Source organism: Candidatus Clostridium eludens (assembly GCF_045310515.1).
Taxonomy (GTDB): domain Bacteria; phylum Bacillota; class Clostridia; order Clostridiales; family Clostridiaceae; genus Clostridium_B; species Clostridium_B eludens.
In genome coordinates this window covers 1-57,497 of sequence record NZ_JBJHZX010000030.1, presented here as the reverse complement: position 1 = coordinate 57,497, position 57,497 = coordinate 1, and the positions used below count along the sequence as shown (strand labels likewise).

Annotated in this window: 49 protein-coding genes, 2 riboswitches and 1 other annotated feature; of the genes, 11 read left to right on the top strand and 38 right to left on the bottom strand. The window is 30.8% G+C overall.

What is annotated here, in order from left to right:
• Positions 1-131: 131 nt before the first annotated feature.
• The 9 genes from infC to gltB all read right to left on the bottom strand — a co-directional run bounded on the left by infC (position 132) and on the right by gltB (position 13,782).
• On the bottom strand, positions 132-644 hold the full coding sequence (infC, locus tag ACJDU8_RS18075) for a translation initiation factor IF-3 (RefSeq protein ID WP_406793564.1): 513 nt from the start codon (positions 642-644) through the stop codon (positions 132-134).
• Between the two features lie 154 nt (positions 645-798).
• Positions 799-1,416 (bottom strand): Na+/H+ antiporter NhaC family protein, encoded by a 618-nt coding sequence (locus tag ACJDU8_RS18070; protein WP_406793559.1) that lies wholly within the window; start codon positions 1,414-1,416, stop codon positions 799-801.
• A gap of 335 nt (positions 1,417-1,751) precedes the next feature.
• Complete coding sequence (locus tag ACJDU8_RS18065) at positions 1,752-2,570, bottom strand: purine-nucleoside phosphorylase (RefSeq protein WP_406793558.1); 819 nt, start codon at positions 2,568-2,570, stop codon at positions 1,752-1,754.
• A 466-nt stretch (positions 2,571-3,036) separates the two neighbouring features.
• Positions 3,037-3,963 carry a homoserine O-acetyltransferase MetA gene (gene metA, locus ACJDU8_RS18060; protein ID WP_406793557.1) on the bottom strand — a complete coding sequence of 309 codons (927 nt, stop codon included), beginning with the start codon at positions 3,961-3,963 and terminating at the stop codon, positions 3,037-3,039.
• A gap of 743 nt (positions 3,964-4,706) precedes the next feature.
• Positions 4,707-5,195, bottom strand: coding sequence for an acetolactate synthase small subunit (ilvN, locus tag ACJDU8_RS18055; protein WP_406793563.1), 489 nt, complete (start codon positions 5,193-5,195; stop codon positions 4,707-4,709).
• Between the two features lie 15 nt (positions 5,196-5,210).
• A complete protein-coding gene (gene ilvB, locus ACJDU8_RS18050; RefSeq protein WP_406793556.1) occupies positions 5,211-6,821 on the bottom strand; it encodes a biosynthetic-type acetolactate synthase large subunit in 1,611 nt (536 codons plus the stop codon).
• Between the two features lie 225 nt (positions 6,822-7,046).
• Complete coding sequence (locus tag ACJDU8_RS18045) at positions 7,047-7,178, bottom strand: hypothetical protein (protein WP_406793555.1); 132 nt, start codon at positions 7,176-7,178, stop codon at positions 7,047-7,049.
• Positions 7,179-7,396: 218 nt separating this feature from the next.
• Positions 7,397-7,595, bottom strand: a binding site (T-box leader).
• A gap of 213 nt (positions 7,596-7,808) precedes the next feature.
• Positions 7,809-9,242: a glutamate synthase subunit beta gene (locus ACJDU8_RS18040; RefSeq protein WP_406793554.1), complete on the bottom strand. Its 1,434-nt coding sequence runs from the start codon at positions 9,240-9,242 to the stop codon at positions 7,809-7,811.
• A 10-nt stretch (positions 9,243-9,252) separates the two neighbouring features.
• The gene (gene gltB, locus ACJDU8_RS18035) at positions 9,253-13,782 is read right to left on the bottom strand and encodes a glutamate synthase large subunit (protein WP_406793553.1); all 4,530 of its coding nucleotides are present in this window, start codon (positions 13,780-13,782) and stop codon (positions 9,253-9,255) included.
• 535 nt (positions 13,783-14,317) lie between these two features.
• Between gltB and ACJDU8_RS18030 the strand changes: the two genes are divergently transcribed.
• Together ACJDU8_RS18030 and ACJDU8_RS18025 are read left to right on the top strand one after the other, a co-directional pair.
• The gene (locus tag ACJDU8_RS18030) at positions 14,318-14,551 is read left to right on the top strand and encodes a hypothetical protein (RefSeq protein WP_406793552.1); all 234 of its coding nucleotides are present in this window, start codon (positions 14,318-14,320) and stop codon (positions 14,549-14,551) included.
• A 157-nt stretch (positions 14,552-14,708) separates the two neighbouring features.
• Entirely contained in the window at positions 14,709-15,293 is a 585-nt protein-coding gene (locus tag ACJDU8_RS18025; RefSeq protein WP_406793551.1) for an LOG family protein, read from the top strand.
• 90 nt (positions 15,294-15,383) lie between these two features.
• Here ACJDU8_RS18025 and panD read toward each other — a convergent pair whose 3' ends face one another.
• The 7 genes from panD to ACJDU8_RS17990 all read right to left on the bottom strand — a co-directional run bounded on the left by panD (position 15,384) and on the right by ACJDU8_RS17990 (position 20,095).
• Positions 15,384-15,767 (bottom strand): aspartate 1-decarboxylase, encoded by a 384-nt coding sequence (gene panD, locus ACJDU8_RS18020; protein ID WP_406793550.1) that lies wholly within the window; start codon positions 15,765-15,767, stop codon positions 15,384-15,386.
• Positions 15,768-15,877: 110 nt separating this feature from the next.
• Entirely contained in the window at positions 15,878-16,852 is a 975-nt protein-coding gene (locus ACJDU8_RS18015) for an electron transfer flavoprotein subunit alpha/FixB family protein (protein ID WP_406793549.1), read from the bottom strand.
• Between the two features lies 1 nt (position 16,853).
• Positions 16,854-17,657: an electron transfer flavoprotein subunit beta/FixA family protein gene (locus ACJDU8_RS18010; protein WP_406793548.1), complete on the bottom strand. Its 804-nt coding sequence runs from the start codon at positions 17,655-17,657 to the stop codon at positions 16,854-16,856.
• A gap of 199 nt (positions 17,658-17,856) precedes the next feature.
• A complete protein-coding gene (ndk, locus tag ACJDU8_RS18005; protein ID WP_406793547.1) occupies positions 17,857-18,258 on the bottom strand; it encodes a nucleoside-diphosphate kinase in 402 nt (133 codons plus the stop codon).
• A 346-nt stretch (positions 18,259-18,604) separates the two neighbouring features.
• On the bottom strand, positions 18,605-18,850 hold the full coding sequence (locus ACJDU8_RS18000; RefSeq protein ID WP_406793546.1) for a hypothetical protein: 246 nt from the start codon (positions 18,848-18,850) through the stop codon (positions 18,605-18,607).
• 204 nt (positions 18,851-19,054) lie between these two features.
• Positions 19,055-19,438 carry a hypothetical protein gene (locus tag ACJDU8_RS17995; RefSeq protein WP_406793545.1) on the bottom strand — a complete coding sequence of 128 codons (384 nt, stop codon included), beginning with the start codon at positions 19,436-19,438 and terminating at the stop codon, positions 19,055-19,057.
• 165 nt (positions 19,439-19,603) lie between these two features.
• Positions 19,604-20,095, bottom strand: a complete 492-nt coding sequence (locus tag ACJDU8_RS17990; protein WP_406793544.1) for a hypothetical protein — start codon at positions 20,093-20,095, stop codon at positions 19,604-19,606.
• A gap of 338 nt (positions 20,096-20,433) precedes the next feature.
• Between ACJDU8_RS17990 and ACJDU8_RS17985 the strand changes: the two genes are divergently transcribed.
• The 3 genes from ACJDU8_RS17985 (at position 20,434) to metA (ACJDU8_RS17975) (ending at position 26,028) form a co-directional block, all read left to right on the top strand.
• A complete protein-coding gene (locus tag ACJDU8_RS17985) occupies positions 20,434-22,602 on the top strand; it encodes a YhgE/Pip family protein (RefSeq protein WP_406793543.1) in 2,169 nt (722 codons plus the stop codon).
• A 17-nt stretch (positions 22,603-22,619) separates the two neighbouring features.
• The gene (locus tag ACJDU8_RS17980; RefSeq protein WP_406793542.1) at positions 22,620-24,776 is read left to right on the top strand and encodes a YhgE/Pip family protein; all 2,157 of its coding nucleotides are present in this window, start codon (positions 22,620-22,622) and stop codon (positions 24,774-24,776) included.
• 84 nt (positions 24,777-24,860) lie between these two features.
• Positions 24,861-24,966, top strand: a riboswitch (SAM riboswitch).
• A 147-nt stretch (positions 24,967-25,113) separates the two neighbouring features.
• Positions 25,114-26,028, top strand: coding sequence for a homoserine O-acetyltransferase MetA (metA, locus tag ACJDU8_RS17975; RefSeq protein WP_406793541.1), 915 nt, complete (start codon positions 25,114-25,116; stop codon positions 26,026-26,028).
• Between the two features lie 71 nt (positions 26,029-26,099).
• On the opposite strand, the gene ACJDU8_RS17970 is transcribed toward metA (ACJDU8_RS17975), so the two are convergent.
• The 7 genes from ACJDU8_RS17970 to ACJDU8_RS17940 form a co-directional block, all read right to left on the bottom strand.
• Positions 26,100-27,278: a trans-sulfuration enzyme family protein gene (locus ACJDU8_RS17970; RefSeq protein WP_406793540.1), complete on the bottom strand. Its 1,179-nt coding sequence runs from the start codon at positions 27,276-27,278 to the stop codon at positions 26,100-26,102.
• A 100-nt stretch (positions 27,279-27,378) separates the two neighbouring features.
• A complete protein-coding gene (metK, locus tag ACJDU8_RS17965) occupies positions 27,379-28,587 on the bottom strand; it encodes a methionine adenosyltransferase (protein ID WP_406793539.1) in 1,209 nt (402 codons plus the stop codon).
• Positions 28,588-28,772: 185 nt separating this feature from the next.
• Positions 28,773-28,886: riboswitch (SAM riboswitch) on the bottom strand.
• Positions 28,887-29,013: 127 nt separating this feature from the next.
• Positions 29,014-30,312, bottom strand: a complete 1,299-nt coding sequence (locus ACJDU8_RS17960; protein WP_406793538.1) for a glutamine synthetase family protein — start codon at positions 30,310-30,312, stop codon at positions 29,014-29,016.
• A 109-nt stretch (positions 30,313-30,421) separates the two neighbouring features.
• Positions 30,422-31,561, bottom strand: coding sequence for an APC family permease (locus tag ACJDU8_RS17955; protein WP_406793537.1), 1,140 nt, complete (start codon positions 31,559-31,561; stop codon positions 30,422-30,424).
• A complete protein-coding gene (locus ACJDU8_RS17950) occupies positions 31,474-31,869 on the bottom strand; it encodes an APC family permease (protein WP_406793536.1) in 396 nt (131 codons plus the stop codon). Before ACJDU8_RS17950 ends, ACJDU8_RS17955 begins: the two co-directional genes overlap by 88 nt.
• A gap of 70 nt (positions 31,870-31,939) precedes the next feature.
• Positions 31,940-32,551: a TetR/AcrR family transcriptional regulator gene (locus ACJDU8_RS17945; RefSeq protein WP_406793535.1), complete on the bottom strand. Its 612-nt coding sequence runs from the start codon at positions 32,549-32,551 to the stop codon at positions 31,940-31,942.
• Between the two features lie 66 nt (positions 32,552-32,617).
• Positions 32,618-33,334, bottom strand: a complete 717-nt coding sequence (locus ACJDU8_RS17940) for a type 1 glutamine amidotransferase (RefSeq protein WP_406793534.1) — start codon at positions 33,332-33,334, stop codon at positions 32,618-32,620.
• 1,224 nt (positions 33,335-34,558) lie between these two features.
• On the opposite strand from ACJDU8_RS17940, the gene ACJDU8_RS17935 reads away from it, so the two are divergent.
• Positions 34,559-35,320 carry a CAP domain-containing protein gene (locus tag ACJDU8_RS17935; RefSeq protein ID WP_406793533.1) on the top strand — a complete coding sequence of 254 codons (762 nt, stop codon included), beginning with the start codon at positions 34,559-34,561 and terminating at the stop codon, positions 35,318-35,320.
• Between the two features lie 108 nt (positions 35,321-35,428).
• On the opposite strand, the gene ACJDU8_RS17930 is transcribed toward ACJDU8_RS17935, so the two are convergent.
• Together ACJDU8_RS17930 and ACJDU8_RS17925 are read right to left on the bottom strand one after the other, a co-directional pair.
• On the bottom strand, positions 35,429-36,598 hold the full coding sequence (locus ACJDU8_RS17930; RefSeq protein ID WP_406793532.1) for an ABC transporter permease subunit: 1,170 nt from the start codon (positions 36,596-36,598) through the stop codon (positions 35,429-35,431).
• Positions 36,591-37,322 (bottom strand): ABC transporter ATP-binding protein, encoded by a 732-nt coding sequence (locus tag ACJDU8_RS17925; RefSeq protein ID WP_406793531.1) that lies wholly within the window; start codon positions 37,320-37,322, stop codon positions 36,591-36,593. The genes ACJDU8_RS17930 and ACJDU8_RS17925 overlap by 8 nt, the downstream gene beginning before the upstream one ends.
• Before the next feature lie 306 nt (positions 37,323-37,628).
• On the opposite strand from ACJDU8_RS17925, the gene ACJDU8_RS17920 reads away from it, so the two are divergent.
• Together ACJDU8_RS17920 and ACJDU8_RS17915 are read left to right on the top strand one after the other, a co-directional pair.
• On the top strand, positions 37,629-37,760 hold the full coding sequence (locus ACJDU8_RS17920) for a hypothetical protein (RefSeq protein WP_406793530.1): 132 nt from the start codon (positions 37,629-37,631) through the stop codon (positions 37,758-37,760).
• Positions 37,761-37,775: 15 nt separating this feature from the next.
• Positions 37,776-39,899: a YcdB/YcdC domain-containing protein gene (locus ACJDU8_RS17915; protein WP_406793562.1), complete on the top strand. Its 2,124-nt coding sequence runs from the start codon at positions 37,776-37,778 to the stop codon at positions 39,897-39,899.
• Positions 39,900-40,019: 120 nt separating this feature from the next.
• Here ACJDU8_RS17915 and ACJDU8_RS17910 read toward each other — a convergent pair whose 3' ends face one another.
• On the bottom strand, positions 40,020-42,476 hold the full coding sequence (locus ACJDU8_RS17910; protein ID WP_479723074.1) for a heavy metal translocating P-type ATPase: 2,457 nt from the start codon (positions 42,474-42,476) through the stop codon (positions 40,020-40,022).
• 486 nt (positions 42,477-42,962) lie between these two features.
• On the opposite strand from ACJDU8_RS17910, the gene ACJDU8_RS17905 reads away from it, so the two are divergent.
• Positions 42,963-43,586, top strand: a complete 624-nt coding sequence (locus ACJDU8_RS17905) for a helix-turn-helix domain-containing protein (protein ID WP_406793529.1) — start codon at positions 42,963-42,965, stop codon at positions 43,584-43,586.
• A 32-nt stretch (positions 43,587-43,618) separates the two neighbouring features.
• On the opposite strand, the gene ACJDU8_RS17900 is transcribed toward ACJDU8_RS17905, so the two are convergent.
• The 4 genes from ACJDU8_RS17900 to ACJDU8_RS17885 form a co-directional block, all read right to left on the bottom strand.
• A complete protein-coding gene (locus ACJDU8_RS17900) occupies positions 43,619-44,002 on the bottom strand; it encodes a hypothetical protein (protein WP_406793528.1) in 384 nt (127 codons plus the stop codon).
• A 2-nt stretch (positions 44,003-44,004) separates the two neighbouring features.
• On the bottom strand, positions 44,005-45,078 hold the full coding sequence (locus ACJDU8_RS17895; RefSeq protein ID WP_406793527.1) for a radical SAM protein: 1,074 nt from the start codon (positions 45,076-45,078) through the stop codon (positions 44,005-44,007).
• Positions 45,079-45,356: 278 nt separating this feature from the next.
• Complete coding sequence (locus ACJDU8_RS17890) at positions 45,357-46,568, bottom strand: EAL and HDOD domain-containing protein (protein ID WP_406793526.1); 1,212 nt, start codon at positions 46,566-46,568, stop codon at positions 45,357-45,359.
• A gap of 923 nt (positions 46,569-47,491) precedes the next feature.
• Positions 47,492-48,916, bottom strand: a complete 1,425-nt coding sequence (locus ACJDU8_RS17885; protein ID WP_406793525.1) for an RNA-guided endonuclease TnpB family protein — start codon at positions 48,914-48,916, stop codon at positions 47,492-47,494.
• 323 nt (positions 48,917-49,239) lie between these two features.
• Here ACJDU8_RS17885 and ACJDU8_RS17880 point away from each other — a divergent pair, with 323 nt between their 5' ends.
• Both ACJDU8_RS17880 and ACJDU8_RS17875 read left to right on the top strand, forming a co-directional pair.
• Positions 49,240-50,004, top strand: coding sequence for a hypothetical protein (locus ACJDU8_RS17880; RefSeq protein WP_406793524.1), 765 nt, complete (start codon positions 49,240-49,242; stop codon positions 50,002-50,004).
• A gap of 35 nt (positions 50,005-50,039) precedes the next feature.
• Complete coding sequence (locus tag ACJDU8_RS17875) at positions 50,040-50,777, top strand: cell wall-binding repeat-containing protein (RefSeq protein WP_406793560.1); 738 nt, start codon at positions 50,040-50,042, stop codon at positions 50,775-50,777.
• A gap of 119 nt (positions 50,778-50,896) precedes the next feature.
• Here ACJDU8_RS17875 and ACJDU8_RS17870 read toward each other — a convergent pair whose 3' ends face one another.
• The 8 genes from ACJDU8_RS17870 to ACJDU8_RS17835 form a co-directional block, all read right to left on the bottom strand.
• Positions 50,897-51,265 (bottom strand): sunset domain-containing protein, encoded by a 369-nt coding sequence (locus tag ACJDU8_RS17870; protein WP_406793523.1) that lies wholly within the window; start codon positions 51,263-51,265, stop codon positions 50,897-50,899.
• Positions 51,207-51,590, bottom strand: a complete 384-nt coding sequence (locus tag ACJDU8_RS17865; protein WP_406793522.1) for a ComEC/Rec2 family competence protein — start codon at positions 51,588-51,590, stop codon at positions 51,207-51,209. Before ACJDU8_RS17865 ends, ACJDU8_RS17870 begins: the two co-directional genes overlap by 59 nt.
• Before the next feature lie 126 nt (positions 51,591-51,716).
• A complete protein-coding gene (locus tag ACJDU8_RS17860; protein ID WP_406793521.1) occupies positions 51,717-52,322 on the bottom strand; it encodes a thermonuclease family protein in 606 nt (201 codons plus the stop codon).
• A 562-nt stretch (positions 52,323-52,884) separates the two neighbouring features.
• Positions 52,885-53,436: a DUF4367 domain-containing protein gene (locus ACJDU8_RS17855; protein ID WP_406793520.1), complete on the bottom strand. Its 552-nt coding sequence runs from the start codon at positions 53,434-53,436 to the stop codon at positions 52,885-52,887.
• 199 nt (positions 53,437-53,635) lie between these two features.
• On the bottom strand, positions 53,636-54,106 hold the full coding sequence (locus ACJDU8_RS17850; protein ID WP_406793519.1) for a peptidoglycan-binding domain-containing protein: 471 nt from the start codon (positions 54,104-54,106) through the stop codon (positions 53,636-53,638).
• Between the two features lie 844 nt (positions 54,107-54,950).
• On the bottom strand, positions 54,951-56,039 hold the full coding sequence (locus ACJDU8_RS17845) for a M56 family metallopeptidase (protein WP_406793518.1): 1,089 nt from the start codon (positions 56,037-56,039) through the stop codon (positions 54,951-54,953).
• Positions 56,040-56,048: 9 nt separating this feature from the next.
• Positions 56,049-56,408: a BlaI/MecI/CopY family transcriptional regulator gene (locus ACJDU8_RS17840; RefSeq protein WP_406793517.1), complete on the bottom strand. Its 360-nt coding sequence runs from the start codon at positions 56,406-56,408 to the stop codon at positions 56,049-56,051.
• A gap of 111 nt (positions 56,409-56,519) precedes the next feature.
• Positions 56,520-57,383, bottom strand: coding sequence for a sensor histidine kinase (locus tag ACJDU8_RS17835; RefSeq protein ID WP_406793516.1), 864 nt, complete (start codon positions 57,381-57,383; stop codon positions 56,520-56,522).
• Positions 57,384-57,497 lie beyond the last annotated feature (114 nt).

Below are 57,497 nucleotides of genomic sequence, written 5' to 3'. Positions count from 1 at the left end.
TTTTCTTTTTCCTACTCATAGCTATAAGCTTTCCGGAACCACAGGTAAAACCTGTGGTATTCTAAAATAAAATAAAATCAGGACTTAATCATCAAGTCCTGATACCACTTCTTCTATTTTTATTAGATCTGCTACTTTTTAGGAGCCAAAATCATAAACATATTATTACCTTCTAATTTAGGTTGCCTTTCCACGGACGCCTCCTCTTCAACCTTAGTTAAAAAAGCCTTCAAAACATTTCTACCCAAATTTGTATAATTGTTTTGTCTTCCTCTAAACCTTATAGATACTTTAACTTTATTGCCCTTAGTTAAAAACTTTTTTGCATTATTAGCTTTAATTTCTATATCATTTTCCTCAATAGTAGCACTTAATCTAATTTCTTTCAACTCTACAATTTTTTGATTCTTTTTAGCTAGTTTCGCCTTTTTAGATTGCTCATAAACAAACTTACTATAATTCATTATTTTACATACAGGGGGTTTAGCCTGAGGCGAAACCATCACTAAATCCATACCCTTTTCTCTTGCTGTATTTAAAGCCTCTTTAGTATTTATAATAACACTGTCATTTTCTCCCACCAATCTAACTTTCTCTACTTTAATTTCTTCATTTAAGTTACTAAGTTTATTAATAATATACACCTCCACAATTTTAAATTTACCTATTTATTATTATATATAAGGATTTATCCTTCTGCAACTATAAAATATACTTATTTAGTGCATTATTCTAATACTTACTCATATTAGGCAAAAAAATTAAATTTTTCATTTACTACAATTTATTAGCTCTTTTTCAGGAGTATTTTTTTGTAAAAAATTCCAAGTATAATGTAACTATCGGTAACACATAACATAACAATGCATAGGGACCATATTTAATTGATGATATTCCCGTAAGCGCCAAAATGAACAATGAATTTCCATTCCAAGGTATTAGAGGGGCTACTACAATTCCCGTATCGGATATGGTTCTTGCTAAAACGTAACTTTCAATTTTAAATTTTTTATATTTATCTCTCAACAGTCCCCCTGGTATTATAAGTCCCATGCTCTGATCGCAAATTATAGTCAATATAGCACTTATAATGCCGGTTTTCACAATAATTTCCCCTTTATATTTTACTTTAGAAATTATCTTATTTATCATAGGGTTTATAAGATCGGTACCTTTAAATATACTGCTTAAAGCAACAGCCATCATTATTATAAGAAATATACTAACTATTGATTGAATACCTCCTCCTACTAATATCTTATTTAACTGTGAAGAAGTAGTGCCTCCTTTATATCCAAATAATATATAACTGAAAATTTTTAACACAGGTACTTTTTGAAGAAAAATACTTATTATTATTCCTGCAGTTAACCCTATTAATAAAGACTTAAATATTTTTATTCCTAAAAAACACAATAGAAATATAACAGTATTCTTAGTGTCTTTAGCACTTAGACTACGTTATCCTTTAAGGGAAGAACTCATCCAGGGGCATAGCAATGCTTATCTTCTCACTTTGATAGAAAAGCAGAGAACCAAAATTTTTAATTTTGTGTGAATCGCTTTCACAGAGTGCGATGGGGGTGTCAGCATTGTCAGCCTTTGGACAAATTAACTTTCACTGTACTATGGTATCACGAAAAAACAGGAGGTACAAGCATTTATTGCTATAATTGAAAATAAAATTATTTTAACGGCCTGGTTTAATTTAGAGATGCCTAAGGCACCAAATCTTTAGATTTAGTGCCTTTTTATAGTTCTCCTAATATCTTTCTCAAAAGTATTTTAAAGCTGTTAGCCACAATAGCAGAAGTTTTTATAACTTCCTCATGATTTAAAGGTTGTTTTAATATACCTGCTGCCATATTAGTTATACAGGATATTCCCATAACTTTCATTCCACTGTGATTTGCCACAATTACTTCAGGAACTGTAGACATGCCTACTGCATCCCCTCCTAATATACTTAACATATTTATTTCAGCCGGAGTTTCATAGCTTGGTCCACTCATATAGGCATATACTCCCTCCTGAAGTTGTATTCCTAATTGTAACGCTGAATGCCTCGCTATCTCTCTAAGTTTTTTATTATACGCCTCTGACATGTCTGGAAATCTGGTTCCGAAGTCTTCTAAATTTTTTCCTATAAGTGGATTTTGACCTGATAAATTTATATGATCTTCTATAAGCATAAGCTCTCCGCTTCTATAGTTTCTATTTAATCCACCGGCTGCATTGGTAACTATAAGTATTTCTACTCCTAATTTCTTCATGACTCTAATGGGAAAAGTTATCTCTTCCATTGAGTATCCTTCGTAATAATGGAATCTCCCCTGCATAGCAACTATAGATTTACCTTCAAGTTCTCCTATAATAAACCTGTTTTTGTGTCCTTCTACTGTAGAAACTGGGAAATGTGGTATTTCATTGTAGTTATAAATTTGAGGTTCTTCAATCTCATCTGCCATATTCCCTAGTCCTGAACCTAGTATAATACCTACTTTAGGTGTAGATTTCATATTTCTATTTATATAGTCCACTGTCTCTTTTATTTTTAAACTTAAATCCATATTAATCTGCTACTTAAAATATGGACAAATATATCCATACTAAGACTTTTCCTTCTTCAACGTGTCCGATTTTGTAGTCCCAAGAAACATACTACTCTCGTTTGATGTGACACTCCCAAGGCGTAAATTCCCGACTTAGCCATCGGTACATACCTATAAAATCTTTTAAATGATTATTTATAGGTTGTAGCATTTCTCCTTTCTTCTTTTATTTATCAAATTCTATATTTGTTTTTTATTCCATTCACCAATAAGCACCATCAGGATACTACTCCATAGTTATAACAGTCCTTTCGCCCTGTTAATGGTTATTTTCCGCCTATTCCGTGACCTTTTCCGGTGAAAAGGTAAAAGTAGTTTATAGTCACGCCGGACTTTGAATACATTTAATTACGTTTGGCTATATCTGTATATGTTTTTAATAACTAAAGCATTTCTCCTTTCTCATATTATAAGTTTTAATAAGTTATAAAAAAGGCGGCATTTCACTTAAATCATATGGTGTTTCCTGATAAACATAATAATTTAGCCAGTTTGAAAACAACAAACCCGCATGGCTTCTCCACTTCACTATTGGATTTTTATCTGGATCATCACCCGGAAAATAGTTTTTAGGTAATTTTATATTCTGTCCCTTTGAAATATCTCTTAAATATTCAGATTTTAAGGTAAGCGGATCGTATTCTGAATGTCCTGTTACAAAAATTCTTCTTCCATTTTTATCCAAAACCAAATATATTCCTGCCTCCTCCGATTGTGCTAGTATAGTAAGTTCCTTAACTTTTTCAATATCCTCTCTCTTAACTTCCGTATACCTAGAATGAGGTACATAAAATTCGTCATCAAATCCCCTTACTATCTTTATCTTGTCTTCAATAACTTTGTGTTTAAATACTCCAAATAACTTTTCCTTTAACATATACTTTGGTATACCATAATGATAGTATAATCCAGCCTGTGCACCCCAACATATATGTAAAGTAGAATATACGTTATATCTACTCCATTCCATTATATCTTTAAGCTCTTCCCAATAATTTACCTGTTCAAATTCCAGATGTTCTATGGGAGCTCCTGTAATAATCAATCCGTCAAATTTTTCATGTTTTATTTCATCAAAAGTTTTATAAAAATTGGTTAAATACTCTTCTGGGGTGTTCTTGCATACATGAGTTTTTAAATGGAGCAATTCTATCTCAATTTGTAGTGCAGTATTGCCTATAAGTCTCATTAATTGAACTTCCGTAGTGGTTTTAGCAGGCATAAGATTTAAAATAGCAATTTTAAGGGGTCTTATATCTTGATGGAATGCTACATTTTCAGGCATAATAAATATATTCTCACTATTTAAAATTTCAGCAGCAGGTAAGTCATCTTTTATTTTTATTGGCATAGTATCACCTCTGATGTTAAATTTCATTAAATTTTATTATAACATAGGTACTCATATTTGGAAATTAAAATTTTACAAAAAATCACACTATAAGTATGTACCTATAGTGTGATTTCAACTTAATATTTAACATGTTGTTTATTTTCAAATACCTATATTCATGTAATTAGCATATTATTTTAAACTAATATGCTAATTACATGGCCTGAATTAAAGGATAAAAAACATAAAAATTTACCTGACACCAATACAGATAACTTAATATCTAATCATAATCCTTTAAACTATAATTAAACAGTTCACCACCCATATTGATGATTCGTTCAACCATACGACATACCTACACAGCCATATACAACTCTTTAGCTGCATACAACCATCTCAGCACCTGGGATGATCTTCGCTGGACCCTATACAATAATTTGGGATCCCATTATAATCAACATAATTAACCACAATGAAACCTTTCATCAACATATAAGATCTACCTTAAATTGTACATACCATAATCTTTAACTTTTAGTGTGACTATTAAAAAAACTTGTAAACAAACATTTTTTCATTATCTACTAAATTCTAAAAAACTATATACAATTTAAGGCTAACCTATATATACTTACACTTAAGAATATATAGGTCATGGCTCAATCCTCATGCTCTTTACACTATTTAATATGCCCTGATACAAAAAAATAATTCCACAATTTTTATGTAAATTGTGGAATTTATATTAATGAATATTTTTAACCTTGTTTACATCCTCTTTGAAGTGCTGTAAGTCCTGTACGCACAATTTCTTTAATTCCGTAAGGTTTCATAATTTCAATAAATGCAGATATCTTATCCTCATCTCCAGTTATCTCGATCATCATACTCTTTTCATCCATATCAACTATATTTCCTCTAAAAGTATTTACAGTTTCCATGATTAATAGCTTATTACTAGGCTCTGCAGATACCTTTACCAGAGAAAGTTCTCTATATACTGAAGGATTATCAGTCAAATCTGTTATTTTTATAACTTCAATTAACTTGTTCAACTGCTTATTAATCTGTTCAATCACATAGTCATCCCCAATAGATACAATAGTTATTCTCGATATTTCTGGATCTTCTGTAATTCCTACTGTAAGACTGTGAATGTTATATCCCCTTCTACTAAACAAGCCAGTTACTTTACTTAAAACACCTGAATGATTTTCTACTAATACCGATAATACATACTTCTTTATGGTACTCACCTCTTCCTAAAAAGTTCTTTCGTGTGGATCAACAATACATTCTATTAAAAATGCTTTATCTGAATTTAAAGCTTCTTGAAAAACTTCCTTGAATTCATCATCATGTTCCACTCTTCTTGCCAATAACCCATAAGCTTCTGACAGCTTAATAAAATCCGGATTAGTTCTAAAATTAACGCCAAATTCCTCAAGGGATTTATTGTTTTGAATTTCTCTAACCATACCCAAGCCTGAATTATTGAAAAGCACTATAATTAAATTTACATTTTCCTCAGTAACAGTACCCAGTTCAAACACGCTCATTTGAAATCCACCGTCACCTGCAAAAGCTATAACTCTCTTATCAGGACACGCAAGTTTAGCTCCAATAGCTGCCGGAAGAGAATATCCCATGGTGCCAAGTCCTCCAGAGCTTAAAAATTTTCTGTTACCTGTTATTTTAAAATTACGTGCACACCAAAGTTGATTTTGACCTACATCTGCAGTTAAAATAGCATCCTCCTCTACCATATCAGACACAATTTTTAAAACATACTTAGGATTCACCTTATCTGTAGGCTTTCTGTTTACCTTTAAATTTTCTTTCCACTCTTTAATCTCATTTAACCAGTTTTCAGTTTCTATAGGTACTATTTCTTTTGTCAATTCTGCTAAGACATTTGCAGAATCCCCAACTACCGGAATATAGGTGTCTAAATTTTTACCTATTTCTGCAGGATCAATATCTATATGAATTATATCTGCCTTTTTGGCAAATGTTTTTACTCCAAAAGTAGTTCTATCTGAGGCCCTAGCTCCAATAAGTATTAAAACATCTGCATTTTCTGCAGCCTTATTTGCATAGGCAAATCCATGGGTTCCTATTAATCCTACATAATAATCACTGTTTTCATCCATACTTCCCTTTCCCATAAGAGTATGGATAACAGGTATATGGGATTTCTCCACAAATTCTTTTAGCTCTTTTTCAGCTTTTCCAAGTATTATTCCTCCACCTACACAGACAATTGGCCTTTCACTGATTTTAAGCCTGTCAACTACTTTCTTTATTTGTTTAAAGTGTCCTTTAGTAGTAGGTTTATATCCCCTTATATTAACACTTTCAGGATATTCAAAATCGATATCTTCTTCCATTATATCTATAGGTATATCTATAAGTACTGGTCCTTTTCTACCGGTATTTGCTATATAAAAAGCTTCTTTTATGGTTTTAGGTATAGATTCTGCGTCTTTTATAAGAAAATTATACTTTGTAAAAGACTCCGTAGCACCTGTAATATCTACCTCCTGAAAAACATCCTTTCCAATTAATACAGACTTAACCTGACCTGTAATAATAACAAGAGGAATAGAATCCATATACGCAGCAGCAATAGCTGTAATAACATTAGTTGCACCAGGACCCGATGTAACAATACACACTCCAACTTCTCCTGTAGCTCTAGCATATCCACTAGCACAATGTCCCGCACCTTGTTCCTGTCTTACCAGTACATGTTCAATATCCGATTTTCTAAAAGCTTCATATATAGGAACCACTGTAGCACCCGGATACCCAAATACCATTTTTACATTTTCTTTTTTTAAACATTGGATAACTGCTTCAGCAACTTTCATGGTCATCTCTCCTTGTAAATTTAATTTAATGTTACTAATTATTCTTATGTAGTTAAAAACCACACTCAATAAGTTTTTAAGGTACAAAAAAACAGACCTCCTTATGGGGCGAGAAGTCTGTTCCGCGGTACCACCCAATTTTTACTCAACTAAATAACGACATACGCCGGCACAGCTTACTAAATTTCAGCCTACAGCTTAAGGGTGAGTTTCAGTATAAAATATTTATGGATTTCCAGCAATCTCCACTCTCTTTAAAATATTTATCAAGTGATTCTTAGGTTCAGGTGGAGTTTGCTTATGAGAACTACTCTTCTCCAGCTGAACCTTAGAATCACTTATCCAGGCGCGTAGCACCTCTTATCCCCCCACTTTGATAGAAGATGGGGTATTAGCAGTGGTAGCGATCGGATAAATACTTACTTGTCCCTATCATAGCTTTTTACATTAACAATTATTAAAATATAACGTTACATTTCTAAAATTTTACTCATTTAAAATATTAATAATTTAAAATATTGCACAATAGTAAATATTATTTATTATTAAAATAAACATAAAAAAACAGGCTTCCTTAATGAGGCGAGAAGTCTGTTCGCGGTACCACCCAAATTTATTACTTAATTTAATAACGATTTACATCGGCACAGCTTACTATCACTTCAGCCTGCAACTCAAGGGCGAGTTCAACACAATCATATCTATGGGCTTTCACCAAATCCCACTCTCTGTAAAACACTCATTATATCTACTATTCCCTATCATAGTTTTTATTATTCAAATATGAACTAAGTATAATATAAATTAATTTACATGTCAATAGATTTTTTTAATTTTCATATAATTTTATACATTAAAATATTTTTAAAACAAAACAGCAAACTCACTCTATTTATCATCCACCATTTAGAGTAAATAAAGCAAGTTTGCCGCCAATAACCACAGAATTAATTGCTCATTATGAATGTCACGCTGTGCATTAATTCACTATCCTCTTAGAGATGTTTCTCCCATCAAGTATTTATCAACACTTCTTGCTACTCTTCTTCCGTCATTTAATGCCCACACTACAAGAGATTGTCCTCGTCTCATATCTCCTGCTGCAAATACACCTTCTTTTGTAGTCATATAATTTTCATCAGCTACTACATTTCCTCTGTCATCAAATTTTACTCCAAGTTCTGCCAAAAGCCCCTCATGTTGAGGATGAAGAAATCCCATAGCTAAAAGTACTAGATCTACTGGCTGCTCGAACTCACTGTCAGGTACTTCTACCATTTTCATTTTTCCATTTTCATTTTTCCACTGAACTTTCACACCTTTAAGGGCTTTTAAAACTCCCTTTTCTCCTATGAATTTTTTAGTACTAACACACCATTCTCTTGTACATCCCTCTTCATGAGAAGTTGTTACTTTAAGAGTTTTTGGAAATACAGGCCAAGGCATTTTATCATTTCTTTCTACCGGAGGCTTTGGCATAACTTCATATTGATAAACAGCCTTAGCTCCCTGTCTCACTGAGGTACCTATACAATCCGAGCCTGTATCTCCCCCGCCGATAACTACTACTACTTTTCCTTTAGCACTTACACTTCTTTCTTTAATCTGTTTTGCTGAAACTCTTTTATTTTGCTGCTTTAAAAAATCTACTGCAAAATGTATCCCTTCAAGTTCTCTTCCCTCAACCTTAAGATCTCTTGGAATAGTAGAACCTCCTGTTAAAACTACTGCATCAAAATTTTTTAACAGTTCACAGGTAGAATAATTTACTCCAACATTGGTATTAGTTTTGAAAATTATTCCTTCTTCTTTCATAATGTTTACTCTTCTGGCTACTACATACTTTTCAAGCTTAAAATCAGGGATACCATATCTTAATAATCCGCCTATCTCATCTTCTCTCTCAAACACAGTAACAGTATGTCCTACAGAATTAAGTTCTGCAGCAGCTGCAAGTCCTGAAGGTCCCGAACCTACTACAGCTATATTTTTACCTGTTCTTACTTTTGGAATGTTAGGCTCTACCCATCCTTTTTCAAAAGCTTCTTCTATTATATTAAGTTCTAGTTCTCTTACTGATACAGGCTCCCTATTTACACCCAGAGTACAGGAACCTTCACAAAGTGCAGGACATATTCTTCCTGTAAACTCTGGAAAAGTATTTGTAAGTGAAAGTCTTTCAAAGGCTTTTTTCCATTCATGTTTATATACAAAATCATTCCAATCTGGAATTAAATTTTGTATAGGACATGCCCAATTGCAAAATGGAGTCCCGCAGTCCATACATCTTGCCGCCTGTAAATTCAATTTGTCCTCTGGAAATTTACAATACACTTCTTTATAATCTTTAATTCTTTCTTCCACTGCACGCTTTTTTGGATTTTCTCTTTTATATTCTTTGAAACCAGTTAACTTTCCCATAATGTACCTCCTACATATTAGAAGCAGTAGCTGCTTCTGATTTTTGTTGTTCAAGTATAAGTTTATATGCAGTAGGTATTACTTTCTTAAATTTGGTCTTATATACATTCCACTGATTAAGAATTTCTTCAGCCTTTGTACTGTTTGTATACTTATAATGCTCCTGTAGCAGACTATATACTGTATCTATATCGTCACTATCTAAACTCTCCTCAATTTCCACCATTTCCATATTACATTTATCATTGAAAGAATTATTCTTATCCAGTACATAAGCTATACCGCCACTCATACCAGCTGCAAAATTTCTCCCCATTTCACCTATTATAACTACTACTCCACCAGTCATATATTCACAGCCGTGATCTCCAACACCTTCTACTACAGCCACAGCTCCACTATTTCTTACTGCAAATCTTTCCCCTACGCTGCCGTTTAGGAATAATTTTCCTGATGTAGCTCCATATAAAATAGTATTGCCCGCTATAATATTCTTTTCCGCTACAAAAGTAGCTTCTTTAGGAGTTTTAATAATTACCTTACCTCCTGACAATCCCTTGCCCACATAATCATTAGCTTCTCCTTCAAGTATTAAGGTGAGTCCACGTACTCCAAATGCACCAAAACTTTGTCCTGCAGAACCTTTAAAATTTACTACAATTGTATCTTCAGGCAATCCAACACTTCCATATTTCTTAGCAATTGTACCGCTTAACATTACACCTACCGAACGATTTACATTTTTTATTTCCATGTTAATATCAACCCTAGTTTTATCCGCTATTGCTTTCTTTGACATTTCAATAAGCTTATAGTCAAGTGCCTCACTAAGTCCATGGTCTTGAGGTATTACACAGTAAGATTTAATTCTCTTTGGCATATATGGTTTATATAAAATTGAAGATAAATCTAATCCTTTGGCTTTCCAATGGCTAATAGCCTCCTTTGTTTCTACCATATCTACCCTTCCAACCATTTCATTTACTGTTCTGAATCCAAGCTTAGCCATATACTCTCTAACTTCCTGTGCTATAAAAGTAAGGAAATTTATTATATATTCAGGCTTACCCTTAAAATTCTTTCTAAGTTCTGGATCTTGTGTAGCTATACCCATATCACAGGTATTTTGATGACATTTTCTAAGCATAGTACATCCCATTACTACAAGGGCAGTAGTTGCAAATCCAAATTCCTCTGCTCCAAGTAAAGCTGCAATAATTACATCTCTTCCAGTTTTCAGCTGTCCGTCAGTTTGAATTCTCACCCTGCTTCTCAAATCATTCAACAAGAGAACTTGCTGGGTTTCTGATAAACCAAGCTCCCAAGGAATTCCCGCATGTTTAATAGATGAAATTGGTGATGCTCCTGTACCTCCATCATGTCCACTTATTAATATTAAATCTGCATGAGCCTTGGCTACTCCTGCTGCAATTGTTCCTACTCCTACCTCTGAAACCAGCTTAACACTTACATTTGCTTGAGGATTTACATTTTTCAAATCATATATAAGTTGTGCTAAATCTTCTATAGAATAAATATCATGATGAGGAGGCGGTGAAATAAGATCTAGTCCTGGAGTTGAATGTCTAGTTTTAGCAATATACTTATCCACTTTTCTACCTGGAAGTTGTCCACCCTCACCTGGTTTTGCCCCTTGAGCCATTTTAATTTGAAGTTCATCTGCATTAACCAAGTATTCAGTAGTTACACCAAAACGTGCAGATGCTATCTGCTTTATGGAACTTCTCCTTGAATCTCCATTAGGGTCCAGTATATATCTTTCAGGGTCTTCCCCACCCTCTCCTGTATTGCTTCTTCCGCCTATCCTATTCATAGCTATAGCTATAGTTTCATGGGCTTCTTTACTTATAGAACCAAAAGACATAGCCCCTGTACAGAATCTTTTAAGTATTTCACTTACTGGTTCAACCTCTTCTAATGGAATTTCTTTTCCTTTTTTCAATTTAAACAAGCCACGTATTGTACATAAATTTTTATCTTGGTTGTTTATTATATCTGCATATTCTTTATAAAGTCCATAATCATTGGTTTTGGATGCAACCTGAAGTTTGTATATAGTCTCTGGATTGAAAAGGTGAAATTCTCCTCCCTTTCTCCATGAATAATTACCACCTACATCTAGCTGGGAAATAGGCTTTCTTATTTTATTAAATGCATTATTATGTCTTGTAAGTACCTCCTGAGCTATTACATCAATGCCAACTCCGCCTATTCTTGAAGGCATGCCTTCAAAATATTTATCTATAAATTCTGAATCCAGACCTATTGCCTCAAATATCTGTGCTCCATGATAACTTTGCAGCGGAGATATACCCATTTTTGATAAAACTTTAAGTATACCATTATTTACAGCTTTAATATAATGTTTCTTTGCCTCATCCGGTGTAATATCTTTCATATCACCATCTTTTATCATCTGATCTATAGTCTGATATACAAGATAAGGGTTAACTGCAGAAGCACCGCAGCCTACCAGTAGTGCAAAGTGCATAGTTTCTCTTGCTTCCCCTGTTTCTACAATAATTGAAACTTTTGTACGGCTTTTTTCTCTAATAAGATGATGCTGTACTGCCGACACTGCCAGAAGACTTGGTATTGCCGCTTCATAGGAATCCACATTCTTGTCACTAAGCACCAATATATTATATCCTTCTTTTATTCTCTTTGAAGCCCTCTCACATATTTTTTTAAGAGCATCTTTAAAACCTTCTATTCCCATATCATATTTAAAAGTAATAGGTACTGTTGTGGTTTTGAAATCCTTATTTCTGAGGCTCTTTATTTTTGATATTTCTTCATCTGTTAAAGTAGGACTATAAATCTCTATAAAAGGATCAATTAAAACTTCATTGTTTAATATATTAGCCTGAGTTGAACCTATATAATTAAAAAGTGACATTACCAATCTTTCTCGCATAGGATCTATAGGTGGATTTGTTACCTGTGCAAAAAGTTGTTTGAAGTATGAAAAAAGTAATTGGCTTTTATTTGAAAGCACTGCAAAAGGAGCATCATTTCCCATAGAACCCACCGGTTCTTTGCCATCTCTTGCCATAGGTTCTATTATCCGTTTTAAATCTTCAATAGTATATCCAAAGGCTTGTTGCTTTTCTTTTAATACATCTGGAGATATTTCCTCTTTTTCTTTAGCTGAACTAAACATGTCAAGAGTAAATCTTAATTTTTTTAGTATTTCTCCATAAGGTTTACTTTTACATATTTCTTCCTTCAATTCTTTATCTTTAATAATTTTACCTTTTGCAGTATCTACAAGAAACATTTCTCCAGGTTTAAGCTTTCCTTTTTCTGCTATATCACTATCTTTAAATTCTAGTACTCCCACTTCTGATGCCATTACTACAAAACCGCTTTTAGTTACTGTATATCTTGCAGGCCTTAAACCATTTCTATCTAGCGTTGCACCTACCTGTATACCATCAGAAAAAGACACAGCAGCAGGTCCATCCCAAGCTTCTATTAATGAACCGTGATATTCGTAAAAAGCCTTTTTGTATTCTTCCATATGCTGGTTTCCTACCCAAGCTTCTGGTATAAGTAACATAAGTGCATGAGGAAGAGCTCTGCCATCTTGATATAACAGTTCAAGTGCATTATCAAGTGAAGCAGAATCACTGCTTTGCGAATCTACTATAGGAAAAAGTTTTTTTATGTCTTTCCCGAATGTTTCAGATTTAAGTACACCTTCACGTGCCTTCATCCAGTTCCGGTTTCCTCTTATGGTATTTATTTCTCCATTATGTCCAAGATATCTAAAAGGCTGTGCTAAATCCCATGTAGGAAAAGTATTTGTACTATACCTTTGATGCACTAATGCAATAGCACTTTTAAAATTTATGTCATTTAAATCAATATAAAATTTCTTTATTTGTTCTGCCAGTAATAATCCCTTATACACTATAGTTCTACTTGAAAGGCTGCATACATAGAAAGATTTTACTGTATCTCCAAGAAGTTTGCTAACTTCATTTTCTACTCTTTTTCTAATTACATAGAGCTTTCTCTCAAATTCATTTTGATCTTTTATATTCTTCCCTACAAATATCTGTCTTATAATAGGTTCTGTGCCTTTAGCAGTTTCTCCTATACTCCTGTTGTCAGTTGGTACATCCCTCCAACCTAATACCTTTTGTCCTTCCTCTTCCGTTACTCTCTCAATTATTCCTTCACACTGCAGTCTTAAAGCAGTTTCTTTAGGAAAAAACACCATACCAACTGCATATTCTCCAGCCTTAGGCAATTCCATTCCTAAATTATCACAGCTTATTCTGAAAAACTCATCTGGAATTTGAACAAGTATACCTGCCCCATCCCCAGTTTTAGTATCAGAACCTACTGCTCCTCTGTGAGTTAAGTTAACTAAAATTTGAATACCTTTTTTTACAATGTCATGGGTTTTTTCGCCTTTTATACTGGCTATAAAACCCACTCCACAAGAATCCTTCTCATATGTGGGATCATAAAGCCCTTGCTTTGAAGGAAATCCTACACTATAATTCATACCGTCAGCCCCTATCTAAAAAACTTTTGAATAAAAATGCATTTCTCTAAGCCCCCAGAAATGCATCCTAAACCTTTTCTTCTTTAATTATCAATAATTGCATTAATATCCTTTAATTTTACATACATGGTATTAAAGACATTATGAATTTATTAATATTTTAATAATGATTTTATCATATTTTCTTATACTATGCAAGTTTTATAAATTATAATTTCACTTTTTTATTAAAAAATATGTAATATTTTAAGATATTATTTCATAGAATTTTTTTATTTCTATATTATTACAGAACTATTTATGTTACACTAATACATAGTCCATAATTCACATTCTAAAATCAACATAAAAATTCTAAGTAAAAAACAAAATTCCTGAATTTTTTTAAATATAATATTTATACAAAAACATATGAATATTTAATACATAAATTGTATTTCACAAATTTCAATGTATTATATTAAATATTTTGGAGCTAAAATTTATTATTATATTCTGACCCCAAAGATATTTAATTAGAACCTTTGGCTTTAATATGAAATTAGATGTTAGATATGTATTGACAATAAAAGAAGAAAAGGAAGAATACAACTATGGACAACTTATAGTGGTGGAAGATATACTGTATTTTTCAGAAAAATGCATAAAAAATGATAAAATTATGCAATTTTTTATTGTGAATCAAGTAATTCTGAGGTTCAAGGGAAGTTTGCTCATGGGAAATACTTTTCTTCACCTGAACCTTAGAATTACTTATCCAGGGGCGTAGCACTTATTATCTCCCACATTAAAGAAGATGGGAGTATCAGTTAATTACTGCGTTTGAATAAAAATTTTTGTAAGTTTATCAAGATATTATTCATAGAATATAAAACAAACATTTATAGTGTTTAAGCTAAAAATGTATTTTGGGAGGTTTATCATAAATGAAAACAATATGTGTTTATTCCGGTTCTAACCCTGGCCTGCGTCCAGAATATAAAGAAAATGCCAGACTCCTTGGGAAAATATTAGTAGAAAATAAAATGGAATTAATATATGGCGGCTCAAAAGCAGGATTGATGGGGGAAATATCCAACGAAGTTTTAAAAAATAATGGAAAAGTTACCGGTATCATCCCCGAAGGGCTTTTCTCTGGTGAATCAGCTCATGGAAAATTAACAAAGCTCATTAAAGTTAAAGACATGCATGAAAGAAAAAGAATTATGGCCGAACTCTCTGATGGCTTTATAGCTCTTCCTGGAGGCCTTGGCACTTATGAAGAACTATTTGAAATGCTCAGCTGGGCTCAGCTTGGCATTCATAAAAAGCCTATTGGTCTGTTAAATGTATTAGGTTATTTCGATCCCCTTATAAATATGCTTCAAACTACCTGTACTGAAGGCTTTATGAATGAATCAAATTTAAAAATCATCTTAACTTCGGACAATCCTTTATCATTAATAGAAAAAATGAAAAATTATATTCCCCCTATCATGAAAACTAAATGGCATGAACTATCCCACAAATAAAAAATAACAAAAATATAAACAGGATATTTAAGTTCCTGTTTATATTTTAATTTATGTTCTATATGAAAAAACTCCACCTGAACCTAAGAATCACTTAATTTCTCCATGTTTTTCATAATCAGTTACCTCAAAAATTGAGTTATCATCATTCACAAATACCACTACAGGTTTATGATTTTTAGCTTCCTCTCTATCTATATTACAATAAGTCATTAAAATAACCTTATCTCCTGGCTGTACATACCTGGCAGCTGCTCCATTCAAACAAACTACTTTACTTCCTCTTTCTCCTGCTATGACATAGGTTTCAAGCCTACTTCCATTATTTATATCCACAACTTGAATTTTTTCATATTCAATTATATGGGCATTTTCCATTAATTCTACATCAATTGTTATACTCCCTACATAATTAAGATTGGCTTCTGTAACAGTAGCTCTATGAATTTTAGACTTTAGCATATTTAATTGCATGACTTTCCTCCAATAAAATAAAGTGTAGTTCAAAATGATACTACCCAGTTTATTTTAACATATGGATGGCTTGTATTCAAAAACATCTTAAAAAAATAATAAAATTTTTATTATTTCTTTATTTTATCAATTAACTCAGGTATTACTTTATACATATCCGCTATTATTCCGTAGTCTGCCACTTTAAATATTGGTGCAGAAGGATCTGTATTAATAGCAACAATAAAATCCGACTCCCTCATGCCTGCTAAGTGCTGTGGAGCCCCAGAAATACCACAAGCCACATATATCTTAGGTTTTACCCTATTTCCGCTGTATCCTATCTGAAAATCCTTAGATAGGAATCCTTCGTCTACAATGCTTCTACTAGCTCCTACCAAACCTCCCAATAAATCCGCTAATTCCCTAACCATGCTTAAATCTTCAGGTTTTTTAAGCCCCTTTCCTACAGCCACCACTACATTTGCATCTGATATGTTTATGTTATTAGATTTTAACTTTTTTAACACCTTTACCAGCTTATTTTTTATCCCTATTGGCTGTATTTTAACAATTTCACCTTTATTATTGTAATCTATCTTACTTTCATTAAATTCTCTATATCTTACTGTAGCCATCTGGGGATAGGTATCTGTCTTTATATAAGCTAGTAAATTTTCGCTAAAAGCCGGTCTTATTTGAAGTAACTTTCCATCTTCATCTATTTCTAGGCCTGTACAATCTGCTGTCAATCCTGTATTTAATGACGCTGCCAATCTTGGTGCTAATGATCTTCCAAGACTTGTTGCTCCAATTAAGCATATTTCAGGTTTAATGTTTTTTATTAAATTTTCCAAGTTGATTTTATAAACTAATTCTTCTGGTTCATTAAATGCATCATCTTCTATGTAGAATACCTTATCTGCCCCTCTGTATATGAGTTCTTTTGCATCAATTCCTTTGGGAGCTAAGAGTGAAGCATAAACAGGGGCATTTAACTTATTTCCAAGTTCTTTAGCTTTTCCAAGAAGTTCATAACTTACTTTATGAATTTCTCCATTTATATGTTCTACAAATACTAATATTCCCCTATATTTTCTTTCCATGTTATTCCTCCAGAACTTTCTTTTTTTTGAATATATCAATAAGTTCATTTTCTGCTTTAATTAAATCTACTTCTCTATAAATTTTACCTTGTCTTTCTATTATCTCAGGGATTTCTATTTTCTTTACCTTTGTAGGTGAACCTTTAAAACCTACTGAATCCCTACCTGAATATTTTTCCAGTTGGTCAAACTCAATAACTTCTATATCAGACTTTCTGGCCTTCATCTTATTTTTAAAAGAGGGTAATCTAGGTACATTTATATCTTTAGTAACTGTAATTAAAGCAGGTAACTTCATACTTTTTAAATAAGTTCCTTCCCAAATTTCTGAAGAAACCTCCACATTATTTTCATCTACTCGTTTAATTCCATTTACATAACTTACATGGGGTATATTCAAAAATTCTGCAACTTCCGGTCCAACCTGACCTGTATCTCCATCTATAGTTTTCTCCCCTGCAATTATTAAATCATATTGACCAATTTTTTTGATTGCCCCTGCCAATATAGAAGCTGTAGCCCTAGTATCTGAACCAGCAAATTTTATATCACTAACAAGTATTCCATCCTGTGCACCTCTTGCAATACATTCCCTTAAATTTTCTTTTGCACTTATAGGCCCCATACTTAAAGCCGTGACCTTAGCAGTAATTTTTTCCTTTATCTGGATTGCTGTCTCTAATGCATTTAAGTCAAAAGGATTAATCTGTGTGCCTGCAGATTTACGGTCAATAACTCCTTTTTCTCTATCAAATCTTACTTTTTCCATTTCCGGAACCTGTTTTATTAGAACTATAATATTCAACAGCAGTCCCCCCTTTCTTCTTTGTTTTTTATATTTTTTCATATCTTACATTGTAATGTATTCTTATTCAAAAATTATAACATATTGCAATTTACGCAGCAATTAAGCTACTTACAATTCACAAAAGCACCCAATTCTATAGAATTGAATGCTTTACCGAGTGACTCTTAAGTTATAGATTTTAGATAAGTTGCAAATTTTAGTTTGAAAACCATATTTCTATTTCACGTTTAGCACTTTCCAGGCTATCTGAAGAATGAACTGCATTTTCAGATTTTGATATACCAAATTGTCCTCTTATAGTTCCAGCCTCTGCATCTAAAGGATCTGTAGCCCCATTTATTTTTCTCACTAGCTCTATGGCATTATCTGCTTCTATAATTAAAGCACAAATTTCACCTCTTGTGATAAAATCAATGAGTTCTTGAAAAAATGGCTTACTTTTATGTCCACTATAATGTTTCTTTGCAACTTCTATAGATGGTTTTATTAGCTTTAAAGCCGCTATATGAAGTCCTTTTTTCTCATAAATAGATATTATTTCACCCATTAATTTTCTTTCCATTGCATCTGGTTTTATAAGCACTAATGTTTTTTCCATCACATACCACCTACTTACAGTAAATTTTCACAGCACATATTACATTATGTATTATGCAGTTTTTATTAATTTGAAAATAATATAAAATTATATGCTATAGTTTTATATTATTCCTATAAATTAATTTATACAATAAAATATAAAGTTTGTCTCTATTTTTTATGAATTTCTATAGAATATAAGTAAATGAATACACTTTTTATGAATCATTTTAAAAATGGCCAATGGCATGAAAATTCCCTAGAATCCATCACATTTAAAACTTCCCATACTTTTAAATGTGATGGATCTTTTCAGATAAAAGATTTACTAAATTATTCTACAATGTCTTGTATATTTATTTTGGTTACTGTTTACCTTTATTTTGTCTTGACTGTTGGTTTAACCTTTTAGTCTCTTCTAAACTAGCATTACCTATGCCACTAGTAACGCCTGATGTTATATTTTGTCTTGACTGCTGGTTTAATTGTCTAGCTTCTTCAATACCCTCAGTAGCATTTACTGTAGAGTTTGTAAAATTTGATGCATTTCCTTTTTTAGATTGCTGATTTAATTTCTTTGCTTCTTGTAAATTTTTATCATTAATATTCATAATTTTATTCTCCTTTCATGCCATAATTCATAGATCTATAAGTTACAATCTAATCGCTTTTAGATTACATTTATATCTTGCCACTGTTCTTTTTATTTATACTATAATATAATTTACAACATAAAAATTAATCCCTATGTTTTACAAACATAGGGATTGCTAATCAATCTAAAAGAGTTCCCTGAGGAACTCTTTTTATTGAGTTTAAATTAATAAATATTCAAAAGCTTTATCTACATAATCGTTGTAAGAATTACTATTATTAAGTATATATATTCCTGACTTTTTAGCACTATTATTTTCACAATATCTAACTTTATATTTATTTTTATAAATAAATATATTTACACTTCTACCATTATTAGAGTTTAACTCAAATTTTTCTCCTGTGATATCCCAATTTATAATATTATTACAAATTCTAATAGTATTTTTACTTTCATCAATTTCTATGTCCGAATTTTTTACACAGTACATGTTTAATACATTTTCCATTTCAGCCGCAAAATTATTAATTGCACTTAATGCCTTTTCCTTGTCAATCGCTTTACAGCATAAATCATAAGCAAATTTTTCTTTCCAATCCATCAGTAAACATCCCCCATATTTTTGTTTTAATTAAATTATATAATCTTTTTTCAAATATTGAAATAACATAATTGATTTTTTCACATTTTCTATATAATAAAACCTATATTATATGTTTGATATTTACTGACTTTAGATAAAAAAATAAAACTTTTTTATGTTTAATCAGTCTTTATTAATTTTTTCATTATCCTCTACACTAATTTCTTCATTAATCTTTTCTATAGTTTCACTTTGCTGTGATGTTTCTTCATTTTGTAAAGCTTCTACATCTCCTACTTCAATAACATTTTGATCCAGAATACTTTCTTCAGTATTATCTTCAGCATTATCACTACACTCATAAACTTTAGTTAAATATTTTGAAAATTTTCTATTCACTATACCTATGCCCATTAGAATAACTGCAATTCCGCCGTATACACCTATTGGCTCAAATATTCCAGGCAACAATTGAGATGGTATTAATTGTTGAAGTACAACACTAGCAGAATACCCTTGAGCTACATATTGATTCAAAGTTTTTCTAAATAATATAATATTATTCACTAATAATGCAATTCCAAGCAGTGCTGTAACTATCCCAGCAATGTAAAAAACAATTGAACTAGAAAATCTTCCTGATTTTTTAGATACATTTTTACCTTTAAATTTCATAATAATTTATCTCCCTTTCTGCCTTAAAAGGCCATTTAATACTAATTTGCACTAATGAATACTTTTACATACTACTAAATAGTTATTACATTTATGTGTCAATATTGTTAACAATTTATAACTAGTACTATAACCATACTACCAAAATTTAAAACTATATGAATAATAAATAGAAATTATAGAAGAATAAATATATATAATAACTAGTAAGTTTCTTTTGTTTAATTTATTGACATCAATAAAAAAAAGATGTTTAATTATATTACTGACTAGTCAGTAATATAATTGTATAAATTACACATAATTATGAAACAGCATAGTTACAGGAGTGTTGAAATATGAAAAGAAATATTATGAAAATATTTAAAAGAGATATGAGAGGTATTATTAAAAACCCAATAGCACTTTTAATTATTACAGGATCATGTATTATTCCTTCTCTATATGCATGGATAAATATAAAAGCTGTGTGGGATCCTTATGCAGCCATTAGAACCAGCACTATTCCTATAGCAATAGTTAATAATGATAATGGGACAAGTTTTAGAGGTGAAGAGTTAAATGCAGGAAATAATATTGTAGACAATTTAAAAGCCAATAAAAAACTTGGGTGGAAATTTGTTAATTCTAAAAATGCCAATATAGGCATTTTAGATGGAACCTATTATGCAATGATAGAAATTCCAAAAGATTTTTCCTCAGATCTTGTAAGTATACTTTCAGATAATCCTAAAAAACCAGAGATTATTTATAAAGTGTATACAAAAAATAGTCCACTAGCATCTAAAATTACTGACTCTGCCAAAAACACCTTGATAGATTCAATAAAGTCTAATTTTATCTATTCTGTTAATAAAACCCTTTTTTCTTTTTTAAATACAGTTGGAAAAGATGCAGATAAGAACAAGGAAGATATTATTAATTTAAAAGATGGCATAATAACCTTAAATGACAATATAGATCTTATAACATATGTGCTTGAAAATATAAAAAATAATTCAAATAACTTAACTTCAATACTAACTGAAATGAAAACTGATATTCCCTTAATGAATTCAGGAATAGATATTCTATCACAAAATGATGAAAACAATAAAAATTTTATAGGCTCAATTCAGCCTTCACTGAATAATTCTTTTGACAATATTGCAGTTAACTTGGAAAACGCAAGAGGTGATATTTATAGAACTCAAGGCTTAATAAGCAATTTGAATTCCTTAATCTCAAAGGCAAATTCCTCAAGTGTAGATTCTACTGTAGATAAAATTGGATATGAGTTAGATATACTAATTAATGAAATTAATCCAATTATAAATTTTCTGGATAAAATTAATGATTTTAGCAATAACACTGAAGTATCAAATTTATTGAAATCCTTAAGAAATACACAAAATTCCTTAAAAGGTGAAAAAAACAACATAAATAACTTACAGCAGGAGCTTAATAGTACAAATGAAATTAATAAAAATATATTAAATTCCATGACAAATAATATAGCCAATATAAACTTGCAATTAATAGATGCACAAAATGAATATAATAAAAACACAAGGAGTATTTTAAATTCAATAGCTGGTAATCTAGCCAATTATACAAACAATACTTCTGCAATATTAAAATCTGTTCAAGATTTCAATAAGCAGGGAGGTAACTCCATGGATACTTTACTGCATGGAAGTGAATTAGTTACTATATATTCCGGAAAATTAGATAATAAATTTCTCCAATTCAAAGATATTATAAATAGATTAAGCAATCAGCTAAAACTGGTTACAAACAATGATATAATACAAATAATTACTATATTACAAAACAACCCGGAATTGATGGGAGACTTTATATCCAGTCCTTTTAATGTAAATGAAGAAAATATATACACAGTTTCTAATTTTGGTTCATCCATGGCTCCTACCTATACAGCACTTGCCATATGGGTTGGTTCTATTTTACTTGTAACATTATTAAAAACAGATGTGGCCCCTTTTAATGGAGATGAAAATTTAACTTTAAAAGAAAAATACTTAGGCAAATTACTGACTTTCTTAACCCTAGCTCTAATACAAGGATTTATAGTTTCATTAGGCGATAAAATTTTATTACATGTTCAAATGATAAATGTTTTTCTTATGATTATGGTTTCACTTGCCTCAGCCCTTACGTTTACAGTAATAACCTATACTTTAGTATCTATATTAGGGAATTTGGGCAGGGCTATTTCTATTATTCTTCTTATAATACAGATAGCAGGAAGTGGTGCAACTTATCCAATACAGCTTCAATCATTAATTTTTAGAATATTACAGCCTTTATTTCCGTTTACTTATTCAGTCAGTGGTTTCAGAGAAGCTATTGCAGGGCCCCTTATAGAAACTGTAGTTTTAGATTTTATAGCATTATTTTTGATATCAATATTTTTTATATTAATTGGCTTATTCCTTAAAGAACCATTACACAATAAGATCCATAAATTTCAAGTTAAATTCAAAGATTCAGGTATAGGAGAATAGCTCACGGGAGGTCACATATGAAAAATGTATTTAAAATATTAAAAAGAGATTTAATAAATATAATAAAAATCCCAGCAGTACTTATAATAATTTTAGGATTTTGTTTTTTACCCTCCCTCTATGCATGGATTAATATTAAAGCTTCCTGGAATCCTTATAGCCAGACTAATACCCGTAGGCTTCCCATTGCCATAATTAATGAAGATAATGGAAGCAAATTTAATGAAAAAAATATAAATATCGGAAATGAAATTGTTAAAGAATTGAAAAAAAATAAAACTATCGATTGGATTTTTATAGATGAATGGCAGGGAAATTACGGATTAAATACAGGAGAATACTATGCATTAATTGAAATACCTGAGGATTTTTCCAGTAAAATGTTAAGTCTTACAACATCAAGTCCTGAAAAACCTAGCATTATATACAGATCTAATGAGAAATTAAATGCCGTAGCTACCAAAATTACAGATTCAGCAAAAACTAATTTAATAAGCCAAGTAAAAAGCAACTTCATAAAAACAGCAAGTGAGCAGGTTTTTAAACAATTAAACTCTATGGGAAAAAAATTAGAAAGTGACAAGCCACAAATTGTACAATTAAAAGATACTATTCCTGAAACTATTTCCAGTATAAATGACATAAAAAAGTATATAGCAGAAATAAATTCTAATTCAGAAAACCTACAGCAATATCTAAATGCTCAAAAAGCTGATTTTCCTAAACTATTAGAACAAATTAACGGCCTTCAAAGTATTGTAGCACAAAGCAAATTGTTAGTTTTATCCACCAAACAAACATTGAATTCAACACAGAACAATCTGAACAACGATATAAATGAAATTCAATCACTAAATAACCAGATACAGGATCTCCTAATAAATTTAAATAATATAAATGTCAGTACCGATTTAAGTACTACTATAATAGACCAATTACTAAATTTAGACAATTCTTTAGTAAAAGAAATAAATACCACCCTAGAAATTCTTGAGTCTATTAATGATTTTATACCTAATAATGGAACAAGTGAGCTTATAGATTCACTTACTGGACTAAAAGGCTCAATACAAACTGAAAAAACATATTTAAACCAATTAAAAACATTAATTAGCAGTAATTCATCTAAAGACAGTATCAATTCAGTTATAAATGAACTTTCTACCTTAAACAATGAAATATCCATGAATGCAGTTTCTGTATCTAATGCTTTTTATTCCGATACCTACCAGGCAATGGATATTGTAGCTGACAACTTAACAAACAACTTAAATAATATAGATTCAATATTAGAATCAACAAAAATTCTTGTGCCACAATTAAATACACTGGCTAATTCAGGTATATTAAGCAGTAAAGCATCCTCTGACCAGGCAAATGCTTTAAGCAAAAAGTTGGAAGATGTTCAAAATAAGCTGAATGAATTAAGCAGTAAAATGCAAAATTTAAACGAACAAAATTTAAATGAAATAATAGAATTTATGGGGAAAAATCCAGATGAATTATCCGATTTGCTTTCATCACCAGTAAATGTAAAAAATATTGAAGTTTATAATTCAGGATTATTCGGTTATGCAGTAACACCTTTTTATACTACACTGGCAATCTGGGTAGGCATATTATTATTATCCTCCATATTAACACTAGACTGCAAAGATTTCGAAAATGAAAAAAAATTGGATTTAAAACACAAATACTTTGGAAAATTAAGTTTGTTTTTAATATTATCTTTCATACAAACTACTATTATTACCCTGGGAGATGTATATATATTAAAAGTTTACCCTCAAAATATGCCTCTTATGATGTTGGTGTCACTAGGCTGTAGTATTACATTTACAATTATAATATTCACACTGGCGTCAATACTTGGTAATATTGGCAAAGCTATTGCTGTAATAATTATGGTTTTTCAAATTGCAGGAGCCGGGGGACTTTATCCTATACAGACCCTTCCAAAAATATTTGGTACATTGGCACCATTTTGGCCTTTTACCTACGCTATAGATGGCTTCAGAGAAGCTATATGGGGCCCCTTACAGAAAAATGTATTTAAAGATTTTATAGCACTGGCTGTTTTTTCATGTGCATTTCTGTTTTTATCACTTTTAAAAAGACCTTTGCATAATTTAATAAAAAATTCAGAGCACAAATTTAGAGAATCAGGACTTTAAAGACCTATATAAAAATAGATTTGGCAAATTAATTATTGACAAAAAGGAAATTTTAGTATATCATATGGTGTAAAATCAAATTAAATCTTATCAAGAGCGGTGGAGGGACTGGCCCTATGAAACCCGACAACCAACATTTTATTAAAATGTATGGTGTTAATTCCAGCAGATTATTTCTGAGAGATAAGGAAAATAGTTTCAAATTGGTTTATCGTTAAAGTTATTTTTCTTATAGAAAAATAACTTTTATTTATTTTAACCCCATAATTAAAATTTGAATATTAGAATAATAAGATTTGATTGCCACTAAAACTATTATAATTTAAGGAGGGATTTTATGCCCATAAATATACCTAACAATCTTCCAGCCTCTACAGCGTTAAAAGCTGAAAATATATTTGTTATGAATGAAACTCACGCAACAAGACAAGATATACGACCACTTAATATAGTTATATTGAATTTAATGCCCCTTAAAACTGTTACTGAAATACAGCTTTTAAGACTACTTAGTAATTCACCGCTACAAGTTGATATAACTTTAATGTATTCAAAATCTCATAGTTCAAAAAACACTGCTGAAGAATATCTTATTAAATACTATGAAACTTTCGAAGAAATAAAAAACAGAAGATTTGACGGTATGATAATAACAGGTGCACCTGTAGAGAAACTTGAATTTGAAGATGTTGATTATTGGGAAGAATTAACTGAAATTATGGATTGGAGTACTACAAATGTTTATTCAACTTTATATATATGCTGGGGCTCTCAAGCAGGACTTTACCATCACTTTAAAATTCCAAAATATATTCTCAATAAAAAATTATCTGGTGTTTTCTCTCATACTGTTAACAGGGCTAATACTAAACTTTTTAGAGGTTTCGATGATGTATTTTCTGCACCACATTCTAGGTATACCTTTGTAAAAAGGGAGGACATCGAAAAAGTTCATGAACTAGAAATACTTTCTGAGTCAAAAGAAGCCGGTGTCTATATAGTGTCAACAAAAGGTGGCCGCCAAATCTTTGTTACGGGACATCCTGAATATGATACTTTAACATTAAAATCTGAATACGAAAGAGATATTGGACAAAATTTACCTATAGATATACCCCAAAATTATTTTCCCGACAATGACATAAGTAAACAACCAGTGGCAAATTGGAAAAGTCATTCCAACCTGTTGTTTTTAAACTGGCTTAACTACTACGTATATCAGGAAACACCTTATGATTTAAACAAACTTTAGCAGTATTTACAATAAAGTAAAAATAAAAAAGGCATTCATGCCTTTTTAATATTTACTTCAGATATAAAATTCTATAACCCACACTTTTCTAATGCTTGCTTTAAATCCCAAATAATGTCACCAGCACTTTCTAATCCTATGCTAAATCTAATATATCCTCCTCTAAATTCCTCTGGATAAAAATTAATCCGTTCATCGTTTGGACCGGTGTAAACAATTAAGCTTTCATCATGACCCAGAGAAACAGCTTGAATGATTAGCTTGAGAGAATTAATGAATTTATTATGGGTTTCAACGTCTGCTTTAAGTCCAAAAGAAATAATTCCTGAATACATCTTCATCTGTTTTTTAGCAATTTCATGCTGTGGATGGCTCTCTAGTCCAGGATATGCTACAAACTTTATTGATGGATTTGATTCTAAATACCTGGCAACCTCAAGTGCAGTTTCACTATGCTGTTTCATACGCAGAGGAAGTGTTACAACTCCACGCATAATCAACCATGCATTAAACGGACTTATAGCCCCCCCAAGATTAACCATTGCCTCGCGCTTTATTCTGTCCACAAGCTCCTTTTTTCCAATTACTGCACCTCCCATAGCATCTCCATGTCCATTTATATATTTTGTTAAACTATGTATAACAAGATCAGCTCCAAGCTGTAGAGGATTCTGTAAAAATGGAGATGCAAAAGTGCTGTCAACGCTTAATAAAGCTCCAATAGATTTTGCAATCTTAGCTATTTCCTCAATATCACTTACTTTAGTAGTAGGATTTCCTGGAGTCTCAATATGAATAAGCTTTGTATTTGGTCGTATTGCTTTTTTTATCTCTTCTAAATTAGAAGTATCTACAAGGCTTGCTTCTATTCCATATTTATCTGGTAAATATTCATTTAATAACCTATAAACTGCTATATAAGATACATTAGAACAAATCACATGCGCTTCCTTATTTAGAAAGGTAAAGAATACACCCGCCAGTGCAGCAACACCACTTGCAAGTACTACACAATCTTCTCCCCCTTCAAGAGACGCTAACTTTTCCTGAAGATATACCTGGTTGGCAGACATATTCCTGGTATAAAGCAGCTGATTTGCATCACTCCAATTTATAGAAGATGCATCTTCTGGGAGTCTGTAACAATTTGCCATAGTTATAGGACGTCTAATGGCTCCTGTTTCCTTGTCAATTCCGTTCCCTACATGAACACATCTAGTTATAAAATCACTTTTTTCTTCATTAATCATTTTTATATCTTCCCTCCAATTTATTTTATCATTGCATAATACTGCTTGAGGCAGTATTATGCAACTTAATAGTAGTTATTTTTAAAATCTCCACACATAATTAAAGACTGTTAACTAAGATTTTTTGACTTCGATAAATATTTTTTATTTCATCAACTTTATTAAGTCTTTCCCAAGGGGCATCTATATCATCTCTCCCAAAGTGTCCATATGCAGCAGTATTTTTATATATAGGTCTTTTTAAATCAAGATCCCTTATAATGGCCGCTGGCCTTAGATCAAATAGTTTATTTATAATTTCCACTATTTGGTCATCATTTACCACTTTACCTGTACCAAAAGTATCTACACTTATGGATACAGGTGCTGCCACACCTATAGCATAGGCTATTTCTATTTCAATTTTATCCGCTATACCAGCAGCTACTAAATTTTTTGCCACCCACCTTGCTGCATAAGCCCCTGATCTATCCACCTTAGTTGGATCTTTTCCTGAAAATGCCCCGCCGCCATGTCTTCCATATCCTCCATAGCTATCAACTATTATTTTTCTTCCTGTAAGACCAGAATCTGCCTCTGGCCCTCCTTTTACAAACCTGCCAGTAGGATTAACTAAATATTTTGTATCTGAATCCAGCAGCCATTTAGGTATTGCTGCTTTAACAACCTTATCGATTATGTCCTTTTCAATTCTATCATGACTTATATTATCCTTATGTTGAGAAGATACAAGTATAGTGTCTACCCTTATAGGTCTACCTCGTTCATACTCTACTGTAACTTGTGTCTTTCCATCAGGACCTAAATATGGAATTATACCATCCTTTCTTACTTCTGCAAGTTGTTTTGAAAGCTTGTGTGCCAACACTATGGGAAGAGGTAAATATTCCGGTGTTTCATTTGTTGCAAATCCAAATATTATTCCCTGATCCCCTGCTCCAATTGAGTCAATACTGTCTTTTTCACCACTCCTAGATTCTAATGAGTCATCCACGCCAAGTGCAATATCTGAGGATTGTTCATCTATAGATGTTATTATAGCGCACCTATCTGCATCAAACCCAAATCTTGAATTACTATATCCTATGTCACTTATGGTTTTCCTCACTATTTTAGGTATATCTATATGAGCTTTAGTTGATATTTCACCTACTAGAATTACAATCCCTGTATTTACAACTGTTTCGCAGGCAACTCTTCCATTGTTATCCTGCTCAATAATTGCATCTAATATTGCATCTGATATTTGATCACAAATTTTGTCTGGATGTCCTTCTGTAACAGATTCTGATGTAAATAATCTACTCATTTTATTACCTCCAATTCATTCTTTATAATTAAATACCGAGTCAATTCTATATATATTTCTTTTATCTGGTTGAATTTTCAACTTGACTAATATCTATATCTCATATCATAAATTTACCAATTTTTTATTAAGTCAAAATAAAAAACTTCCTGTGAAGAAACTTCAGGAAGTTTATATCCTCTCGTCTCTTATCTCTCAGGTTCTGCATAAATTACCTGCTGGAATTAGCACCATAGAATATAAATAATTCTGGTTGCCGGACATCATAGGGCCAGTCCCTCCGTCTCTCTTGATAAGAAATCTATATTTAATTAACTCATTTTTACTTATATACACTATATAACCTTTAAAATATTTTGTCAATATAAAATTTAAATACATTGAACTTTTTATAAAATATCGTATATATTTTTTAAGAAGCATAAATTAACTATATTCAAAATATCTATTAAACTCCCAATCTGTAACAGCTTCTTCATAAAGACGAACTTCATTTCTTCCAATTGATAAAAAAAGTTTTACAAATTCCTCCCCAAAATACTTTTTAGCTGCTTCACTTTTTTCAAGTTTACTTAAAGCTTGCTCTAAATTTTTAGGTAGAGGTCTTTCAGTAATTAAATATGCATCATCAGAAGCCTCTTCATGTAGATTAAGTTCATTTTCCAATCCATATAATCCTCCTGCAAGACTAGCTGCAATTACTAAATATGGATTTGCATCTGCAGATCCCACTCTTTGCTCCAATCTACTGCCTTTTCCATTACTAAGCAGTGAACGAACAGCTGCTGTTCTATTGTCATGTCCCCAGGATTCATTAACAGGTGCAAATGAATATTTACTGAATCTTTTATATGAATTAATGGATGGAGATGTAAATGCCATAAATTCACTTGAAGTATTCGTTAATCCTGCAAGATATTGATTTGCAATTTTTTTATTATGTTGAAACACATTCTTTTTAAACTCTAAATCCCATAGGCTCTGGTGAACATGAAATCCACTTCCAGATTCTTCAGTCCAGGGTTTTGCCATAAATGTTGCATAAAGACCATGCTTTCTTGCTACTTCCTTAACTATACTTTTTAGTATTACAGCCTTATCTGCAACATCTAAAGCATCACCATATTCAATTATTATTTCAACTTGTGCAGGTCCATATTCCATATGAGTAGCTTCAAGTTTTATACCAATGTCTTCTAGATTATTACGCATTTCTCCAAGAATATGTTCTAACTCTAATCCTTTACTTAGGGAATAGGAATGAATTCCTTGGTGCAACTTCTGTTTCTCATTATCAAGTAAATAAAACTCCAATTCTATCCCTATTAGAGGCCTGTACTCAAGCTGTTCATATCTAATAACAAGTTGTTTAAGTATTTCTCTAGGTGCACATTTAAAGATTTCCCCATTTTCTTCATAAATTTCACCAAATACAAAGGCACTGCCTTTTCTCCATGGGATCTCCCTAAATGTTGATAGTATGGGTTTTACTATTACGTCAGGGCATCCTGTATTAAAATCAGTAATTTCCACTCCTTCAAAAAGATTACCTTGTATATCCCATCCTAGAGAAGCTCTGCATACTCCAAAACCACTTTCATAATTTTTTAAAAAACTTTCCACAGGAATCATTTTTGCTCCTAATATTCCAAGGGTATCAGCATGTACCACTTCTACAGTACGTATAGCTTTTTCTTTAATTGTTTTTTTCAATTCCTCTATCAAATTTATCTACCTCCTTACTCAATATTATTTCTCCCCAAATACATATATTTAAGTATTTTCTATAAACAAAAAATCATTAACTTTTTCACTACTTATTCTTAAAAGTACATCATATTACACTTTTCTTTCTATCAACTTTAAACTGTTCATTAACATCTTTTACGTTAATCTCAATATCAGAAACCAAATTAGGATTTTTAGCCTTACATATAACAAACCAGATGGCACCAACGGTTAACCATACTAGAAACACAAATGGAAAAATACTATACGGATACGCCGGAAGTGGATATACGCTTCCTACAATAGGAATCAAAAGTATAACAAATGTTACTACAGAAATTGCTATATGCTTAGGCTTCAGTTCTTTTTCTTTATACAAATATACTGGTGCCGCTATTGTAACAAGTAAATAGTTAAAAAGAAAACCGAAGGTGGCAATTGTCCCCAGCCAACCATAAATATCAAATATTCCATTATGAAAGCATATTAAAATTATTGGAATTACCGCAGCAATTAGCGAAATTAACGCAATTGATATATGAGGTGTTTTATTATTCTTGTGAACATTTCCCATAGAAGAGTTTACTATGCCGTGTCTACCTATGGAAAATAACACTCTAGCACCTGCATTGGCACAAGCTAAAAAGCTGGCCCAAAAGCTAAATAAAGTTCCTAAAGAAATAATCACTCCAAAAAAACCAACTGAATTCAAATTTGCAAAAGTAGTAAGAGGTGCTGCTGCTTCGTTTAATTTAACGCTACTTCCAATATATCCGAGGACTTCTATGTATGCAAATATAACAAAGAAAATCCCTACTATAGACGAACTAACTAATACTGCCTTAGGAATTGTACGTAATGGCCTTTTTGCTTCTTCCCCAAGGGATGCTGCACTTTCAAAGCCAACATAACTAAAAAATGCAATTACAAGTCCTATCCTAATGCTTGCAGGTGAAACATCCTTAAGTGTTAATTGTTCCAAATCTATTTTCAAACCACTATGAATTACTACAATAATACCTAAAATAGATATAGATATTATTGAGATAGCCTCTAATACCAGAGTAAGTTTTGCTGACAATTTTATGTCTTTATATGCCACGTACCATGCAGTGACTGCACCAACTATACCTAATATAACAAGTGGAACATTAATCCCTAAATACTGAAGCAGCACATTGGGAAATTTATGAACCCACTTAAAACCGCACTTGTAGTAAGTCCATATGCCAACAAAAGTGCCCACCCTGATATAAAACCAACTGCAGGCCCAAGTCCGCTTACAATATATGTGTACAGAGACCCCGAGGATGCAGCTCTTGATGTAAACTGATTTAAATTTATAGCTACAAATAATATTGCTATAAGTGCAAAAGCATATGCAAGCCAGGTTCCATTACCTGCAGTGCCATAAACCAGAGGTATAACAAATGCTAAAGACGCAGTAGGTGCAATACTACCAATAGATTGGGCTAGAATTTCAACAAATGATAAATATTCTGATCTTAGCCCTACTTTATTTTCTTGTAAACTACTTTTTTCAATATTACTCATATCAATTCCTCCTCACGTTAATTTGATTAGTTTTAATATTTTTATATATGATGGAAAAGAGAGTGAATAATTACTCTCTTTTGTGACAAACTGTTTTTAAAGCACTTTTTAATGATTCAATTGTTAAATTCAGTTTATCTTCATTTGACAAAATTGTATTTTTAGAACAAAAAAATGCATTCATTCTCTTGCTGTGGTATTCTGAAACTAAGGAATATGCAAAAAGTGTAATATAATTATCAATTAAATAAGCTGCTATTTCATCTTTTATATTTTTATCTATGTCTCCACGCTTTTTGCTCTCTTTGACCATTTTAATAGTATAAATACTGGTAGCTTTTCTCAGTTTTTCAGATGACTTGGTTGCAAATCTTTTCATTGAGCTAGAACCTAAATCACAATAAATAGAAATATAATCAGGATAATCTTCAATCAATTTTTCAATTCCCTTTAATAAATTATAAACATCATCATATAGAAATTTTGAGTTTTCTATATTTGCCTTATAAACTTTCACTTCTAGTATATCTGTAATATAATCTAAAACTGAAAAAAATAATGATTCCTTATTTTTAAAATATTTATAAAGCGCCCCATTAGAAATGCCTGCCTCTTTGCATATATTGTTTATAGTTGCATGATAATATCCTTCTTCTGCAAATACACTAGCAGCTGCATTCAAAATATATCTCTGTTTTTCTCTAGATAACTGTTTAAAAGTTTTTAAAATAACTCTTTCCTCCTTTTTCTATTTTATTGAAAGCCATTTTAGTGAATTATCCATTAATTTCTTAAACAAACCATATGTACTCGGAAATACATCTGTTTGTTTTATTAAATCAACTTTTTTTGACATATATTCTTCTCCAAAACAAGCTTCATCATTAAAAGTTTTAAGTAATATTTTAATATTTTCTAATGTATATTCAGGATGAAATTGAAAACCAACAGATGGAAAATTATTGCTGACAAAAATCTGATGTTTTGCTGCTTCTGTAAAAGCTAAGGATGTACAATTCTCCGGAAGTTTATAGTGATCTGAATGACACATAAAAGATGTAAAATTTTCTTTAATGTCCTTCAATAACATATGCCTTTTTGCCTCCTTTCTAAGCTGCACCCTAAACCAACCTATTTCTTCCTTATGAGCTTTGTACACTATTCCCCCCAAAGCTTCCGCAATAATCTGACTTCCAAGACAAAAGCCTATTACTGGCTTATTATTATTTAATGCCCATTTAACATATTCAATTTCCCTATAAAGCCAAGAATCCTGTCCTTTATTCCACAAATGTTGTAAACCGCCATGGAGTATTACTAAATCAAAATCTTTAATTTCAGAGAATTTAGTATAATCATTTACAACTATTTTTTTAGTCTGATAATTTAAATTATCTTTTAGCCAATAATCTAAATTTGTAAGTTTGGGATGGGTATTATCATGTATAAATTCAGCTATTCTCATGAGTTTCTCCTAATTTTTAAAATTATTATTTCAGTTTTTAAGATAATTTTCAGATCTATTAGTACAGTAAGCTGTAAATTAAAAAAAGCCAAAATTATATTCTATAACTTTAGAACATAATTTTGGCCTCCAGTTTACTAGTCAACCTGAACAAATTATCCTATATTAGCTTATACTATTAAAATTTAATTTATGGGAATTAAACTTTTTATATATGATATTATACTAATATATCTTTGTCAATAACCAATTCAAATTTCTCCAATTCATAATATACACTATATGTATTAAATTACCCCTATATCTTATCGCAAAAATATATTAAAAATATTCTAAAATATAACTTTTTATTTAATATTGTAATTTATTTATGATTTTTATATGCTAATTATTTATTATAAATGCATTAAAAAATTCTTTAAATGATTTTTCAATTAGGATTTCCTCAATCAGTTGCAAGAATAATAGCTTAGGCTATTACAAGTCTTATATTTTAAATCATAATTTAGGTGATTATATGATATAATAGCTCTAAGAATTCAGACAAGAAAAAACTTAGTTTTCAATTAGGTTTTTAGCAATATTTTTTTATAAAGGGTGGTAAATCTGATCTCTAATTTTAGTCTCAGCAAATGCATTTCCATAATCGATTTCTACCATAGAAAACTGCTGGTTTCTGTACAAACTGCTCTGTTTGTTAACCTAACTATAAACATACTAAAGAATCGTCTTGACAAGAGGTAATGGAAACATCTGCGTCACGAGGGGCAAAGTATATTCTATAATTTGGGAATTTTCTTTACCCCTCGTGACACGTTCGCTGGTATTAGTCCAATAACCAGACAAAATACTTCTAATATCTAGCCACCTATATAAACTTGTCCCGATAATAATTCGTTTATGGTATTATTTACATATAGTTAATTTCACTTTTTTGTAATTGATAAATAAAAAAACACTATATAATATCACCTTACCAGAACTTTACATAACTAATATTTTGTCCATATTAAGGAAAAAATCACTGAATTTATGCACAATTTTATATTTATATGTAAAGCACACCTATTATGCCATAATTTTCTGATAATTTTTAAAAATGTTTTAAATTCATTCATGAAATTGAATCAATCTGTTCATATTTATTATTTATACTCTAAGATAAGTTTCTTAATATATGAGAAAACTTAATATAATTACGCAAAATTTTTAGGGGGGTTAAACATGAATAAAAAAATTAAGTCTATGATTGCAGCATTAATTATTGCAGGGGGTATACCGACTATTATGCCTACCATGGCAAAGGCAGCTGGAAACACATGTAATACTTCACTAGCTCAAGCTCAACAAACTTTATTAAAATACGCATTAAATAACTGCTCCAAGAGCGATTATTCTCAATTAAAAAACTGTACAATCATTATTTCACAAAATACTGCTAAGTGTAATGCTCCGACCACTGCTAAACCATCAACAAACAATAACCAAACTACAACAACCACTCAACCAAAAGGAAATAATGGACAAACTTCTAACACAACAAAACCATCAGGAACTACTGGAACTACCGGAAGTGCCGGACAAGCTTCTAACATAAGTGCAGAAGCAAGTGAAGTAATTCGATTAGTTAATGTAGAAAGAAGTAAAAATGGTCTATCTGCGCTTAAAGCTAACAATGAATTATCTAAAGTAGCAACCATAAAAGCTCAAGATATGATTGACAAAGGTTATTTCGACCACACCTCACCTACTTACGGTTCACCTTTTGACATGATGAAAAAATTCGGCATCAGCTATACAGCAGCAGGTGAAAATATTGCATACGGCCAGAAGAATGCTGCAGAAGTAATGAATTCCTGGATGAATTCCCCAGGTCATAGAGCAAATATATTGAATTCTAACTTTACAGAAATAGGAGTTGGAGTTGCTAAAGATAAAAACGGAACTCCGTATTGGGTTCAGATGTTTATAAATCCTGGAAAATAATTATAATTTATAATTAATGTAGATATTACTATCTAAAAAGCTGAGAATTAAACAATATAATTCTCAGCTTTTTGCACATCTAATGAAATATTCTAAAACAATTCGGCTCTAAGTTCTAAACACAACTTCTTCCTTAGAAAACATGAACTTTGCCAAAAACAAGGTGGCCACTACATATACAATATGCCAACTTATAACCACTGCAATATGAACTGGGTTAAATATTGACGCAATAGCTTCTTTCATAACCACCACTGCATTCACAATGGGAATATTAAAAAATAGGAAGCCTATATGTTTTGCGTCCATCATAAAAGGTATATAAGTTAAAATTATTATAGGAACTATAAATCCTCCCAGGTAAGTATTGGCTTCTTTCATGGAACGGGAAAATATACTTATGGATATTTCTATGGAACTAAGTGCTATTAACACAAATACAGATACTATTCCTATAACAGCAAAAGCGCCTATAGAAATACTAAATTTGCCTCCACCAGAAAATATGTAGAATATAGAACCTATCATAGAGGCCAATGTAACTATTAATGTAACAAAGGATACAGATGAAATTGCCATAAGTTTTCCCCAAAATATAGACATCCGTCCTACTGACGTTGATAAAAGCGGTTCAAAAGTTCCTCTTTCTTTTTCCCCTGCCACCAGATCAGCTGCTATTCCAAGAGTGGGACTTACCATAAAAATAATTAATATGGTGGGCAGTATACTTAAAATACCAGAAGCTATGGAGTTTCCATTCTGTCTGCTTAAAGTTTCTTCTTTTACTTCAAACGGCGTCAGTACCTCACTGTTAATTCCTTTTGTCCTTAATCTTGCATCTACAATGGATTTACTATAAGTATCAAAAACCTCCTTTATCATAGAAGCTGCCATGGAAGATTTATTTGAATCCTTATCATATATTATTTTTATATTAGTTTTGTTCTCATCTACAATTTTTAGCTGGAAATCTGCAGGCACCTCAATTATAAGCGATATTTTACCCTTTTTCAGCTTTTCATTTTTATCTCCGCCATTATCTATAGTTATATTCTTCATACCTTTTAACATTTCATAAATAGGGGAATTTTCATTTCCCACATATGCAAGTGTTACATTTTTCTGAATAGATTCCGTAGTATCTTTCATAGTAAAATCTATTATCTTAAACATTGCAGGATACATTATAATAGGCAGCAGTATAGTGAATATAAGAGTTTTTTTATCTCTAAATATATCCATAAGTTCCTTTTTTAAAATCACCCAAAAATTATTCATGGATATTACCTCCTATTAATTTCATAAATACTTCTTCTAAATCATTGTTTTCATATTTTCTTTTTAATTCTTCTACAGTCCCTTCCTCTACAAGTTTTCCTTTATGAATTATCACAACCCTATCACAAAGCTTTTCAACTTCTGCCATGGAATGGGATGACAAAAGAATTATCTTATTTTCACTTCTACATTTTAAAATAAATTCATGTATTACTCTCGCTGCCGAAACATCCAGTCCGGTACTTGGCTCATCAAACAACATTATTCTTGGAGAATGTATTATGGCTCTTGCTATGGACACCTTCTGCTTCATTCCTCTGGAAAATTTACCAGCTTTTCTGTCTATGTATTCTTCCATTTGTAAATTTCTTACAAGTTCGTCCATTTTTTTACCTATTTTTTCAAGGGGCATTCCATAGAGTTTACCAAAATATTCAATATTCTCTCGAGCTGACAATCTATCATAAAGACCAACCTCACCTCCAAATAAAATGCCTATTTCCCTCCTGGCTTTTGAAGGCTCTTTAATTACATCATGTCCATTTACCTCTATAGTCCCTTGGCTAGGTTTTAACATAGTTGAAATCATTCTTAAAGTTGTAGTCTTCCCTGCTCCATTTTCACCTAATAATCCTACTATTTCTCCCTCATTTACACGGAAAGATAATTTATCTACAGCTTTTATGTCTTTAAATTTTTTACTTACATTTTTCATTTCAAGCATTTATTTATCACCACCTTAAATTATAACTTCTAGCAACTTCGCTAAATGTCAATTTAGCGAAGTTAGCTCCGGCTCCTCACAGCTAATCTAAAAATAAATGATTCCAAGATTCAATCTATTATCACTTTACGGCAATCCCCTTCTTTTTATTTATACATTCTCTTCTCTATTTTACTAAAAAATGATAATTTAAGCAAAACAAGTATTATAATTGCAGTGAATATTACTACTATTTTCCTATATATGATATAATTATAAATATTATTCTATTTTAAGACAAAACTTCAATAAATAAGGGAGACCAATATGAAAAGTAAAAAAATTATAATTTTAACAGTAACAGCTGCTGTCATTGCATATTCAAAACCTGTATTTGCTCAAGCAGTAACAAACACTGACAATGCTTTGACAAACACTTCTGCAATAAGCACCACTTAATCTGCTGCCGCAGAAATTTCTAAAGATCAAGCCAAACAAATAGCAAAAGATGCTTTTAAAAATTATTTCGATATTAATCTGGATGACTCTACTTCTAATATTAGCATAAATTCAAATTTAGGTTATGATAGTGTACAAACAGGTACAAATTGTTGGGATGTAAATTTCAACATAGACAATGGAAATTCTCATTATGCTGGATTTGCATCAATTGATAAGACCACTGGTAAAATAATCAATTTATATAATTATGCTGATGATATGACAGATAGCAGTACTAAAGCTGTAGCTACTGTAACTGAAGATCAGGCCAAAGCTGCTGCAAAAGCTTTTATTTCGAAGATTGCTCCAGAAGAATTTAAAACTACTAAACTTATGGAAAATAAAAAAATTGAAAACCTAACAAATCAAGGTTTTAATTTTTCCTATGCTAGGTTAGATAATAATATTCCTGTATACGGAGATCATATTTCTGTAACCGTAGATGGATTTACCGGCAAAGTAACTTCTTATTCTATTCAATGGACTGATAACCTTAACTTGCCCTCTAAAGATGGTATTATTGACGAAAAAAAAGGAACAGATTTAGTTAGTGAAAACACTAAAATGAGTTTAACTTATATTCCTTCAATAGATGTCCTTAATCCCGAAATAGAAAAAGAAACCAAACTTGCTTATACTAACGAATCTGACACCTCAAATATAATTGATGCTAAAACAGGCGAAGTGCTGAATATAGATAAATTAACTGGAAGAAAAGTTAAATCTAAAGATATAACAGCTGTACAAAAAGAAGAAATTTATAAGAATTCTCAAAGTACACAAAATTTAAACAAAGCGGTAACCAGCGATGAAGCAGAAGAAATCGCAAAAGAAAAACTTAAATTACTTTATAATGAAGATTTTACTGTAAGCTCCCCAAGTTACGGGGAACGCTCCTCAGGAATTAATGGGAATAGAATTAAGACTTGGGATATTTCATTTATTGTAAAAAACTCAAGTGATATTAACAACAACGGAAATGTTTCCATAAATGCTTCAAATGGTGAAATTCTCGACATATATAGATATACTCAATTCCCAAGCAATGATGAACAACAATTTCAACCTAAACTAACTTCTGAACAAGCATACGATAAAGCTATACAAATCATCTCCCAGTTTTATCCTGAAAAGATTAAAGATATAAAAACAAAACAAAATATTATTAATTCATCTAATACGACTTCTAATTTAAACTTCAATTTTCAAAGACTTGTAAATGGAGTACCTTACAAATACGATGGTATAAACCTAGACTTTAGTACAAAAACAGGAGAATTACTTAATCTGAATTGTAACTGGGAAGATTCCGTTTCTATACCTGCATCTTCAAACACAATAAGTACGGATGATGCAAAGAAAATATTTCTTTTAAATAATATACCAGAGCTTATGTATATGCTAATTTATAAGGATAACAGCTCTCAAAATAATGAAAAAGAAGTAAACCTTGTTTACTCAACAAATAATCTATATTATAATGATTCTACTTACATTGATGCATTTACCGGTAAACTACTAGATTATTATGGACGAGAATTAGATGATAGTTTCAGTAATTTTCAAAATACAGTAAAGGGTTCTTCTGTAGAAAAGGAAGCTACTATATTAGCTTCTAATGGAATAATTGACACTAAAGATTTTAAATTAGACGGTAATATTACAAACCTACAATTTATAAAAATATTAACTAATATTAAAAATTTCAATTCCTATTATGGAAATAATGACAACACAGATTTAAAAATTTCCACTACAATAGCTAAAGATTCAGCTGATTATAAATATTTGCAGTTAGCTGTAAACGCTGGAATAATCGATAATTCAGGTGAATTTAAACCATCAGATTTAGTTACAAGAGAACAAGCTGCAATGTATTTAGTAAAATTATTACATTACGACAAAATTGGAAAACTAAAAGATGCCTTCAATTTCCAGCCAGCAGACAAGGATTCCATATCTACCGACTATGTAGGCTATGTGTCCCTTGCAAAAGCTCTAGGTCTTATTGATGTAGATTCAAATAATAATATTAGACCTAAGGACAACATAACCATGGAAGAAGTTGTAAAATGCATTTATAACACTATTCAATAACTTAATTTTAAGGACAGCGGCTTCCTCACCTCTCCTTAGTCTAAGTTTCGGATACATATATGCTAAAGCCGCCCTTAGATATATGTATGCAGCCATATAATTTATGACTGCATATAATAACTACATTTTTTCAATTTTCATAGCCCTCATAGCATTAAGTACCGCAATTACAGCAACACCAACATCACCAAATACAGCCTCCCACATAGTGGCTATTCCAAAAGCACCTAATATTAAGATTACTATCTTTACCCCTAAGGCAAATACTATATTTTGTATAACTATAGTTTTAGTTCTTTTAGCAATTTTTATAGCAGATACTATTTTAGATGGTTCGTCAGTCATTATAACAACATCAGCTGCCTCTATTGCTGCATCCGAACCTATGCCGCCCATTGCCATTCCTATATCTGCTCTTGCAAGGACCGGTGCGTCATTAATACCATCACCTACAAAGACTAACTTACCTTTTCTTGATTTTTCGGTATCCAACATTTCTAATTTTTCAACCTTTTGATCTGGAAGAAGCTCTGAATACACCTCATCTAAGCTCAATTCTTCACCCACTTTTGCTCCTACAATTTTATTATCGCCGGTTAACATTACAATTTTCTTGACTCCAATTGCTTTCAATGCTTTTACAGCTTTAGCCGAGTCTTCCTTCACCTCATCAGATATAATGATAAAACCAGCATATTGCCTATCTATAGCCAAATGAACTACTGTACCAATTGTGTCCACTTCACTATAAGAAATATTTTCTTTGTTCATTAATTTAACATTTCCAGCCAACACTTCATTTCCCTTTACCCTAACTTTGATGCCATATCCTGAAATTTCTTCATAGTTTTCTATTTCATCTTTGTCTACTTCCTTTCCATAAGCCTTCAGTATGGAAGTAGCAATTGGATGGTTTGAAAAACTTTCTGCATAGGCTGCATATTCTATCAAATCATTTTTACTTATATTATTAATGGGATTGACTTCCGTAACTTTAAATGTACCCTTTGTTAAAGTACCAGTTTTATCGAACACAACAATTTCCACATCATTTAAAGCTTCCAGATAGTTTCCTCCCTTTACCAACACACCATTTTTAGATGCACCTCCTATACCTCCAAAGAAGCCTAAAGGTATAGATATTACCAATGCACATGGACAAGAAACAACTAAAAATACTAGAGCTCTATATATCCACTCTGAAAAAACAGCTCCTTGTATAAAGAGAGGAGGTACAAAAGCTAAGGCTGCTGCGCAAATAACTACTGCAGGTGTATAATACCTTGCAAACTTTGTTATAAAGTTTTCTGTTGCAGCTTTTTTACTACTTGCATTTTGTACTAAGTCTAATATTTTAGATACAGTGGATTCTCCAAATTCTTTTATTACTTCAATAGTTAAGAGACCATTTTTATTGATAGACCCACTAAGCACAGCGCTTCCTGTTTCAACTTCTCTAGGCACTGATTCTCCTGTTAATGCGGAGGTATCTATCATAGATTGTCCTTCTATTACAGTTCCGTCCAGAGGAATTTTTTCTCCCGGCTTAACAACAATAATATTTCCTACGTCAACTTCTTCTGGAGATACTTTTATTGTATCATTACCTTTTTTAAGGTTAGCAAATTCTGGTCGTATATCCATGAGAGCTGATATAGATTTTCTTGAACGATTTACAGCTATACTTTGGAATAACTCACCCACCTGGTAAAATAACATAACCGCTACGCCTTCCGGAAACTGTTTAATAGCAAAAGCCCCTATAGTAGCTATAGCCATTAAAAAATTTTCATCGAATAGCTGTCCTCTAGTAATATTTTTAAATGCTCTAAGCACTACTTCTCCACCAACTAATAAATAACTGATTAAATATAGTATAAACTCTATTCCAAAAGTGAATTTAAAAGCTGTAGCTACAACAAAAATTGCTGCACCTATGCCAAGTTTTATAAGTTCTTTCTTATTACTCTCTTCATGCTCATGTTTTTCACCCCTAAAAGTTTTGGAACTATTTTTTTCTTCCACAATTACATTTATATCAGGCTCAATTTTATTCACTATTTTTTTAGTTGTCTCTATAACAATATCTTTATCATTCTTATTTAAAATTTCAATGTTAAGCTGCTTAGAGATAAAATTTATGGAAGCATCTTTTACTTCCACTAAACTACTGACTTCTCTTTCTATTTTTGCTGCACAATTTGCACAGCAGAGCCCTTCCAATATTAGCACTTGTTTGCTCCATTTATCTGCTATTTTTTCTTCTACAACAACATGAGATTCTATATTATTAATAGTCTCTTTTGTGGCTGCTACAAGCTCTTTCACTTTATTAGATTCTTCTATTTCCATAGACAATGTTTTTGTAACAAAATTAACCGATACATTAGATATGCCTTTTATCTGATTAACTTTTTCCTCCATTTTAGCTGCACAGTTAGCACAGCCAAGTCCTCGTAATATAAATTCTTTTTTTATATTACTTTTATTAGTTCTAGCCATATTACTGTTATCAACTTTTTTCATAGTAACAATATTTTTATCAGCTAGTTGTACTTTTTTAATTTTAGTTGCCATCCCAACTCCCCCTATCAAGTGATTCTTATGTTCAGGTGGAGTTTACCCGTGAGAAATGCTTTTCTCCTCCTGAACCTTAGAAGAACTTATCCATGCACGCTTCAGTGCTTATCCCCCACTTTGAAGAAGCTGGGGGTGTTAGCTAACTGCCGCGTTCGGATAAATAAATATTCAAATCAGATTTGTCACTCATTTATACCTACTAATCTGTTGATACTAAGCAATTACTACATATGAACACTTATTCATATGTTCTATATTTTCATTATATGTTTCTTGCATAAGGTTGTCAACTAAAATTACAAATTAAATTTAGCAGATGTTTAACAAGTCATATTTAAATTTGCTGCTATTAGCCTTTTTAGACAATTTTCGAGTAATAGAAGTAGCTTTTGTAGAAACTTTTATAATTTAATATCTTTTTTGGAATTAAAATATGGTTTTTATTGTATTTATTATAAAATATAATTGGGAGTTGGTACAATTATGAATTTTGCAATGAGACTAAGGGAGCTTAGGGAAGAAAATGATTTAACTCAAGAGGCGATTGCTTCGATTTTAAATCTTACTAAAGCAAATATATCAAAATATGAACTAGGAAGACTACAGCCCAACATTGAGACACTAAAACTTTTGTCCGATTATTTTGATGTTTCAATAGATTACCTAATCGGTATAACTAATATAAAAAAAATGGAACCCAATTATTTTTCAAGGATTCCTATACTTCAAATTACCAAAAATCATCCCTCACTATTTATTGCAGAGAATATTAGTGGATATGAATACTTTGACAAACCTGAGGAACTTTCTAAAGATTATTTTTTCTTCAAAGTTAAAGATGACAGCATGTCAAATGCCCGTATATTTAAAGATGATTTAGTATGTATTTATAAACAAGATTATATCGAAGATAATAAACTGATGCTTGTACATGTCAAAAATATAGGTATTGTATTAAGAAGGATGCTTAAATGCGAAAATAATTTAATAATATTACCAGAAAATCATAAATATAATCCTGTGGCATTGTCTAAAAAAGATTTAGAAGAAGATTCCTTCAAAGTTATTGGAAAAGCAGTTTATGTTAAATTTTACACAGACGAATAGACAATAATCCAAATTGGCTATTCGTACTTTTCCTAATATCCACCTTCCTTATAAAATATAAAATTTTCATCTTCATAATCAAAATCCATATCACATAAGATACTATTAGCACTATTTACTTCATCTGATATCGCACCTTCATAAAACATAAATTCATCATTATCAATTACTTTTTTATACATATCCGGCAATTCAGAAATATCCTCACATCCATAGTCCTCTAATATCTCATCCAAATTAAATTTTACCGAATTAGAATAAATAATACATGCGAACTCCTCGGCCAACCCCCTAACCAGAGAATCTTCTGGTACTTTCAACATATCTAATATTTTTTCCTTTGTCAACTCCTCTTTTACACCTAAAATAAAACTTGATGATGAACTATTAGTAACAAAATCCATTCTTATTTTCATAATTAACACAATTCCTTTCTATTGCACAATATAATGCTTCTGCACAGCGGACATCCTCCCATGCAGTTAACCTTTTCCCTGCAATCTGGACATGATTTTCTTAACTTATATCTAAAATTTTCAAATTCACTACTATTCCAGGCCTCACTTATACTTTTATCCTTTAAATCTACACACCATTTTAATTCCTGATCAAAACTACAGGGTAAAGTTTTCATATCTGGAGTAATATACATTGACCATCTAGCTGCTTCACAAGTGTCAATACTACAAACATTAAAATTATTATTAAAATTTATTAGTGCCGGTACACTGCAGCTATCAAAGCCTATTTTGAAAGGATATTTTTCTGTTGCTATATTATTAAAGAAATGTCTCACAAAAATATCTTCATATTTCAGAACATTATCTTCTTCACCTAAACCTACAGGTTTATGTATTAGAAATATAACCGCATTTATCCCCTTGGGAAAGCTATTATTATTGAGCATATATAAAGCTCTTTCAATACTTTTATTATTTAATACATAATGAATATTAACCTTTATACCTGAATCTTTAAACATGTTTACGGCCTCTATGGTATATTCCTCAAAATACCATGAAACTGCAACTGCACCACAGTATTTTTGGGTTAATTCTACTTCTGCTTCATCTAATAAAAATCCCGATGTGGTATAGTTTGGCACAATATTATTCATTCTTGTATATTTTAATATTTCAGCAAAATTTTCATGTTTATTAGGATCACCCCTTCCTCCAAGTGCTACTTGAAAGGTTTTTCCTTTTATTTCATTTATTATTTTAATATAATTTTCTAAACTCATATTTTTATCATGTATATTTGTACCGTTCTGATAGCATTGAACTCCTGTTTTCAAACAGAATCCAGATTCTCCATGAACACAATGGCCCATAATTCCTATGTCTATTAATTCAGGAAAAGAAGATTGAAATACTTCCACTCCAGTATCTTTTCCTTTACTATTCAATATTCCCGTTCTCATGTAAAATCCATTTTCCGTATTGAATATGGAAATAAAATTATATTTTTTATCAATCTTTTTTAATATCATTAAGTTTCTAGCTCCTTTAAATTACATATCTTTAGTTGAATATATTAATAATTTACAGTTATATATAAATATTATAGTATCTTTTTTAGATACTTTCAATATATAAATACTTATTTTTTCTTAAATAGATATAAATATATTTAACTGCCACTATCCTTCTAAAAATTTTACTTTTTATATTCTATCTTTACTTTTCAACATCTTGTTTTAAATTATTCAACTGATGATTGGTGGAATTAAAAGCATAAAAAGAATTGTTCCAATTTATTTAGAAACAATCATAAATACAAACCTATTTGATGTATAGATTTAAAATATGCCTCCATTAAATCTCTATCCTTTAGATGAAAATCTAATTGTAGGCATGTTACTTCATCCCATTTTTCTTTTTCATACGCAACAATCAATTTCAATACCTTACTATAATAATTATCCTTTTCTCCAAGTAATGCACCTTTAACTTCACTAGACATGGATAGCTCTTTTAGTATTTCTTTTAATGGTCTCTCTAATATAATATCTATTAAAGAAAACATACCTGTTAAAAATGCATTAAACGAATTTTCCGCCAGTCCTGATTTAATAAATATTGACTCTGCAAAATATGCCCTAACCAGTGTATTAACCGTAAATATTTCAGGCTTATCGTCAGCAATTAATTTCACACAGGTTAAATTTACCCATTTTTTTATTCTTTTTTCTCCAAAATAAATAAGAGCATGTTTAATTGAGCTTATCCGATTTTTTAAATAAAATTGGGCAGAATTTATTATTTTTAGCAAATTGTATGAAAGTGAAACGTCATTCTTAATTAAATTTTCAATATTGCCAATAGATATTTCTTTAGAATTTACTTCTTTTATCAATTTTATATATACAAGTTTATTTTCAGGTATTCTTTTACCAGATATGATTGTAGGTTTGCTAAAATAATACCCCTGAAAGTATGTATAGCCATATTTTTGGGCTTCATTAAATTCATCACTTGTCTCAATTTTCTCCGCAAGAAATTTTATTTTTTTAGATTTTATACTACTAATTATTTTTTTTCGTTCATAACCCTGAGTTACACGAAAATCTACTTTTATTATATCTACAAGCTCAATAAATTTTTTACGTTCTTCATTGAGGACAAAATCGTCTAAGGCAAGTATAAACCCTTTTTGCTTTAAAATTTTACACGCATTTATTACCTTATTTGATGGTTTTACATTTTCTAATATTTCAATTACTACAGTTTCTGGGGAAATTATTGAAAATATTTCCGATGTTAAAATATTTTCAGTAAAATTAATAAAAGCTCTCCTATTTTGAACTATTTTATCCATACCTATATAGAAAACACTATTTCTTATAACCTCCATAGTTGCCTTATCTCCATCATTTTCAATGCATCTATTCTTTTCCATATTATCTCTAAACAAAAGTTCATATCCATAAATTTGATTATATCTATCAAAAATAGGTTGTCTTGCTATAAATATATCCATGAAACCTCCATTTTTACATGCCTACATAATTTTTACATATAAAGCTAAATTTCTTTCTTGTAATAGATATTTTTGGGATCTAAACCTAATTATCGCATATTTATTAAAACAGAATGAATATTTTGTATTGTTATAATATAACATATTTAATTTAATTCGATTTAATATGATATTTTCATATAATAAATATATAATGTATAAACAAAAAATTGATACTTAAACTTAATATTACAATTTATTATGAAATGTTTGCACATTATTACAAAATGTATTATAATAATGGTACAAAATATTCATAATGTCCAATAAGAGTACTAGTAAAAAAATAAAACTAGAGTGTCTCCACTCTAGTTGCTGAACAAAATATGAAAAACAAGTATATTGTTCTCTGATTTTTATATAAATCACCTTCTGTCTGTTACATAAATAATCTTTATACTATCTTACACTTATGACTTAGATATGTATAAATACTATATATACTAAAAAATATTATTTTAGGTCTTTTAAATATGAACACATTTACATACCACACAGCTAATATATGACTTTGATTAGTATCTATTGTGCTTGCTGTACTTGTATTTACATACCATATAGTTAATATAAACTTCATTCTTTATGATTTTTAAGCCATTAATTTTACTATGTTGTGAATATGCAAAATTAAATTTTTTGCAGTAAATCTATAGTAATGTAAATTATTAAATTTTCAAATAACTATGTAATTCTGTAAAATCAATAATTCCAAGCATGTCGGCCAAAAAATAACTTTACTGCAATGTTTTATTTGTGGTATGTCTAGACGGTTACACAATGCCTAGAGTTAACCCTTTCCGAGTGACGTGCCTTGGATTTACGTTAACACCACCAATGTCCTCAGACTTAGGACGCTAAATCGCCCTGTCATATTAACTTTAAGATTATTCTCCTATATGATTTATGCAATACTCACCTTCACTTTTGTCAGGCATGTACTTCTCACTCTTGGCTATGTTTCTACTTGCATTAAAGTCTGCATTTATCACTTTATCAAAGTTTCTACATTTTGAGTTTTTACATATAAATTCTTCTTGTTTTTCTCTTTGTCCTTCTTTATAATTACCACAATAGCTGCATATTTGAGATGTATGATATGGGTCTACATACTTAACTTCAATTCCAACTCTTTTAGCCTTATATTCAACCATCTGTTGAAGCTGATAGTAGCTCCAATTTCTGAGTGCAGATTTATTTTGAGTTCCTGCTATATTTAAAAATTCCATATTGATTTGTTCTGCTCCATTTTTTGTTGCAAATTTAATTATATTACTACTCAAAAAATGATTATAGGTTTTAGCAAAATTCTTTTCTTTAGCTTTAAACTGTTCCAATACTTTTAGCTTCTTTTCTCTACCTTTACCACCAGCAACTGATTTCAAAACTCTTTGTAAACTTCTCTTTCTACTCTGCATCTGTGTTCTAACTTTTAAGAAATCATCAATGCTGCCTATTGCTTTTCTAACATATTCACTATCATTCAAGGCCACATAAGCAGGTATTTTCATTCCTAAGTCTACTCCAACTACTCTACCTGCTACCTTATCAATAGTATTAGCATTTAATATATCTAAAGTTAAGTTAAGTATAAGCTTATTATATTTAAACTCTATATTACTATCACAAACTTTAGATTCTCCACCTATAACCTTATCTAGTGTCTTTTGTAACTCTAAACTGTTTTGTTTCTTGACTCCAAGCACACATTTAAAAATAATCCCCTTCATCCATTTTATATAATAGTCATCACCTTTTTTATAAAAGCTTAATGCTCTACCGCGAATATATAAAGGATTATTTTTCTTATACCTTCTTAGAGTTCTTTGACATCTCAAGACATCTGCAATATCATTTTTAAAATCTTGTACTACCCTTTGAGTTAATCGGTCTTTAGTATCACTTGTTAAGTTAAAATTATCTGTTATTAAATCTCTCAAATTAGTTTGTTCTGAAGTTGCTATAATTTTTTTAAAATTATCAGCTACCTCTCTATTTTCAGACTTTCGCAAGGTTTCTAACTTCTTCTTAGTAGTTTCAATGGACTTTTTAATACTTTCCTTTTGTTTATCTGTTTTAGCTTCCTTAAGTTCCATATACTTTCTCTCTAAATAACATTGTTCTTCTTCTAGCTTAACCTTATATGTTTCATCAGCTAATTTAATTTTTTGCTTAGCTACATAGTTAAAATATAAATGATTCATTCCCATATTCAAAGCTTTATTCTGCTCCTGTAATTCCTTATGAATAAAGCCATAACTTTCTTCTCTATTCTCGGCTATAGTTAATTTTATCTTTCTAGAAGTTATCATAAAATCACCTTCTTGATTTAGAAATTTAATATGTAATTCATACACAAGCCTTATATCACCATAATATAATTAACTTTGCAATAATTTATTTTTTCATATTATTATTCTTTATAATCAGCAATAATTATTTATATTTTACTTGATTTTCTATTTTTTTGCATTATACTATAGTGTAATCTTTTTTTTCCAGTATAATCCCCCGTATAATTTATCTACTATACTTAAGTGTTATATTAATGGTAAGCATCTATTATTTAAGAAATTGTATTATTGCCATTTACAGTGTATAATATATGTAAATTATGTAAAAAGGGGGATAAAAAATGCGTATAAAAAAATATATTTTTAGTTTATTTATCATAAGTGTATTACTTTTTTCAATGAATCCAATTACTGTATTTGCAGATTCGCCAGTGACATCTACTGACTTTTATAAAGCTTACATTGATGTTGATATTGTAAAAACAGCTAAAGAAAAAGGAGTTATAGACCAAAAAATAGCTACCTATTTACACTCAAGTAAAAATCCTATTGATGTTAAAGCAGCAGTTATTAATGCATTGGGTTGGAAATACGAGGGTAAAAGTAATGCGGAAAACTATGTTAAGTTAATTTATTCAAATGACATAGACAAATTAGATGTAGACTCATTATCTGGAGATGAAATCTTTTGCATAAGCTATATGATGGCTTTAGATAATTATTTTCATGTGGATAAAGCCTTGTTATTAATGGAAAAAGCTTATGAAAAAAACAATACCAGTTTCACAATTGCAGTAGTTAGAAGTATTTTAAAAGGACAAGCTATCATTTCGGATATTAATAATTGGGGAATGATTTGGTCTAATACAGAAAGTGTTTTAAATGATAAAACACTTGTAAAAGATATGAGACAAGAGGCAGTAGATAATATTGTAGGGTATATGAAATTATATGAAAAATATTCAACAGATACAACTACCACCGCTAATACTAATAGAATGTGGGGTTCTACTAGATATGATACATCAGCAAAAATATGTGAGCAAGGTTGGACTCAAAGTGATTATGTAGTAATAGCTTCAGGAGAGCCTTTCTTGATTCTTTAAGCTCAACACCATTAGCTAAAAAGTACAATGCACCAATATTATTAAATACACATGATAATTTGCTGCCACAGGTATCATCAGAGATAGATAGATTACAAGCCAAACATGCTATACTAATAGGTGGATTAGGCTCACTGTCTGCAAGTGTAGAAGCGGATATAAAAGCTAAAGGGTTAGACATTACTAGATTATCAGGACCAACTAGATATGATACATCTGTAAGTATAGCAAATCAGATAGGCAATAATGGTGAGATAATTATTACAACTGGAACTGATTTTAGTGATGGGTTAAGTGCAGCACCTATGGCTGCTAAAGATGGAATACCAATGATACTAGTGCCAAAGGATACTGTACCAGACGCTGTTGTAAATTATTTAAAAGCAAATAATCAAATAACTAAAACAATAGTATTAGGAGATACAGATGTGATCAGCGATAATGTAGCTAATCAATTTCCAGGAGTGCAAAGAATAACAGGTAAGGACAAATTTGGGAGAAATATTAATATCATAAATGAATTTTCAGATGACATTAATTTCAGTAAAGTTTGCGTAGCATCTGGAGATAACTTTCCAGATGCATTATCTGGAACAGCATATTGTGCTTTAAATTCAGAACCAATGGTCTTAGTGTCTAACAAAGGAGTACCTCCTGTAACTAAATCATTTATAACATCTAAATTAGGAATTATTACTGAAACCGATGTTTTAGGAGGACAAGCTTCTGTGGGAGATTCTATATTAATTAGTATGCTTTCTCAGACTAATTAGTACAGGATTGGATATAATATTAATGTTTGTATCAATCTCCATATTAATACTTTAATATCTTACTCATTATGTTTTTACCATGAATCACAAAAAGCCCTGGAATTAGTCAGAGCTTTTTATTATCTTTTTGACGGTCTATATCCTGCAGCTTGTGCTTCTGCTTCTGTATTAAACCATTTTTCAGCTTTAGTTCTATCATAATACGGATCTCCTGGAAGATGATATATTTTTTCGCCTTTTGAATTTATATTGCCTTTTATCAATCCTTGTCCAGAAGAATTTTGTGTATTACCAACACTGCTACTATTAGCATTTCCATTACTACTTGTATTGGATTGTTGCTGAGATGATGCTGATTCTGATGTTTTGCTTTGTGAAGAATTACTTGAGCTTGAACTACTAGATGAATTATTAGATGCCGGTTCTTCCTCACTTCCATATTTGTAATCTCCATCCAGGACTACAGTTAAATGATATATTCTTACCATCACTTGTGCATACTATATTACCATTTTCATCAGTACGACATACAGGAATATTTTTAGCTTTTAACTTTCCCATAGTCTCTTTATGCGGGTGTCCATAATCATTTCCTTTTCCGCAGCTTATGAGCGCATACTTGGGATTTACCTTATCCAAAAACTCTTGCGAAGTTGAAGTATGGCTTCCATGATCTCCAACCTTTAAGACACCAGCACTCAGGTCATAACCTTTATTAATAATATCCTCTTCATTACTTGGCTCAGCATCTCCGGTAAACATAAACTTATTGCTTCCAAAAACAAGTTTTAATACTATAGAATATGTATTCAAATTCTCTGAATCAGTATTTATAGGACTTAATACTTCACAATTTGCTTGTCCCAGCTTAAATCTATCTCCCTGATTAGGTGCTGTAGAGCTACTACTTTTACTGCTACTCCACTACCATCTATACTGTTATAACCTATCTCCTTTTGTAGTTCCCTTAGGGTTTATTTCCCAAAGACCTTTACTACTTACCCTAGCCTCCTCACAAAATGTTTTAAAGTAATTTGCATATCTTACATTTGGTGAAACTGTCATTTGCTCAGCATATCCTTCTGAGGCTAATATGGCATTAAACATTTTATTTCTGACTTCAGCTTCATTTATCTGTATAGGTGGGCTTAACCATACATATCGTAGAAGTCTTCCATAGCTGTCAGTATTACTTGTATCCTTCTCAAGGTATACAGTCTTTCCAACGAGTTGTGACTTAGTATAATTAAATGCTTCTTCTCCATATTTCTCATGTTTAGTTGTGCTTTCTGGAGCGTTTATACCGATAAACCTAACCTTAGCTTGTTTCCCATCTTCAAACTTTACACATACAACATCACCGTCTACCCCTTTTGTAACAGTAGCTTCTTGAAGTTTTACTGGAGATTGAGAAATATCTGTCGCTGCAATTGTATTCCCTTGTAATGCAGTTTTGTTACTATTACTTGAAAAATACCATATTCCTAAAATCAAAAGTATAAAAACTGCAAGTAAAAAAGGAAGTTTGTTAAAAAGTTTTTTCATTCCAATTTGTCCCCCTTATCTTCCTTTAATAAACTTTTACACTAGTTATTTCTACACATATTCCTAAATTCCTCCTAAAAGTGATAAAAAAGCTAATTATTTAAACATATTACAGACTTTACTTTATATAAACATATAAAGTATTTGTCCAAATAATAATTTATTTATGGTATTATTTATATATATAGTTAAATTATAGAGATAATTAGTATTATAATTTGCTTGTACATAGAATTGAGGGATGAGATGAAATTGAAAAAGCATTTTAAAAGGCTATTTTTAATAATTTTTTCTTTAATACTCACTATTAGCGTTGAGTGTAGCAATTCAAAAGTAACTAATAATAAAGATATCAATAATGCGAATCCTTTCCAGTTCATTAATACATTCGCAGGATATTTCAATAAGTGTCTTTTAGCAAGGTCTATGAATCGTTATATATTCAACATGATTTTCAACATCAATCTGTATACAATCTCTATAGTTATTTTCCATGTGCTGCAAAAAAAATAGATGTACAATACATCTTTGAAATTTCCATCATATTCTAACAATCTTATAGTTATTCTATGGATGCTGCTATTTTTATTAATTCATCCAATTCTATATCCGATGCAACGTTATAGTACATACCATCTTTCCAAAACATAATTTGTTTGTAATCATCACCTTGTTCATCACCATAAACCCAAGCCTCTATACCATTTATAGATATTTTTTTACATCTGGCTAATAAATCTTCCGGCTTTCCTGTATCTTGGGCTTGTTGTATTCTAATCTCCTTGTTATCATCTCCTTTGTATGTTATTATGGATAAATCAAATGATCCTAATGAAGTACTTTGAGTCTGCCCTACTAAACTCGTTTCTTTCATGTTTGCATAACTATATTTAGGTTTCTTAGGTTTAAATTTTATATTTTTATTAACTTCATCTTCAGTTTTAAAATCAGTTAATTGGCTATTAAAATCACTTGATGATAAAGTATTCTTTTGAGACGTTGAATTACTGGCACTTGCTAATCTTATATTATTAGATGCAAATACAGATATTCCTATTAAAGTAGCAGATATTATTATTAAAAGAATTACTGTTTTATATTTTAATTTATTCATAAAAACTATCATTCCTTTCGCTGTGCTCAAGACACAAAATTTAATGAACGTGATTAAATGATCTGAAATTTGTTAATAATTCAAATAATATGAATCACTTAAATTGAACAAAGATAATCTTTCTTAATTTTTTGCACGTCTTTAGGCAAACTTTTATCGTGCTCAAAATCATGAAATTTTCTTTCGAGTTAATACACTTTTATAAAGGTATATACGTTCTTACTGTATAATGAACTCCGTTAGCCAAATAATATTGATCAGTAGATGGATTATATATACACCAACCATTATAATAATCCTTTTGAAAATACGCGTAAGCACTAATATTATACTGAGTTCTATAATTCTGGATAGATCCTGTACTTCCAGTATAATATGTATGATTTTGAAAGCTTCTCCAAGTATTTGCTCCAATTATCCCATCAGTTCCTAATCCGTAATCACTTTGATATGTATATATAGCATTATAAGTATTAGTACCGTAATATCCATCACTCACATTGAATCCTGGTACTTTTATAGACATACCAGCAGAATTTAATATTCTTTGTGCAGCATAAACTATACCTCCTTGCGTCGTATAATTCCATCCAATAAGAGAATTATTACTCCAATCATCATACATAGTGGCTGCAAAAACAGTTACAGAACTTTCACTAATTAAAAACAAAATTGTAAAAAGCTTACTAATAAAGATTTTAATTTTTTCAAATTTAACATCGCCTTTTCATAATATTTTAATATATTTATAATTCCTCCCTTTATCTAACACTTTTCACTTTAGTTACTTGTATAATTTTATTAAGGATTCACTTGCTCATTTTTTATAATATTGATTTAAAATTATAATAATAGAGTTACATGTAAAACACTTAAAATTTGAAGTCTTTTTCTAATACAGTATATAAATGTTAAGCTAATAAAAAACAATACTTATTCATGATAACAGAAAGTATCCTAATCATTACAGTCATAAACAAACTTAAACCATGGATTTAAGAAAGATTAAGTAACGATGTATTTCTTGATTACATTACAGGTAGCACTTTATTGCAACCAGCCAACCTACTTACCCAAAATTCAAGGGAGCTGCTTTGCAGTCAAATCACCCTATTGCTACAAGACATCCATTACCTTAAGTTCAGAATGAAATAGTTTTATTTACATGTACATATCTTCTTTGCGGACTATTACAATAGTCTTCCTGTAATGTAATACTATCATAATAGTCTGTTGGTGTCAAGACCATTCTAATAGTCTATAATCTTATATATATAAGATTATTATGCCGAACTTTATATCTTCTGAAATGCTATGATTTTAATGTAAGTGTGGGCCTTGGGCAGGTCTCTGATATTTTATATTCACAGCATTCACTATCCAAAAGCATAAAAAATAGATGTATAATAATACATCTATGAAATTTTCATCATATTCTGACAATCTTATAGTTATAAGGTCAGAGACTTTTACATATCCGACCGCTCTATTTTCTTCCTCAACCCTAATTAAATCTACTTTTTCAGTCCCTTAGTAAGGTATTCATATGTTTGTCCTTGCTCGTTGACAAGATAATCAGGCATTTTTTCTGCATCCGTAGTTGCATTATTCGTAAGAGAATCTGCTTTCACAGCAGAATTTGTAGCAAATACAGCAGATACACCAACCACAAGCAATAAAGCAAATGCTTTTCTCACAAAAGAAACCTTCTTCATCTTCATAATGGATACAATCCTTTCTTCAATAGCATTTTTGCTGAAATTGTTGCATAAGGGAGTGAGCTTGTTCTTCTTTTCCGCCATGCCAATAAGTGTCATGGCGTAAGCAGATTTTATGTTTTCTCCGAATGTCTGTACCACGGTTTCATCACATGAAAGCTCAATGTCACGGTTTGCAAGAATATACATAACCCACACAAAAGGATTAAACCAATGAACACATAGAATAAAAGCTAATAATAACTTTGTCAGTGTATCAAAACGTCTTATATGCACAAATTCATGGGTAAGAATGTACCGAAGTTTTATTTCATCTGTCCAATCAGTGGTTTTGGGAAAGAGTACTACAGGTCGAAATATTCCATAGGTCAGTGGCACATTAATTTTATCGTTTTCTCGTATTTGCACAGACCGTCGCATTGGGTACTCCCTTAACCAAGAAGTGATAAAATCTTTTTCGACAGGCAAGGAAGTTTGAAATTCTCTAAGATTCTTAATATAGGTTACAATGAAAAACATGACACACAAAGTCATGCCAGCCAGACAAATGATCATAATAGGTATATACAAAATGGATGCTGTTTTCGCATCACTTGCAACCAATTGCCCTAAATGTGGAACATTCTTTATAGAATAAATAGCATTTGTTTTTAAAAGAGTATTAGTAATAGCTAGCATTTCCGTAAAGACCTGTCTAAATTTATCCATCCCCGTGTAAAAGCTGAAACGAAACGGTATGGAAAATGGAATAAGCAGACGGCAAAATACAACACCCCATAGTACAAGAAACGTCTTCTTGGGCAGCTTGTGCAGAGCAAGTACCCGAATAATAACAACAGCAATGATAAGAATAATCGCCGAAAAGCTCATTTGAAAAATATTCATATTACCACCTCATTTTAAACTGTTGACAAGCTGCCTTAATTTTTTAATTTCTTCTGATGATAGATTTTTTCTGTTCAAAAGAGAAGCAAAAAGCAAATCAGCAGAACCATCAAATACCTTGTTGATAAGTTCCGTAGTCTCCTGCTCCTGTACCTGTTCTTTGGAAATGACAGCCCTGCATAAAAAATTAGGTTCCGACCTCTCTATGGCTCCCTTATGAATACATTTCTTGATTACAGTATAAGTAGTATTTTTGTTCCATCCAATTTGCTTACCCAAGATTTCGGTCAACCGCTTTGCAATCAAATCACCTTCTTTCCACAAGACATCCATCACCTTAAGTTCAGAATCAAATAGTTTTATTTGCATGTATACATCTCCTTTGCGGACTATTTGAATAGTTTTTCTACAATATAATACTATAGCAATAGTCTATTGGTGTCAAACATATTTAATAGCTTGTAATCTTTTTACATGTACTCATATTATCCAACTTGTACCATTCGTATTTAAAAAAGTAATCTCAAAAGCAGTTCCCTTACCTATTTTACTTCTCACATTAATCATACCCTGATTTCCTTCAATTATAGATTTTGAAAGTGCCAGTCCAATTCCAACGGATTCTGTATTTTTATTTGTTTTTCCCTTATAGAATCTTTCAAATATATGTTTAATTTCTTCTTTATCTATTCCTTCACCAGTATCCTTAACTATTATTCTAGCACATACTTGGGATTTCTCTGTAAATATCTGAACTTTTCCACCTGAATTAGTATGTTCAATAGCATTCTTAATTATATTTATAATAGCTTCATTTATCCAATTTGGATCATGCTTAACCATAATTTCATTTTCTCCAGGATGAAATTCAAGTTTAACTTTTGCATTTTCTGATTTTATTTTAAGTGATTCTATAGCCTTTATTACAGTTCCATTTATATCTTTACTTTTTGTTTCAAATTTTACCACTCCTACATCAAGCCTGGCAAGTTGAAGCAAACTTTTTACAAGCCACTGGATTCTATTCAACTGATTTTGGCTGATTTCTAAGAACTCAATTTTCTTTTCCCTATTTATTTTTCTATTTAAAAGTATATCATTATATATTATCAAGGAAGAAATAGGTGTTTTTATCTGATGAGATATATCTGATAAGGTATTTACTAAAAATTTTTTTTCTTTTTGGATTTGGATTAGGTTATTTTTAAAAATAACTCTCATATTGTTAAATGTATGGGCAAGCTTTGCAAATATGCCCTCAGTATTTTCATAAATACCCACATGGAAATTGTAATCTATTACATTTTTTGCTGCTAATATAATACTCTCCAGTTTTTTATACATTCTTATGTATTCAATACTATTTATTAAAAATACAATTATAAAAACCTGCTAAGAAAAGTCAAGCGCTTTTTTGACAAGTTTATATTTTTAAAAAATTTATTGCATTACAAAAAG

Bases quoted from the DNA above. Each gene is read 5' to 3' on its own strand.
- ACJDU8_RS17990 (WP_406793544.1), bottom strand. From the start codon at position 20,095: ATGAAATTTAAAGGTAAAAATGTATCTAAAAAATCAGGAAGATTTTCT.
- metA (WP_406793541.1), top strand. From the start codon at position 25,114: ATGCCCATAAATATACCTAACAATCTTCCAGCCTCTACAGCGTTAAAA.
- ACJDU8_RS17860 (WP_406793521.1), bottom strand. From the start codon at position 52,322: ATGAAAAAACTTTTTAACAAACTTCCTTTTTTACTTGCAGTTTTTATA.
- ACJDU8_RS18030 (WP_406793552.1), top strand. From the start codon at position 14,318: ATGAAATTAGATGTTAGATATGTATTGACAATAAAAGAAGAAAAGGAA.
- ilvB (WP_406793556.1), bottom strand. From the start codon at position 6,821: ATGAAAGTTGCTGAAGCAGTTATCCAATGTTTAAAAAAAGAAAATGTA.
- ACJDU8_RS17970 (WP_406793540.1), bottom strand. From the start codon at position 27,278: ATGATTAATGAAGAAAAAAGTGATTTTATAACTAGATGTGTTCATGTA.
- ACJDU8_RS17880 (WP_406793524.1), top strand. From the start codon at position 49,240: ATGCGTATAAAAAAATATATTTTTAGTTTATTTATCATAAGTGTATTA.
- ACJDU8_RS17980 (WP_406793542.1), top strand. From the start codon at position 22,620: ATGAAAAATGTATTTAAAATATTAAAAAGAGATTTAATAAATATAATA.
- ACJDU8_RS18025 (WP_406793551.1), top strand. From the start codon at position 14,709: ATGAAAACAATATGTGTTTATTCCGGTTCTAACCCTGGCCTGCGTCCA.
- ACJDU8_RS17995 (WP_406793545.1), bottom strand. From the start codon at position 19,438: ATGGATTGGAAAGAAAAATTTGCTTATGATTTATGCTGTAAAGCGATT.
- ACJDU8_RS17885 (WP_406793525.1), bottom strand. From the start codon at position 48,916: ATGATAACTTCTAGAAAGATAAAATTAACTATAGCCGAGAATAGAGAA.
- ACJDU8_RS18000 (WP_406793546.1), bottom strand. From the start codon at position 18,850: ATGAATATTAATGATAAAAATTTACAAGAAGCAAAGAAATTAAATCAG.
- ACJDU8_RS17890 (WP_406793526.1), bottom strand. From the start codon at position 46,568: ATGGATATATTTATAGCAAGACAACCTATTTTTGATAGATATAATCAA.
- ACJDU8_RS17935 (WP_406793533.1), top strand. From the start codon at position 34,559: ATGAATAAAAAAATTAAGTCTATGATTGCAGCATTAATTATTGCAGGG.
- ACJDU8_RS18015 (WP_406793549.1), bottom strand. From the start codon at position 16,852: ATGGAAAGAAAATATAGGGGAATATTAGTATTTGTAGAACATATAAAT.
- ACJDU8_RS17845 (WP_406793518.1), bottom strand. From the start codon at position 56,039: ATGAATATTTTTCAAATGAGCTTTTCGGCGATTATTCTTATCATTGCT.
- ACJDU8_RS17920 (WP_406793530.1), top strand. From the start codon at position 37,629: ATGAAAAGTAAAAAAATTATAATTTTAACAGTAACAGCTGCTGTCATT.
- ACJDU8_RS17900 (WP_406793528.1), bottom strand. From the start codon at position 44,002: ATGAAAATAAGAATGGATTTTGTTACTAATAGTTCATCATCAAGTTTT.
- ACJDU8_RS17910 (WP_479723074.1), bottom strand. From the start codon at position 42,476: ATGGCAACTAAAATTAAAAAAGTACAACTAGCTGATAAAAATATTGTT.
- panD (WP_406793550.1), bottom strand. From the start codon at position 15,767: ATGCAATTAAATATGCTAAAGTCTAAAATTCATAGAGCTACTGTTACA.
- ACJDU8_RS17985 (WP_406793543.1), top strand. From the start codon at position 20,434: ATGAAAAGAAATATTATGAAAATATTTAAAAGAGATATGAGAGGTATT.
- ndk (WP_406793547.1), bottom strand. From the start codon at position 18,258: ATGGAAAAAACATTAGTGCTTATAAAACCAGATGCAATGGAAAGAAAA.
- ACJDU8_RS17930 (WP_406793532.1), bottom strand. From the start codon at position 36,598: ATGAATAATTTTTGGGTGATTTTAAAAAAGGAACTTATGGATATATTT.
- metK (WP_406793539.1), bottom strand. From the start codon at position 28,587: ATGAGTAGATTATTTACATCAGAATCTGTTACAGAAGGACATCCAGAC.
- metA (WP_406793557.1), bottom strand. From the start codon at position 3,963: ATGCCAATAAAAATAAAAGATGACTTACCTGCTGCTGAAATTTTAAAT.
- gltB (WP_406793553.1), bottom strand. From the start codon at position 13,782: ATGAATTATAGTGTAGGATTTCCTTCAAAGCAAGGGCTTTATGATCCC.
- ACJDU8_RS17905 (WP_406793529.1), top strand. From the start codon at position 42,963: ATGAATTTTGCAATGAGACTAAGGGAGCTTAGGGAAGAAAATGATTTA.
- ACJDU8_RS18040 (WP_406793554.1), bottom strand. From the start codon at position 9,242: ATGGGAAAGTTAACTGGTTTCAAAGAATATAAAAGAGAAAATCCAAAA.
- ACJDU8_RS17925 (WP_406793531.1), bottom strand. From the start codon at position 37,322: ATGCTTGAAATGAAAAATGTAAGTAAAAAATTTAAAGACATAAAAGCT.
- ACJDU8_RS17950 (WP_406793536.1), bottom strand. From the start codon at position 31,869: ATGAGTAATATTGAAAAAAGTAGTTTACAAGAAAATAAAGTAGGGCTA.
- ACJDU8_RS17840 (WP_406793517.1), bottom strand. From the start codon at position 56,408: ATGCAAATAAAACTATTTGATTCTGAACTTAAGGTGATGGATGTCTTG.
- ACJDU8_RS18065 (WP_406793558.1), bottom strand. From the start codon at position 2,570: ATGGATTTAAGTTTAAAAATAAAAGAGACAGTGGACTATATAAATAGA.
- ACJDU8_RS17940 (WP_406793534.1), bottom strand. From the start codon at position 33,334: ATGAGAATAGCTGAATTTATACATGATAATACCCATCCCAAACTTACA.
- ACJDU8_RS17870 (WP_406793523.1), bottom strand. From the start codon at position 51,265: ATGGTAAGAATATATCATTTAACTGTAGTCCTGGATGGAGATTACAAA.
- ACJDU8_RS17895 (WP_406793527.1), bottom strand. From the start codon at position 45,078: ATGATATTAAAAAAGATTGATAAAAAATATAATTTTATTTCCATATTC.
- ACJDU8_RS17855 (WP_406793520.1), bottom strand. From the start codon at position 53,436: ATGAATAAATTAAAATATAAAACAGTAATTCTTTTAATAATAATATCT.
- ACJDU8_RS17835 (WP_406793516.1), bottom strand. From the start codon at position 57,383: ATGTATAAAAAACTGGAGAGTATTATATTAGCAGCAAAAAATGTAATA.